Origin of the sequence: Kocuria cellulosilytica, from assembly GCF_040981245.1 — a bacterium.
GTDB lineage: Bacteria > Actinomycetota > Actinomycetes > Actinomycetales > Micrococcaceae > Kocuria > Kocuria cellulosilytica.
In genome coordinates, this window is record NZ_JAVFWZ010000007.1 from 56,971 (window position 1) to 114,641 (window position 57,671).

46 protein-coding genes (1 of these 46 running past the window's edge) are annotated in these 57,671 nt (G+C 73.7%); 33 read left to right on the plus strand and 13 right to left on the minus strand.

Annotated elements, in window-relative coordinates:
- Nucleotides 1–137: 137 nt before the first annotated feature.
- The 22 genes from rsmH to nrdR all read left to right on the plus strand — a co-directional run bounded on the left by rsmH (nucleotide 138) and on the right by nrdR (nucleotide 27,307).
- Complete coding sequence (rsmH, locus tag RCG67_RS11585; protein ID WP_368826394.1) at nucleotides 138–1,139, plus strand: 16S rRNA (cytosine(1402)-N(4))-methyltransferase RsmH; 1,002 nt, start codon at nucleotides 138–140, stop codon at nucleotides 1,137–1,139.
- Nucleotides 1,136–1,852 carry a cell division protein FtsL gene (gene ftsL, locus RCG67_RS11590; RefSeq protein WP_368826395.1) on the plus strand — a complete coding sequence of 239 codons (717 nt, stop codon included), beginning with the start codon at nucleotides 1,136–1,138 and terminating at the stop codon, nucleotides 1,850–1,852. The genes rsmH and ftsL overlap by 4 nt, the downstream gene beginning before the upstream one ends.
- 78 nt (nucleotides 1,853–1,930) lie before the next feature.
- The gene (locus RCG67_RS11595) at nucleotides 1,931–3,910 is read left to right on the plus strand and encodes a peptidoglycan D,D-transpeptidase FtsI family protein (RefSeq protein ID WP_368826396.1); all 1,980 of its coding nucleotides are present in this window, start codon (nucleotides 1,931–1,933) and stop codon (nucleotides 3,908–3,910) included.
- Nucleotides 3,911–4,005: 95 nt separating this feature from the next.
- Entirely contained in the window at nucleotides 4,006–5,655 is a 1,650-nt protein-coding gene (locus tag RCG67_RS11600; protein WP_368826398.1) for a UDP-N-acetylmuramoyl-L-alanyl-D-glutamate--2,6-diaminopimelate ligase, read from the plus strand.
- Nucleotides 5,652–7,253, plus strand: coding sequence for a UDP-N-acetylmuramoyl-tripeptide--D-alanyl-D-alanine ligase (locus tag RCG67_RS11605; protein WP_368826399.1), 1,602 nt, complete (start codon nucleotides 5,652–5,654; stop codon nucleotides 7,251–7,253). Before RCG67_RS11600 ends, RCG67_RS11605 begins: the two co-directional genes overlap by 4 nt.
- The gene (gene mraY, locus RCG67_RS11610; RefSeq protein WP_058873719.1) at nucleotides 7,250–8,365 is read left to right on the plus strand and encodes a phospho-N-acetylmuramoyl-pentapeptide-transferase; all 1,116 of its coding nucleotides are present in this window, start codon (nucleotides 7,250–7,252) and stop codon (nucleotides 8,363–8,365) included. Before RCG67_RS11605 ends, mraY begins: the two co-directional genes overlap by 4 nt.
- Nucleotides 8,362–9,888 carry a UDP-N-acetylmuramoyl-L-alanine--D-glutamate ligase gene (gene murD, locus RCG67_RS11615; RefSeq protein ID WP_368826400.1) on the plus strand — a complete coding sequence of 509 codons (1,527 nt, stop codon included), beginning with the start codon at nucleotides 8,362–8,364 and terminating at the stop codon, nucleotides 9,886–9,888. Before mraY ends, murD begins: the two co-directional genes overlap by 4 nt.
- Nucleotides 9,885–11,120: a putative lipid II flippase FtsW gene (ftsW, locus tag RCG67_RS11620; protein ID WP_368826401.1), complete on the plus strand. Its 1,236-nt coding sequence runs from the start codon at nucleotides 9,885–9,887 to the stop codon at nucleotides 11,118–11,120. The genes murD and ftsW overlap by 4 nt, the downstream gene beginning before the upstream one ends.
- Nucleotides 11,117–12,244 carry an undecaprenyldiphospho-muramoylpentapeptide beta-N-acetylglucosaminyltransferase gene (murG, locus tag RCG67_RS11625; RefSeq protein WP_368826402.1) on the plus strand — a complete coding sequence of 376 codons (1,128 nt, stop codon included), beginning with the start codon at nucleotides 11,117–11,119 and terminating at the stop codon, nucleotides 12,242–12,244. Before ftsW ends, murG begins: the two co-directional genes overlap by 4 nt.
- Nucleotides 12,234–13,637, plus strand: a complete 1,404-nt coding sequence (murC, locus tag RCG67_RS11630; RefSeq protein WP_368826404.1) for a UDP-N-acetylmuramate--L-alanine ligase — start codon at nucleotides 12,234–12,236, stop codon at nucleotides 13,635–13,637. Before murG ends, murC begins: the two co-directional genes overlap by 11 nt.
- Nucleotides 13,637–14,956: a cell division protein FtsQ/DivIB gene (locus tag RCG67_RS11635; RefSeq protein WP_368826406.1), complete on the plus strand. Its 1,320-nt coding sequence runs from the start codon at nucleotides 13,637–13,639 to the stop codon at nucleotides 14,954–14,956. Before murC ends, RCG67_RS11635 begins: the two co-directional genes overlap by 1 nt.
- A gap of 261 nt (nucleotides 14,957–15,217) precedes the next feature.
- Nucleotides 15,218–16,465: a cell division protein FtsZ gene (gene ftsZ / locus RCG67_RS11640; RefSeq protein WP_058873713.1), complete on the plus strand. Its 1,248-nt coding sequence runs from the start codon at nucleotides 15,218–15,220 to the stop codon at nucleotides 16,463–16,465.
- Nucleotides 16,466–16,573: 108 nt separating this feature from the next.
- A complete protein-coding gene (locus RCG67_RS11645; protein ID WP_368826408.1) occupies nucleotides 16,574–17,308 on the plus strand; it encodes a purine nucleoside phosphorylase YfiH/LACC1 family protein in 735 nt (244 codons plus the stop codon).
- On the plus strand, nucleotides 17,305–18,084 hold the full coding sequence (locus RCG67_RS11650) for a YggS family pyridoxal phosphate-dependent enzyme (RefSeq protein WP_368826410.1): 780 nt from the start codon (nucleotides 17,305–17,307) through the stop codon (nucleotides 18,082–18,084). Before RCG67_RS11645 ends, RCG67_RS11650 begins: the two co-directional genes overlap by 4 nt.
- A 127-nt stretch (nucleotides 18,085–18,211) precedes the next feature.
- The gene (locus RCG67_RS11655) at nucleotides 18,212–18,733 is read left to right on the plus strand and encodes a cell division protein SepF (RefSeq protein ID WP_298586808.1); all 522 of its coding nucleotides are present in this window, start codon (nucleotides 18,212–18,214) and stop codon (nucleotides 18,731–18,733) included.
- Nucleotides 18,734–18,742: 9 nt separating this feature from the next.
- Nucleotides 18,743–19,033 (plus strand): YggT family protein, encoded by a 291-nt coding sequence (locus RCG67_RS11660; protein WP_368826412.1) that lies wholly within the window; start codon nucleotides 18,743–18,745, stop codon nucleotides 19,031–19,033.
- A 161-nt stretch (nucleotides 19,034–19,194) separates the two neighbouring features.
- A complete protein-coding gene (locus RCG67_RS11665) occupies nucleotides 19,195–19,914 on the plus strand; it encodes a DivIVA domain-containing protein (RefSeq protein ID WP_368826413.1) in 720 nt (239 codons plus the stop codon).
- A gap of 172 nt (nucleotides 19,915–20,086) precedes the next feature.
- Nucleotides 20,087–20,674, plus strand: a complete 588-nt coding sequence (lspA, locus tag RCG67_RS11670) for a signal peptidase II (RefSeq protein WP_368826414.1) — start codon at nucleotides 20,087–20,089, stop codon at nucleotides 20,672–20,674.
- 13 nt (nucleotides 20,675–20,687) lie between these two features.
- Nucleotides 20,688–21,617, plus strand: a complete 930-nt coding sequence (locus RCG67_RS11675) for an RluA family pseudouridine synthase (protein WP_368826568.1) — start codon at nucleotides 20,688–20,690, stop codon at nucleotides 21,615–21,617.
- Between the two features lie 148 nt (nucleotides 21,618–21,765).
- Complete coding sequence (gene dnaE, locus RCG67_RS11680) at nucleotides 21,766–25,314, plus strand: DNA polymerase III subunit alpha (protein ID WP_368826415.1); 3,549 nt, start codon at nucleotides 21,766–21,768, stop codon at nucleotides 25,312–25,314.
- A gap of 60 nt (nucleotides 25,315–25,374) precedes the next feature.
- The gene (gene hisD, locus RCG67_RS11685) at nucleotides 25,375–26,730 is read left to right on the plus strand and encodes a histidinol dehydrogenase (protein WP_368826417.1); all 1,356 of its coding nucleotides are present in this window, start codon (nucleotides 25,375–25,377) and stop codon (nucleotides 26,728–26,730) included.
- Nucleotides 26,731–26,737: 7 nt separating this feature from the next.
- Nucleotides 26,738–27,307, plus strand: coding sequence for a transcriptional regulator NrdR (gene nrdR / locus RCG67_RS11690; RefSeq protein WP_368826418.1), 570 nt, complete (start codon nucleotides 26,738–26,740; stop codon nucleotides 27,305–27,307).
- Nucleotides 27,308–27,522: 215 nt separating this feature from the next.
- Here nrdR and ppgK read toward each other — a convergent pair whose 3' ends face one another.
- On the minus strand, nucleotides 27,523–28,335 hold the full coding sequence (gene ppgK / locus RCG67_RS11695; RefSeq protein WP_368826419.1) for a polyphosphate--glucose phosphotransferase: 813 nt from the start codon (nucleotides 28,333–28,335) through the stop codon (nucleotides 27,523–27,525).
- Nucleotides 28,336–28,393: 58 nt separating this feature from the next.
- Nucleotides 28,394–29,293, minus strand: coding sequence for a type I methionyl aminopeptidase (gene map, locus RCG67_RS11700; RefSeq protein WP_368826420.1), 900 nt, complete (start codon nucleotides 29,291–29,293; stop codon nucleotides 28,394–28,396).
- Nucleotides 29,294–29,423: 130 nt separating this feature from the next.
- Here map and RCG67_RS11705 point away from each other — a divergent pair, with 130 nt between their 5' ends.
- A complete protein-coding gene (locus tag RCG67_RS11705; protein WP_157571329.1) occupies nucleotides 29,424–29,600 on the plus strand; it encodes an SPOR domain-containing protein in 177 nt (58 codons plus the stop codon).
- A gap of 39 nt (nucleotides 29,601–29,639) precedes the next feature.
- Here the strand turns inward: RCG67_RS11705 and panB are convergent, their stop codons facing one another.
- On the minus strand, nucleotides 29,640–30,476 hold the full coding sequence (gene panB, locus RCG67_RS11710) for a 3-methyl-2-oxobutanoate hydroxymethyltransferase (protein ID WP_368826421.1): 837 nt from the start codon (nucleotides 30,474–30,476) through the stop codon (nucleotides 29,640–29,642).
- A 153-nt stretch (nucleotides 30,477–30,629) separates the two neighbouring features.
- On the opposite strand from panB, the gene glnA (RCG67_RS11715) reads away from it, so the two are divergent.
- Both glnA (RCG67_RS11715) and RCG67_RS11720 read left to right on the plus strand, forming a co-directional pair.
- The gene (glnA, locus tag RCG67_RS11715; RefSeq protein ID WP_368826422.1) at nucleotides 30,630–31,970 is read left to right on the plus strand and encodes a type I glutamate--ammonia ligase; all 1,341 of its coding nucleotides are present in this window, start codon (nucleotides 30,630–30,632) and stop codon (nucleotides 31,968–31,970) included.
- An 18-nt stretch (nucleotides 31,971–31,988) separates the two neighbouring features.
- Nucleotides 31,989–35,054, plus strand: coding sequence for a bifunctional [glutamine synthetase] adenylyltransferase/[glutamine synthetase]-adenylyl-L-tyrosine phosphorylase (locus tag RCG67_RS11720; RefSeq protein WP_368826423.1), 3,066 nt, complete (start codon nucleotides 31,989–31,991; stop codon nucleotides 35,052–35,054).
- An 81-nt stretch (nucleotides 35,055–35,135) separates the two neighbouring features.
- On the opposite strand, the gene glnA (RCG67_RS11725) is transcribed toward RCG67_RS11720, so the two are convergent.
- Nucleotides 35,136–36,560, minus strand: a complete 1,425-nt coding sequence (gene glnA / locus RCG67_RS11725; RefSeq protein WP_368826425.1) for a type I glutamate--ammonia ligase — start codon at nucleotides 36,558–36,560, stop codon at nucleotides 35,136–35,138.
- Nucleotides 36,561–36,756: 196 nt separating this feature from the next.
- Between glnA (RCG67_RS11725) and RCG67_RS11730 the strand changes: the two genes are divergently transcribed.
- The gene (locus tag RCG67_RS11730; protein WP_368826426.1) at nucleotides 36,757–37,203 is read left to right on the plus strand and encodes an RDD family protein; all 447 of its coding nucleotides are present in this window, start codon (nucleotides 36,757–36,759) and stop codon (nucleotides 37,201–37,203) included.
- Between the two features lie 87 nt (nucleotides 37,204–37,290).
- Here the strand turns inward: RCG67_RS11730 and RCG67_RS11735 are convergent, their stop codons facing one another.
- The 3 genes from RCG67_RS11735 to lipB all read right to left on the minus strand — a co-directional run bounded on the left by RCG67_RS11735 (nucleotide 37,291) and on the right by lipB (nucleotide 39,992).
- On the minus strand, nucleotides 37,291–38,088 hold the full coding sequence (locus RCG67_RS11735; RefSeq protein ID WP_368826427.1) for a DUF4191 domain-containing protein: 798 nt from the start codon (nucleotides 38,086–38,088) through the stop codon (nucleotides 37,291–37,293).
- Between the two features lie 125 nt (nucleotides 38,089–38,213).
- Nucleotides 38,214–39,221: a lipoyl synthase gene (gene lipA, locus RCG67_RS11740; RefSeq protein ID WP_368826428.1), complete on the minus strand. Its 1,008-nt coding sequence runs from the start codon at nucleotides 39,219–39,221 to the stop codon at nucleotides 38,214–38,216.
- Between the two features lie 69 nt (nucleotides 39,222–39,290).
- Nucleotides 39,291–39,992: a lipoyl(octanoyl) transferase LipB gene (gene lipB / locus RCG67_RS11745; protein WP_368826429.1), complete on the minus strand. Its 702-nt coding sequence runs from the start codon at nucleotides 39,990–39,992 to the stop codon at nucleotides 39,291–39,293.
- A 104-nt stretch (nucleotides 39,993–40,096) separates the two neighbouring features.
- Here lipB and RCG67_RS11750 point away from each other — a divergent pair, with 104 nt between their 5' ends.
- Nucleotides 40,097–41,749, plus strand: coding sequence for a serine/threonine-protein kinase (locus tag RCG67_RS11750; protein ID WP_368826431.1), 1,653 nt, complete (start codon nucleotides 40,097–40,099; stop codon nucleotides 41,747–41,749).
- A 37-nt stretch (nucleotides 41,750–41,786) separates the two neighbouring features.
- Here RCG67_RS11750 and RCG67_RS11755 read toward each other — a convergent pair whose 3' ends face one another.
- From RCG67_RS11755 to RCG67_RS11770, 4 genes are all read right to left on the minus strand, one after another.
- A complete protein-coding gene (locus tag RCG67_RS11755; RefSeq protein ID WP_368826432.1) occupies nucleotides 41,787–42,134 on the minus strand; it encodes a hypothetical protein in 348 nt (115 codons plus the stop codon).
- 132 nt (nucleotides 42,135–42,266) lie between these two features.
- The gene (sucB, locus tag RCG67_RS11760) at nucleotides 42,267–44,144 is read right to left on the minus strand and encodes a 2-oxoglutarate dehydrogenase, E2 component, dihydrolipoamide succinyltransferase (RefSeq protein WP_368826433.1); all 1,878 of its coding nucleotides are present in this window, start codon (nucleotides 44,142–44,144) and stop codon (nucleotides 42,267–42,269) included.
- A gap of 118 nt (nucleotides 44,145–44,262) precedes the next feature.
- Nucleotides 44,263–45,630 carry a dihydrolipoyl dehydrogenase gene (gene lpdA, locus RCG67_RS11765; protein WP_058873691.1) on the minus strand — a complete coding sequence of 456 codons (1,368 nt, stop codon included), beginning with the start codon at nucleotides 45,628–45,630 and terminating at the stop codon, nucleotides 44,263–44,265.
- Nucleotides 45,631–45,773: 143 nt separating this feature from the next.
- A complete protein-coding gene (locus tag RCG67_RS11770) occupies nucleotides 45,774–47,327 on the minus strand; it encodes a leucyl aminopeptidase (RefSeq protein ID WP_368826435.1) in 1,554 nt (517 codons plus the stop codon).
- A 259-nt stretch (nucleotides 47,328–47,586) separates the two neighbouring features.
- Here RCG67_RS11770 and RCG67_RS11775 point away from each other — a divergent pair, with 259 nt between their 5' ends.
- The 4 genes from RCG67_RS11775 (at nucleotide 47,587) to RCG67_RS11790 (ending at nucleotide 53,085) form a co-directional block, all read left to right on the plus strand.
- Complete coding sequence (locus tag RCG67_RS11775) at nucleotides 47,587–48,504, plus strand: proteasome assembly chaperone family protein (protein ID WP_058873689.1); 918 nt, start codon at nucleotides 47,587–47,589, stop codon at nucleotides 48,502–48,504.
- A 91-nt stretch (nucleotides 48,505–48,595) separates the two neighbouring features.
- A complete protein-coding gene (locus tag RCG67_RS11780) occupies nucleotides 48,596–49,891 on the plus strand; it encodes an MFS transporter (protein ID WP_368826437.1) in 1,296 nt (431 codons plus the stop codon).
- Between the two features lie 121 nt (nucleotides 49,892–50,012).
- Nucleotides 50,013–51,374 carry a DUF4192 family protein gene (locus tag RCG67_RS11785; protein ID WP_368826439.1) on the plus strand — a complete coding sequence of 454 codons (1,362 nt, stop codon included), beginning with the start codon at nucleotides 50,013–50,015 and terminating at the stop codon, nucleotides 51,372–51,374.
- A 187-nt stretch (nucleotides 51,375–51,561) separates the two neighbouring features.
- On the plus strand, nucleotides 51,562–53,085 hold the full coding sequence (locus tag RCG67_RS11790) for an RNA polymerase sigma factor (RefSeq protein WP_368826440.1): 1,524 nt from the start codon (nucleotides 51,562–51,564) through the stop codon (nucleotides 53,083–53,085).
- Nucleotides 53,086–53,291: 206 nt separating this feature from the next.
- On the opposite strand, the gene RCG67_RS11795 is transcribed toward RCG67_RS11790, so the two are convergent.
- The gene (locus tag RCG67_RS11795) at nucleotides 53,292–53,492 is read right to left on the minus strand and encodes a DUF7455 domain-containing protein (protein WP_017834164.1); all 201 of its coding nucleotides are present in this window, start codon (nucleotides 53,490–53,492) and stop codon (nucleotides 53,292–53,294) included.
- A 255-nt stretch (nucleotides 53,493–53,747) separates the two neighbouring features.
- On the opposite strand from RCG67_RS11795, the gene RCG67_RS11800 reads away from it, so the two are divergent.
- Entirely contained in the window at nucleotides 53,748–55,856 is a 2,109-nt protein-coding gene (locus RCG67_RS11800; protein ID WP_368826442.1) for a DNA gyrase/topoisomerase IV subunit B, read from the plus strand.
- 100 nt (nucleotides 55,857–55,956) lie between these two features.
- Nucleotides 55,957–57,009: a malate dehydrogenase gene (locus RCG67_RS11805; RefSeq protein ID WP_368826444.1), complete on the plus strand. Its 1,053-nt coding sequence runs from the start codon at nucleotides 55,957–55,959 to the stop codon at nucleotides 57,007–57,009.
- A gap of 3 nt (nucleotides 57,010–57,012) precedes the next feature.
- Here RCG67_RS11805 and RCG67_RS11810 read toward each other — a convergent pair whose 3' ends face one another.
- On the minus strand, nucleotides 57,013–57,671 hold the 3' portion of the coding sequence (locus tag RCG67_RS11810) for a DNA gyrase/topoisomerase IV subunit A (protein WP_368826446.1). It continues 1,840 nt past the right edge of the window; the window shows 659 of its 2,499 coding nt (coding positions 1,841–2,499); its start codon lies beyond the right edge, outside the window — the gene reads right to left on this strand; it ends in the stop codon at nucleotides 57,013–57,015.

Consider the following 57,671-nt stretch of genomic DNA (forward strand, 5'->3'; position numbering starts at 1 on the left):
CCCCTGAGCCAGGCCGGATTCGAGGGACGGCCAGCGGATGGGGTTCTGATCCTGGAAGGCCCGCCGCCGCACCACGGCGTCGACCCGGCGCCGGCCACCGCAGACCGCACCACCGTCGACCGCCGAAGAGAGGGCCCATGGCGCAACGCCCAGCCGAGCAGCTCCACGTCCCCGTGCTGCTCGAGCGGTGCCTCGACCTGATGGCTCCCGCGCTCGGCGAGGACGGCGCCGTGGCGGTCGACGCGACGATGGGCATGGGCGGTCACTCCGAGGCGCTGCTGCGGCGCTTCCCCGGCCTGCAGCTGGTGGCCATCGACCGGGACCCGCAGGCGCACGCGCTGGCCGGGGCCCGGCTGGCCCCGTTCGGGGACCGCTTCCACCCCGTGCACACGACGTACGACCGGATCCCTGAGGCCCTCGGCCGGCACGGGTTCGACCACGCGGACGCGGTGCTCTTCGACCTCGGGGTCTCGTCCCTGCAGCTCGACGAGCGGGAGCGCGGCTTCGCCTACTCCTACGACGCGCCCCTGGACATGCGGATGGACGCCACGGCGACGGTCACGGCCCAGGACGTGGTCAACGACTACAGCGAGGCGGACCTGCGCCGGATCCTGCGGGACTGGGGCGAGGAGCGCTTCGCCGGCCGCATCGCCCGCGCGATCGTGGCGCAGCGGGCCAGGACCCCGCTGCGCACCACGGGAGAGCTCGTCGAGGTCGTCCGGGGCGCCGTGCCCCAGGCGGCCCAGCACCGCAAGGGGCATCCGGCGAAGCAGACGTTCCAGGCGCTGCGGATCGAGGTCAACGAGGAGCTCGACGTCCTGCGCCGGGCGATCCCGGCCGCGCTGGACGCCGTGCCCGTCGGCGGGCGCGTCGTGGCCATGAGCTACCACTCCCTCGAGGACCGGATCGTCAAGCAGGCCTTCGCCCGCGGCGCCACGTCCACGGCGCCGAAGGGCTTCCCCGTGGAGCTGGACCAGCACAAGCCCACCCTGCGGGTGCTGACCCGCGGGACCGAGACCCCGACCCCCCGGGAGATCGACGAGAACCCCCGGGCGGCCTCCGCGCGACTGCGCGCGGTGGAGCGGATCCGAGAGAACACTCCCCCCACAGCACAGAACGCGCAGAGGTACACGGCATGAGCGGAACCGGACTCCAGCGACGCCCCGCACGGACGGCCGCCGCGCGCACGGGCATCGGTGCCTGGGCCGGGCGGCGCGGGCAGCGCCCGCCGGTGGAGGGCAGCTCCGCCCGGCAGCTGAGCAGTTCCGCACCGCACCAGGAGGAGCCGTCCGGGTCCAGCCGTGCCCCGCTGTCCGTGGTCCCGGGCCGGGCACGGCGGCAGCGGGTCTCCACCGTGGTGCTCAGCCTCGTGGCCCTCGTGGTGGCGCTGGCCTCCATCCTGGTCCTGAACATCCAGATCTCCGGCGGCCAGTACCGGCTCGTGGAGCTGCGGGCCCAGGAGCAGGCGCTCAGCCAGCAGAACGAGGCGCTCACCCAGGACCTCGAGTTCTACAACGCCCCGCAGAACCTCGCGGTGATGGCGACGGACCTGGGCATGGTCCCCGCTCAGGACTCGGGCACGGTCGACCTCACGGACGGGACCGTCGAGGGCGACCCGCTGCCCGCGCAGCCCCAGGAGAACCACGAGATCCTGGTCGAGCACGCCCACCAGACCGGCTCGGAGGCCGCGGACCGCGCCGCCCAGCGCGCCGAGGACCGCGAGCAGGAGAAGGCGGAGCAGGAGCGCGAGGACGCCGAGCGCCGGGCCCGCGAGGACGCCGCGCCGGCCGGCGGACCGGAGGCGGACGGCGGTTCCCTCCCGGCGCCGCCGCAGCGCACGCCCGGGGAGTGACGGGGGCACCGGCCCCCGCACCCGCCGGCAGCAGCTCTCCGGACATCCCCCAGTCGCAACCAGGAACGAGGCAGACACGTGGCACGCGCACGCTCGACGTCCACCGGTGACGCCCCCGGCGCCCGAGGCATCGGCCGCAGCCACATCGGCGTCGTCCTCGTGCTCGGCCTGCTGGTGGTCCTCGGGCTCCGGCTCGTGTGGGTGCAGGGCTTCGACGCCGCGGGCCGGGCCGAGGCCGCCGCGGGGGAGCGGTCCCGCACCGAGGTGGTGCCCGCGCTGCGCGGGGAGATCCGGGACACGCACGGCAACGTCCTCGCCCGCACGCTGCAGCGCTACGACGTCACGGTCGACCAGTCCCTGGTGCGCGAGTTCGTGCGCCCCCTGGCCGACGGCACCACGGAGACCGTGACCCCCACGCAGGCGGTCTACCAGCTCGCCGACGCCCTCGAGCTCGAGGACGCCGAGGTCAAGGACGCCCTGGACGGCGACAAGCAGTTCGAGTACGTGGCCCGCGGGGTCACGCCCGAGCAGTGGAACACCGTGCGCGAGCTCGGCCTGCCCTACGTGTACGGGCAGCCGTCCTCCGACCGGATCTACCCCAACGGGCCGGTGGCCGGCAGCGTGGTCGGCTTCATGGGCGGGGACGACGAGGCGCTCGGCGGGATCGAGCAGACCCAGGACGAGCTGCTGCGCGGCACGGACGGCAGCCGGACCTTCGAGATCAGCGCCGACGGCGTGCGGATCCCGGTGGCGCCGCAGGAGGAGAGCCCGGTGGAGGACGGCTCCTCGGTGCAGCTGTCGATCGACAGCGACGTCCAGTTCTTCGCCCAGCAGGCCGTCATGGAGCGCGCCGAGGAGCTCGACGCCGAGTGGGGCACGGCCGTGGTGATGCGGATCGAGGACGGCGCCGTGCTCGCCCTCGCCGACTCCTCGACGGTGGACCCCAACGACATCGGCTCCGCGGCCCCCGAGGACCTCGGCGTGCGCTCCGTGCAGAACGCCGTGGAGCCGGGCTCCACCCAGAAGATCCTCACCGCGGCGGCCGCCGTGGAGGAGGGCGTGGTGACGCCGCACACCGAGATCACCGTGCCCCCGTTCCTGGAGATCGAGGGGCAGAAGATCACCGACGCCTTCGACCACGGCGAGCAGCAGCGCACGTTCGCCGGGATCATCGCCGACTCGATGAACACGGGCACCGTCCTGGTCGGGGGCAAGCTCACCCCGGAGCAGCGCCACGAGTGGATGCAGCGCTTCGGCGTCGGCGAGACCACGGGGATCGAGCTGCCGGGGGAGTCGCCCGGCATCCTCACGAGCGCGGACCAGTGGGACGTGCGCCAGCAGTACACGGTGCTCTTCGGCCAGGGCGTCGCCCAGACCCCGCTGCGCACCGCCACGATCTTCCAGGCGATCGGCAACGGCGGGGTCCAGGTGGAGCCCCGGGTGGTCGAGTCCGTGATCGCGCCCGACGGCACCAGCACCCCGGTCGAGCGGCCCGAGGGCGAACGGGTCGTCTCCGAGGGGACGGCGGAGCAGGTGCTCGACATGATGGAGGTCACCGTCACCCAGGGCGGCGCCAAGGAGGCGGCCGTGGAGGGCTACCGGGTGGGCGGCAAGACCGGCACCGCGGAGGCGCCGAGCCCCGAGGGCGGCTACGACGGCTACACCACCTCCTTCGTGGGCGTCGCCCCCATCGAGGACCCCCAGTACCTCGTGGCCGTCACGCTCCAGCGGCCCCAGGGCGACGTGCGCACGATCGGCACCACCCCCACCTTCAGCAAGATCATGGGGCAGGTGCTGCGCCACTACGACGTCCCGCCCTCGACGACCGAGCCCGTGGAGATCCCGCTGCGCACGGACGACCCGGAGGAGGACGAGGCCGAGGAGACGGCGCCGGTGGACACCCCTCCGGGCGTCGAGGCACCGGAGGACGGCGCCGCCGAGGCACCGGAGGACGGCGCCGCCGAGGCACCGGAGGACGGCGCCGAGGCCGGGCCCGCGGCCGCCGCGGCCGGTGCTCCCGCCCCGGCCGCGTCCCGGCGGGCCGACGAGGGCGACTAGACTTCCGTATCGCCGTGCCCGGCCACCCCCGGGTCCGCACCCCCCCCCGCACCCGGCGGACCACCCACCCGCCGACCAGACCACGAAGGACGTTGATGGACGCGACAGCCCAGCAGGGACACGACGCGCAGACGATGCGCCCCGCCCGGCCCCGGCCGCTGAGCCTCGCGGAGACCGCCCGGCTCGCCGGCGGCACCGCCCCGTCCCGCGCCGTGGAGGTCACCGGCATCTCCCTGGACTCCCGGCAGCTGCGTCCCGGCGACCTCTACGCGGCCCTGCCCGGGGCCCGCACCCACGGCGCCCGGTTCGCCGCGGCCGCCGAGCGCTCGGGCGCCGCCGCGGTGCTCACCGACGCCGAGGGCGCCGGGATCCTCCGGGAAGCCGGCATCCGGCTGCCCGTGGTCGAGTCCCCGGACCCGCGCCGGTCCGTGGGCACGATCGCCGCGCGCGTCTACGGCTCCCGGCCGGAGGACGGGACCGCCCCGGCCCTGTTCGCGGTGACCGGGACCAACGGCAAGACGACCACGACCTACTTCACCAACTCGGTGCTTCGGGCGCTCGGCCACCGCACGGGTCTGATCGGGACGATCGAGATCCTCGCCGGCGACGAGTCGATCCCCTCCCGGCTCACCACCCCGGAGGCCCCGCACGTGCACGCGCTGCTCGCGCTCATGCGCGAGCGCGGCATCACGGCGGCGTCCATGGAGGTCTCCTCCCACGCCCTGCAGTTCCACCGGGTGGACGGGGTCCGCTTCGACGTCGCCGGGTTCACCAACCTGACCCAGGACCACCTCGACCTGCACGGCTCGATGGACGAGTACTTCGCGGTGAAGGCCCAGCTGCTCACCCCGGAGCGGACCCGCCGGGCCGTGGTGGTGGTCCAGGACGAGGACGACGCCTGGGGCCTGCGGATGGCCGAGCACGCCCGGGAGCAGCTCGGCCCGGAGCAGGTGGACACGATCGCCCTGCGCGGCGGCGTGCCGGGGGACCGGGACGCCGGACCGGACCGGACCGGCGCGGACTGGACCCTGAGCACCCTGACCCGCCGCGGGATCGGCCACTCCTTCACGCTGCGGCACCGGGACGGCCGGACGCTGCGCGTGTCCACGGGCCTGCCGGGCGACTTCAACGTGGCCAACGCCGCGCTCGCCGTGGTCATGGTCGTGGCCTCCGGGGTCGACGCCGCCGACGTGCAGCGCGTGCTCGACGAGGCGGACCCCCTCACCACGGACGTGCCCGGGCGGATGCAGCTCGTCGGCACGCAGCCGACCGCCGTCGTCGACTTCGCGCACAACCCGGACGCCCTGCGCCGCGCGCTCGCCGCCGTCGAGCCGCCCGACGAGGACGGCCGCGTCATCGTGGTCTTCGGGGCCACGGGCGAGCGGGACCGGTCCAAGCGCCCCGTCATGGGCGAGATCGCCGCCCGGCACGCCGACGTCGTGATCGTCACGGACGACGACCCGCACGACGAGGACCCCGGGGGGATCCGCGCCGAGGTCGCCGCGGGAGCGTTCGCGGCCCGCGACGCCGGGGCCAGGGCCCAGGAGGTGCTCGTGCTCGAGCCCCGCGCCGTGGCCATCCGCGCCGCGGTGGCCATGGCCGGACCCGACGACTCGGTCCTCGTGGCCGGCCGCGGGCACGAGACGGTCCAGGAGATCCGGGGCGTGGACCACCCGCTGGACGACAGGGAAGAGCTGCGGGCCGCGCTGGCCGACGGGCAGCAGGACCGTTGGGAGAACCGATGATCGCACTCACCGCCGCACAGCTCGCGCAGATCACGGGGGGCCGCCCCGTCGGCGCCGCCGCCGAGGCGCCCGCCGTCCGGCACGTCGCCACCGACTCCCGGGAGGCCCGTCCCGGGACCCTGTTCGTCGCCAAGCCGGGCGAGGTCACCGACGGCCACGAGTACGTGGGCGCCGCCTTCGCCGCCGGTGCCGTGCTCGCCCTCGTCGAGCGCGAGGTCCCCGACGCCGCGGGCGTCGCCTACCCGGCCGTGCTGGTCCCCGACGTGGTCGAGGCGATGGGCCGGCTCGCCTCCTGGGTGGTGGCCCAGCTGCGCGCCGACCACGAGGTGAAGGTCATCGCCGTCACCGGCTCCGTCGGGAAGACCACCACCAAGGACCTCCTGCGGGGCATCTTCTCCGCGGAGGGTCCCACGGTCGCGCCCCGCGGGTCGTACAACGGGGAGGTCGGCGTGCCGCTGACCGTGTTCGAGGCCGAGCCGGACACCCGGTTCCTCATCATCGAGATGGGCGCCACGAAGATCGGCAACATCGACTACCTGTGCCGGATGGTCCGCCCCGACGTCGGGGTGGTCCTGTGCGTCGGCTCCGCCCACGCCGGCGAGTTCGGCGGCGTCGCCAACATCGCCCGCGCCAAGGGCGAGCTCGTCGAGTCCCTGGGCGCCGACGGCGTGGCGGTCCTCAACGACGACGACGTCCTGGTCCGCCAGATGCACCGCCGCACGGCCGCGCCCGTGCTGTTCTTCGGGGAGTCCCCGGCGAACGTGCTGCCCGAGGTCCCGGCCGCCCGGGTGCACGCCTCCGAGGTCCGGCTCGGGCCCGGGGGCAGCCCGGAGTTCCGCCTGCACCTCCCGGACGGCTCCGAGCACCGGATCGTCTCCCGGCTCATCGGGGAGCACCACGTGACCAACCTGCTCGCGGCGGCGTCCGCCGCCTTCGTGGCCGGGGTCGCCCCGGAGCGGATCGCAGCCTCGCTCAGCGCCCAGGGCGCCGCGAGCCGGTGGCGGATGGAGCGCACCGAGCGGGCCGACGGGGTGACGGTGATCAACGACGCCTACAACGCCAACCCGCAGTCGATGCGCGCCGCGCTGCAGACCCTGGCCCAGCTGGGCCGCGGCTCCGGCGGCTCGGCGCCCCGGCGCACCTGGGCCGTGCTCGGCGGCATGCTGGAGCTCGGCGACAGCACCGTGGAGGAGCACGACGCCCTGGGCCGGATGGTCGTGCGGCTGAACATCTCCAAGCTGATCGCGGTGGGCGACCTCGCCCGCCCCGTGTACGACGCCGCCCAGCTCGAGGGCTCGTGGGGCAACGAGGCGACCTGGGCGGCCACCCCGGAGGACGCCGAGGAGATCCTGCGCGAGGAGCTCGCACCCGGTGACGTCGTGCTCTTCAAGTCCTCCAACGCCGCCGGACTGCGGATCCTGGGGGACCGGGTCGCGGCCGGCGCGGGCGGCGACGCCGGCGGGCCCGCTCCCGGCAACGACGCCCCGGCGCGCGGCGACCACTGGCTCTCGGCCGGCCCCTTCGTCAACGCCTCCCTCGACCCGAGCGGGAGGCCCACCGCCCCGGGATCGCCCGCGGAGGGGAACGAGCCGGCATGATCCAGATCCTCATGGCGGCCTGCTTCGCGCTGGTGCTGTCCCTCTTCGGCACCCCGGCCTTCATCAAGTTCCTCGCCCGGCGCGGCTACGGCCAGTTCATCCGGGACGACGGGCCCACGAGCCACCACACCAAGCGCGGGACGCCCACCATGGGCGGGGTCGCGATCCTCGGCTCCGTGGTGCTCGCCTACGGGCTGACCCACCTGATCTCCGGGCTCGTGTGGCCCGCCTACGGGGGCGTCACCCTCTCCGGGCTCTCCGCGCTGCTGCTGATGCTGGGCATGGGCTTCGTCGGCTTCATCGACGACTACAAGAAGATCGCCAAGAAGCAGAACCTCGGGCTCAGCCCCGTGGGCAAGATCGTGCTCCAGGGCCTCATCGGCTCCGCGTTCGCGCTGCTCGTGCTGCTCGTGCCCGGTCCGCAGGGCGCCACTCCGGCGTCCTCCGCGATCTCCGTGACCCGGGACACCTCCCTCGACCTCGCGTTCGCGGGCACGGTGGTGGGCGCCGTGCTGTTCGTGATCTGGGTGAACCTGATCGCCACGGCCACCACCAACGCCGTGAACCTCACCGACGGCCTCGACGGCCTCGCCACCGGCGCGTCCATCCTCGTGTTCAGCGGCTACCTGCTGATCGCCATGTGGCAGAACACCCACCTCTGCGGGTCCGTGGCCCAGGGGGTCTGCTACGAGGTGCGCGACGCCGCCGACCTCGCCCTCACCGCCGCCGCCCTGGTCGGGGCCCTCGTGGGGTTCCTGTGGTGGAACACCTCTCCGGCGAAGATCTTCATGGGCGACACGGGCTCCCTCGGCCTCGGCGGCGCGCTCGCCGCGTTCGCGGTGCTCACCCGCACCGAGCTGCTGCTCGTGCTCATCGCCGGGCTGTTCGTGGTGATCACGGTCTCCGTCATCCTGCAGGTCGGCTACTTCAAGCTCTCCGGCGGCAAGCGCATCTTCAAGATGGCGCCGCTGCAGCACCACTTCGAGCTCAAGGGCTGGAACGAGGTGACCATCGTGGTCCGCTTCTGGATCATCGCCGGGCTGTTCGTCGCGGCCGCGCTCGGCGTCTTCTACGGCGACTGGCTGCTCTCCCACGGAGGAATGATCCAATGATCCACGCGAGCAACGACAACCCCGTCCTGGACCGCCCCCGGCTCGCCGGGCTCACCAGCTGGGACGCGGACTGGGCCGGGCTGCGCGTGGTCGTGGCCGGGATCGGCGTCTCGGGCTTCGCCGCCGCGGACACGCTGATCGAGCTCGGCGCCCGCGTCGTCGTCGTCGACGGGGCGGACACCCCCGGGACCCGGGCGAAGGCCGAGACCCTGCGCATCGTGGGCGCCGCCGGCGTCCTGCTGGGGGAGGGCCACCAGGAGGCCGTGCCCGACGTCGAGGGCGCCCGCCCCGACCTGGTCGTCACCTCCCCGGGGCTGCGGCCCGACCACCCCCTGCTCGCCGCCGCGGCCGCCGAGGGCATCCAGATCTGGGGCGACGTGGAGCTCGCCTGGCGGGTCCGCGAGCGCGCCGGGCGCAGGACCGCCGAGTGGGTCTGCATCACCGGCACGAACGGCAAGACCACCACGGTCGGGATGACCGCGGCGATGCTGCGGGCCGCCGGGCTCAGCGCGGCCGCCGTCGGCAACGTGGGCACCCCGATCCTGGACGCGCTGCGCGAGCCGGTCGAGCACGACGTCCTGGCCGTGGAGCTCTCCAGCTTCCAGCTGCACTGGACGTCCTCGATGTCGCCGCTGGCGTCCGTGGTGCTCAACGTGGCCGAGGACCACGTGGACTGGCACGGCGGCTACGACAACTACGTGGCGGACAAGTCCCGGATCTACGAGCACACCCGGGTGGCCTGCGTCTACAACGCCCAGCAGGCCGAGACCGTGCGCATGGTCGAGGAGGCCGACGTGGTGGAGGGCTGCCGCGCGGTGGGCTTCACCCTCGAGACCCCGGACGTCAGCATGCTCGGCGTCGTGGAGGACCTGCTCGTGGACCGGGCCTTCCTCGACGACCGCCGCGGCTCGGCCCTCGAGCTCGCCTCGATCACCGACACCGGCCCCCTTCCCACGCCCCACGGCGTGGCCAACGCCCTGGCCGCCGCGGCGCTGGCCCGGGCGGCCGGCGCGCCGCCGGAGGCCGTGCGGGACGGGCTGCGCGCCTGGGAGCCCGGCGACCACCGGATCCAGGCCGTCGCCACGACCCACGGCGTGCTGTGGATCAACGACTCCAAGGCCACCAACCCGCACGCGGCCGAGGCCGCGCTGTCCGCGTTCGACTCCGTGGTGTGGATCGCCGGCGGCCTGTCCAAGGGCGTCTCCTACGACCGGCTCGTCGCCCGGCACGCCGGGCGGCTGCGCACCGTGGTGCTCATCGGCACGGACAACGACTCGCTGCTCGCCGCGCTCGCCGCCCACGCCCCGCAGGTTCCCGTCCTGCGCACGGCGGAGCGTCCCGGCGCCGGGGCGGGCGACGCCGTGATGGGCGAGGCCGTCCGGCTCGCCCACGAGGTCGCCCAGCAGGGCGACACGGTGCTGATGGCCCCGGCGTCCGCCTCGATGGACCAGTTCAGCTCCTACGCCCACCGCGGCGACGCGTTCGTCCGGGAGGTCGCCGAGCTCGTGGGACGGCTCTCGTGACCGAGGTGCGGGACCGGCCGGGACTCGCCGAGACGGCCCGCGGCTCCCTGGGCGGGGCCCGCCGCTTCTGGCGGGCCCTGGTGGACGGTCCGCTCGTCCACTCCTACTACGCGCTGGCCGGATCCGTGCTGCTGCTCACGGCCATCGGCATCATGATGGTGCTCTCCGCCTCGGCGGTGGAGTCGATCTCCGCGCAGGAGTCCGCCTACTCGTACTTCGTCAAGCAGGCCACCTACGGGGGGCTGGGCGTGCTCCTGATGTTCGGGCTGTCCTTCGTGCCCACCTCCTGGTACCGCCGGGGCGCCACCGGGCTCCTCGTCCTCGCCGTGCTGCTGCTGCTGCTCGTCTTCACCCCGCTGGGGCAGGAGATCAACGGCAACCGGAACTGGATCGTGGTGGGCGGGCAGTCCTTCCAGCCGTCCGAGGCCGCCAAGCTCGCCGTCGCCCTCTGGCTGGCGGCGGTGCTGGCCCGGCAGGGCGACGCCGTGCGGGACTGGCGCCAGGCCCTGTGGCCCTCGGGCCTGGGCGTCGGGGTGCCCGCCCTGATGATCGTGCTCGGCGACGACGTGGGAACGGCCCTGGTCTTCGTCCTCATCTACGCGGCCGCGCTGTTCTTCGCCGGGGCGCCGCTGCGCCTGTTCGTGCTCGCGGCGGCCGGGGCCGCGCTGGCCGGCACGCTGGCGATCGTCACCGCGCCGCACCGCGTGGACCGGATCACCGGCTGGCTGTTCGGCGAGTGCGGGGCCACCGACGCCTGCTACCAGGCCGAGCAGGGGCTCAACGCCCTCGCCTCCGGCGGCTGGTGGGGCGTGGGGCTGGGCCAGTCCCGGCTCAAGTACAACTACGTCCCCGAGGCGCACAACGACTACATCTTCTCGATCATCGGCGAGGAGCTGGGCCTGCTGGGCACGGTGCTGATCCTGGCCCTGTTCGCGGTCATGGCCCTGGCGATGGCCCGCGTGATCCTGCGCGCCCGCAGCGGCTTCGTCCGGATCGCCACCGCCTGCATCGTCACCTGGCTCGTCGGCCAGGCGTTCATCAACATCGGCATGGTCACGGGGGTGCTGCCCGTGATCGGCATCCCCCTCCCGTTCATCAGCTACGGTGGGTCGTCGCTGCTGATGAGCCTCGCGGCCGTCGGCGTGGTGATGTCCTTCACCCGGCTGCCGCGCCGGATCCAGGTCCCCACCCGCACCCCCCGCCCCCGCACCCCGAACGAGGATCGCGCATGACACCGTCCGAACCCACCACCGGAGGCCCCGCGCCGTCGGTCCTGCTGGCCGGCGGGGGCACCGCCGGGCACGTCAGCCCGCTCCTGGCCGTGGCCGCCGCCCTGCGGGAGCAGGCCCCGCAGGCCCGGCTCACGGCGGTGGGCACCGCCTCCGGGATGGAGACGCGGCTCGTCCCGCAGGCCGGACTCGAGCTCGAGCTCGTCGACCGCGTGCCGCTGCCCCGCCGGCCCTCCGTGGACCTCGTCCGGCTGCCGGGGCGCCTCCTCGGCGCCGTGCGGCAGGCGGGGGAGATCCTGGACCGCGTCCGGCCCGACGTGGTGCTCGGCGTCGGAGGGTACGTCTGCACCCCCGTCTACCTCGCCGCCGCCCGGCGGGGCCTGCCCATCGTCGTCCACGAGGCCAACGCCCGGCCGGGACTGGCCAACCGGGTGGGCGCGCGCTGGGCCCGGACCGTGGCCGTCGCGTTCCCCGGCACCCCGCTGCGCGGGGCCGTGACCGTCGGCATGCCCATGCGCCGGGAGATCTCGGGCCTGGACCGCGAGGCGCTGCGCGCCGAGGCGCGCCGCTCCTTCGGGCTCGACCCAGACCTGCCCACCGTGGTGGTCACCGGCGGCTCCTCGGGCGCCCTCGCCATGAACCGGACCGTGGCCGGCGTGGCCGAGGAGGTCGCCGAGCACGGCCACCAGCTCCTGCACGTCACCGGCCGGGGCAAGCAGCTCACCCGGGACGACGGCGCGCCGCTGAGCGCCCCGGGCTACGTGCAGGTGGAGTACGTGGACGGGATGGAGCGCGTCTACGCCGCCGCGGACCTGCTGGTGGCCCGCGCCGGCGCCGCGACCGTCTCGGAGGTCGCGGCCGTCGGGCTGCCCGCCGTGTTCGTCCCGCTGCCCGTCGGCAACGGCGAGCAGGCCCTCAACGCCGCCTCCCTCGTGGCGGCCGGCGCGGCGCAGCTCGTGGCCGACGACGCGTTCACCCCCGACTGGTACCGCCGGCACGTCCACCCGCTGCTGGCCGACCCCGGCCGGCTCGCCACGATGGCCGCCGCGAGCCGCGGCCACGGCGTGCGCGACGCCGACACCGTGCTGGCCCGGCTGATCCTCGAGGAGGTCCCCCGTGGACGCTGAGCACGAGACCGACCCCGCCCGGCTGGGCCGGGTGCACTTCATCGGCATGGGCGGGGCGGGGATGTCCGCCGTCGCGAAGCTCATGCTCGCCCGCGGGGTGCCCGTCAGCGGCTCGGACCGGCAGGACTCGCCGGGCCTGCGCCAGCTCCAGGACCTGGGCGCCACCGTGCACGTGGGCCAGCACGCCCGCCACGTCGAGGGGGCGCAGACCGTGGTCGTGTCGACCGCGATCCCGCCCGGGGACCCCGAGTACTCCGCCGCCCGGGCCGCCGGGCTGCGCGTGCTCCACCGCTCCGCGGCGCTCGCGGCCGCGATGCACGGCCGCGACGTCGTGGCCGTCGCCGGCACCCACGGCAAGACCACCACCAGTGCCATGGCCGCGCTCACGCTGCACGCCGCCGGGCTCGGGCCCTCCTGGGCCATCGGCGCGCACGTGGCGGACCTCGGCTCCAACGCGGCCCTCGGCCCGGGCCGGTGGTTCGTGGCGGAGGCCGACGAGTCGGACGGCTCCTTCCTGGCGTACGCGCCGCGGATCGCCGTGGTCACCAACATCGAGCCCGACCACCTCGACCACTACGCCTCCCGCGAGGCCTTCTTCCGGGCCTTCGACGAGTTCGCGGCCACGCTGCCCCGGGACGGGCTGCTCGTGGCCTGCCAGGACGACCCCGGCTCGCGGGCGCTCGCGGAGCGCCACCGGGCCGCCGGCGGGCGCGTCGTCAGCTACGGCACGGACCCGGGCTCCGACGTCCAGGTGCTCCCCGGCGCGGCGGACGGGCTGCGCACCCGCAGCACGCTGCTGCTGGGGGAGGGCGCGGACCGCCGCGAGGAGCAGCTCGAGCTCGCCGTGCCGGGCCGGCACAACGTCCTCAACGCCACCGCCGCCTTCTGCGTGGCCCTCGAGGCCGGCGTCCCGCCGGCGGACGCGGTGCGCGGACTGGCCGGCTTCCACGGCTCCGCCCGGCGCTTCGAGCTGCGGGGGGAGATCGACGGGATCCGGGTCTTCGACGACTACGCCCACCACCCCACCGAGGTGGTCGCGGCCCTCACGGCGGCCCGCGAGGTCGCGGCCGGGTACCGGGTGCTCGCGATCTTCCAGCCGCACCTGTTCTCCCGCACGCGCGAGTTCGCGGCCGAGTTCGCCGACGCCCTCGCGCTGGCCGACGAGGCCCTGGTCATCGACATCTACGCCGCGCGGGAGCAGCCCGTCGCGGGCCTCACGAGCGAGATCGTCACCGAGCGCGCTCCCGCGCACGTCCGCTACGTGCCGGACGGCTCGGACGCCGTCGACCAGGCCGTGCGGGCCGCGCGGCCCGGGGACCTGGTGCTCACGGTGGGCGCCGGGGACGTCACCGCCCTCGGCCCCCGGCTCGTGGACCGGCTCGGAGCCCGCTGATGAGCCGGCACGGCCGACCGCGCCAGCCGCGGCTGGGGGGCACGGCCGGGGACGGCGCGGTCCCCGCGCCGGGGGAGGACACCGACCCGCAGCGTCTCCCCGGCGCGCCGGACGGGCCCGGGGACCGGCCCACGGCCGGGAGCACGGATCCCGGCGCGGCCGGCGCCCCCGGCACGGGCGCACCGCGGGCCGGCCGCGTGCGCGTGAACGACGGCACCAAGGTCACGCCCCTGGCCGACGACGACGACCTCGAGGAGGTCCCGGCCGCCGGCGGCCGGTTCAGCGCGTGGCGGCGGCACCGGCAGGAGCGGGCCGCGTCCCGCACGCTCACCGCCTCCCGGGTGCCCCCGGCGGACGAGCCGCCACGGGCCGGTTCCACCGCGGTCGGCGCCACGTCGGCCGGTCCCACCTCGGCCGGTCCCACCTCGGCCGGTCCCACCTCGGCGGGCTCCACCTCGGCCGGTCCCACCGCGGCTGGTTCTACCGCGGCCGGTTCTACCGCGGCCGGCTCCACGGCGGTCGGCGCCACGGCGGTCGGCGCCACGGCAGTCGGCGCCACGGCAGTCGGTGCCACGACGGCCGGTGCCACGACGGCCGGCGCCACGGTCGTCGCCTTTCCCGCCTCTCCGGGGGCGCGGCGCCGGCGCCGGCGGATCGGCGCGGTCCTCGGCGTCCTCGCCGCGCTCGCGGTGCTCGCCGGGGTGCTGTTCCTCTCCCCGGCACTGGCCGTCCGGGAGATCTCGGTGCGCGGCGCCGAGCTGACGGACCCCGCCCGCGTCGAGTCCGCGCTGGAGGCCTACCGGGGCGTGCCCCTGACCCGGATCTCCAAGGACGAGGTGCGGGACCGGGTGGGCCGGATCCCGCAGGTCCGCTCCATCGAGGTCCTGCTCGAGCCCCCGCACCACCTCGTGGTGGCGCTGCACGAGCGTGTGCCCGTGGCGGCCGTCGAGGACGGCGACGAGTTCGTGGTCGTCGACTCGGAGGGCGTGGAGCTGATGACCGCCGGCTCGGCGGAGGAGGCGGGCGTCCCCGTCGTCACGGGCGGCCGCGACGTGCTCGAGAGCGAGCGCTTCGACGCCATCGCCGACGTGCTGGCCGCCCTGCCGGAGTCCGTGCTCGCGCAGCTGCGCACCGCTTCGGCGGAGTCCCTGTCCTCGGTGGAGCTGGCCTTCACCGACGGCCGCACGGTCGTCTGGGGCACCGCCGAGGACAGCGAGCTCAAGTCGCAGGTGCTGCGGGAGCTCGTCGAGGCGCGCGGCGCCGGCAGCGGGGTCGAGACCTACGACGTGTCGAGCCCGACGCGGCCGGTGGTGCGCTGACGGACGACGTCCGTGCCCGCCGCCGGCCTCAGGTTCGACCAGAGGTCGAAAGAAGCGACCCAGGGGCGTACGACGTGCGGTTTTGGCGAAAAGTGTCGAAAGCGGTATGGCTTGTCGTGCAGGTGCTCCCCGTGGTTGTTAGGCTTGACCTCGACATCGAACCTCCCGGGACAGCAGCTGACGGCCTGATGTTCGACCTTCGATCGAAGGTCGAGGAACAGCACGCGTTTCCGGACCCGAACCATCTCAAGTTAGGTACCCATGGACTCCTCCACCCCCCAGAACTACTTGGCCGTCATCAAGGTCGTCGGAATCGGCGGCGGCGGCGTCAACGCCGTCAACCGGATGATCGAGGAGGGGCTGCGCGGCGTCGAGTTCATCGCGATCAACACGGACGCGCAGGCCCTGCTGATGAGCGACGCCGACGTCAAGCTCGACGTCGGGCGCGAGCTCACGCGCGGCCTGGGCGCCGGCGCCAACCCCGACGTGGGGCGCCAGGCGGCGGAGGACCACCACGAGGAGATCGAGGAGGTCCTCAAGGGCGCCGACATGGTCTTCGTGACCGCCGGCGAGGGCGGCGGCACCGGCACCGGCGGCGCCCCCGTGGTCGCCCGGATCGCGCGCTCCCTGGGGGCCCTGACCATCGGTGTCGTCACGCGCCCGTTCACCTTCGAGGGCCGGCGCCGGTCCAACCAGGCGGAGAACGGGATCGAGACCCTGCGCGACGAGGTCGACACCCTCATCGTGATCCCCAACGACCGGCTGCTCTCCATCTCGGACCGGAACGTGTCCATGCTGGACGCCTTCAAGTCCGCGGACCAGGTGCTCCTCTCGGGCGTGCAGGGCATCACCGACCTGATCACCACCCCGGGCCTGATCAACCTCGACTTCGCGGACGTGAAGTCGGTGATGCAGGGCGCCGGCTCCGCGCTCATGGGCATCGGCGCCGCACAGGGTGAGGACCGCGCGGTGAAGGCCGCCGAGCTCGCCATCGCGTCCCCGCTGCTGGAGGCCTCCATCGACGGCGCCCACGGCGTGCTGCTGTCCATCCAGGGCGGCTCCGACCTCGGCCTGTTCGAGATCAACGAGGCCGCCCGCCTGGTCCAGGAGGTCGCCCACCCGGAGGCGAACATCATCTTCGGCGCGGTCATCGACGACGCCCTGGGCGACCAGGCCCGCGTCACGGTCATCGCCGCGGGCTTCGACTCGGTGAGCCCCGAGACCAACGCCAACAACACCAACGCGGCCGCGCAGCAGGCGGCGACCACGCGTGCGGCCTTCGGCTCCGGCGCGGGCCAGCCCGCCGGCCTGGGGCGCGCCCCCCAGCGCGGCGGCGCCCCGTCCTTCGGCCAGCCCTCCACCGCGCAGCGGTGGGCCCAGCCGGTGCAGAACGACGACGTGCCCGACGACGCCGGCTTCGACGTCGACCTGCCCGCCGAGGCCGAGGCCGGCGCCGGGGCGGGCTCCGCGCGCAAGGACTCCCTGGACTTCCCCGACTTCCTGAAGTGAGTTCCGCGCCCCGGGGGCGGACGCGGAGGACCCGCGTCCGCCCCCGGGCGCTTTAACCCCGCCGCCGGCCCCCGGCGGCGGCACGACGAGACACGGCAGGAGGCCCCGGTGTTCTGGTGGCAGGACGAGGTCGCGCAGGGCGTCCGGGTGGCGTTCACGGACCGCGGCGCGGGCAATCTCGCGCTGCACACGGGCGACGACCCGGAGGCGGTGCGCTCCCGCCGCGCCGCGCTCGAGCGGTCGATCGGCGTGGCCGGCGGGGCCCTGGTGTTCCTCGACCAGGTGCACGGCACCGACGTCCTGGACGCCGACCGGCAGGACCGCCCGGGCGTGCCGACCGCGGACGCCGCGGTCACGGCGGAGGGCGTGCCGCTGGCCGTGATGGTCGCCGACTGCGTGCCCGTGGTCCTGGTGGGAGAGGGCCCGCAGGGCCCGGTCACCGGCGTGGCGCACGCCGGCCGCCGCGGTCTGCTCGACGGCGTGCTCGAGCGCGCGGTCGAGCAGCTGCGGGGCCGCGGCGCGCGCGGGCTCTCGGCCTGGCTCGGCCCGTCGATCTGCGGGAGCTGCTACGAGGTGCCGGCGGCCATGCGCGAGGAGGCTGCCGCGCGGATCCCCGCGGTCGCCGCCACGACGTCCTGGGGCACCCCGGCCCTCGACCTCCGCGGCGGGGCCCGGGAGCGGTTGTCCGCCCTCGGGGTCGGCGTCGTCGAGCCGACGGGGGCCGCGGGCTCCTCCTGCACCCTCGAGAACGAGCACCTGTCCTCGCACCGGCGGGACCCCGGATCCGGCCGCATCGTCGGTCTCGTCTGGGGCGCCGGTCCCCGCCGACGGGACGCGGCGTGAGCGCGGACCCGGCCGCCGCCGGCGGCGGGAACGACCCCCGGACCCTCGAGCTCGCCCGCTCCCTCGAGCGGGTGCGCGCACGGATCACGGCCGCGGCGCAGCGCGGCGGGGCGGCCGAGGAGCCCGTGCTGGTCGCCGTCACGAAGTTCTTCCCCGCCGCGGACGTGGCCCGGCTGCACCGGCTCGGCGTCCATGACGTCGGCGAGAACCGGGACCAGGAGGCCGCCGCGAAGGCGCGGGAGGTGGCCGGGCTCGTGGACGGTCCCCTCACCTGGCACTTCGTGGGCCAGCTCCAGTCCAACAAGGCGAAGTCGGTCGTGCGCTACGCGTCCTGGGTGCACTCCGTGGACCGGGCCTCCCTGGTCACGGCCCTCGGCAAGGCGGTCCGGCGGCACCGGGAGGCCGTGGCGGCCGGTGACGCGGCGCCCGGTCCGTGCGCGGACCAGGACCTCACGTGCCTCGTCCAGGTCTCCCTGGACGCGGAGGAGCGCCGCGGCGGGGCCCGGCCCGAGGACGTCGTCGGACTCGCCGAGCAGATCGACGGGACCGAGGGGCTGCGCGCCGGCGGGATCATGGCCGTCGCCCCGCTGGGGGCGCCGCCGGGGCCCGCCTTCGACCGGCTCCGGGAGATCTCGGAGCAGCTGCGGCGGACGCTGCCGGAGGCCACGGCGGTGTCCGCGGGCATGAGCCAGGACCTCGAGGAGGCGGTCGCCCGGGGAGCCACGCACGTGCGCGTCGGCTCCGATATCCTCGGCCCCCGGGCGCCCGTAGGATAGCTTGGAGGACGGCCCTGCGGGGCCGGGGCCGTACCGCGTTCCGGGCAGCACGACGGGCGCAGGCGGTCCCAGGATCCCGGAACTCCCCCCACCGCCGATATCCGCACAGACAGTCAAGGAGAGCACCATGGCCGGAGCGTTGCGCCGCACCATGATCTATCTCGGCCTCGCCGAGACGGACGAGGACTACGACGACCCGACGCCGTCCCGCCAGGAGCACCAGTCCGCCGTCGCGGTCCGCGAGGAGCCGCGCGAGGCCCGCGCCCACGAGTCCACCGCGGTGGCCGTGCCGCGCCGGTCGGCCGAGTACCGGGCGCCGGTCACCCCCATCAAACGCGCCCCCTCCAGCTCTCGAGAGGACAGCTCGACCTTGCGCACCATCACCACGGTCCACCCCCGCTCCTACAACGACGCGAAGTCCATCGGGGAGGCGTTCCGCGAGGGCACGCCCGTCATCATGAACGTCAGCGACATGGGCGACGCCGAGGCCAAGCGCCTGGTGGACTTCTCCGCGGGCCTGGTCTTCGCCCTGCACGGCTCCATCGAGCGGGTGACCGGCAAGGTCTTCCTGCTCACCCCGTCCTACGTGGAGGTCGTCGGGCACCCTGCCGGCGGCGAGGACGAGACCGACGACCAGCAGGAGGACTGAGGCGGACCGATGGACCTGTTGCTCTCCGTGCTGTACCTGGCGCTGCACCTCGTGTACGTCGCGCTGCTCGCGCGCCTCGTCCTCGACTGGGTGCAGATGTTCGCCCGCAACTGGCGGCCCCGCGGAGCCGCCCTCGTCGGGGCCTCGGCCGTGTACACCGTGACCGACCCGCCGATGCGGTGGCTGCGCCGGATCGTGCCGCCCCTGCGCTTCGGCGGGGTGTCGCTGGACCTCGGGTTCCTCATCCTCATCTTCGCCGTCAGCATCGTCCAGGGCATCGTCGGCTCGATGCTGATCTGACCCGGCGCTCCGCCGGACGTCGCGCCGGTCCGGCCGAGGACCGGCCTGTACGCTGTAACCGCACGACCACCGGGTGCCGGCCACCGCGCCGCCCCGGCCCCGGTCGGACGGATCCCCCGCCGCGGGCCGCGCCCGCGCCCCGCCCACGAAGGAATGCACTCATGGCCCTGACGCCCGAAGACGTCATCAACAAGCGGTTCCAGCCCACCAAGTTCCGGGAGGGCTACGACCAGGACGAGGTCGACGACTTCCTCGACGAGATCGTCGTGGAGCTGCGCCGGCTGAACCAGGAGAACACGGACCTCAAGCAGCAGCTCGAGGCCGCCGGGCAGCCCGTCGCCCCCAAGGACTCCACGCCCTCGCCCGTCTCCGAGCCCGGCCTCCCGGGCGCGGAGGACACCGCCGGCGCGCCGACCCCCGGCGAGGCCGCCGGCGGCGCCCCGCAGGAGGCGGCCGCGCCCGACGAGGCCGAGCTGCCGGCGACCGGTGCCGCCGAAACCGCCCCGGCGGAGACGGCGCCCGCCTCCGGCGCGGCGCAGTCCGCGGCCGGCGTCCTGGCGATGGCCCAGAAGCTGCACGACGAGTACGTCGCCGAGGGCACGGCCGAGCGCGACCGGATCATCGGCGAGGCCCGCGACCGGGCCGAGGAGCTCGTCACCGAAGCCCAGCGAACGCGCGAGGAGACCCTCACCGCCCTGCAGGAGGAGCAGGCCGAGCTGCAGTCCCGGGTCTCGGGACTGCGCGCCTTCGAGCAGGACTACCGCACCAACCTCAAGACCTACATCCAGGACCAGCTGCAGGACCTGGACACCACCCCGTCGCTCGAGCCCGCGCCGACGGCGGACGGCGCCACCGGCGCGGTCCGGACCGAGCAGGCCTGACCACGGGCCGCGGCGCAGCACCGACGGAGGGACCGGCCACGTGCCGGTCCCTCCGTCGTCGTCCGTCCCGGGGCGCCCCCGGGCGGACGTGGCACCATGGAACGGGACCGCGGTCCCGCCGGCCCGCTCCGCGGGCCGGATCCGAAACCCCGAACCGTCACCCGAGGAGAGCATGAGCGAGCCGCCCGAAGTCCCCGCCGGCGCACCCGAGCCCGGGGTGCCGCGGGGCGTCCTGCTCCTCGCGGCACTCGCCGCGCTGCTCGTCTACACCGCGGACCAGCTCACCAAGTGGTGGGTGGTCTCCCACATGACGCTGGGCGAGCGCATCCCCGTGGTCGAGGGTCTGCTGTGGTGGCAGTTCATCCGCAACCCCGGCGCCGCCTTCTCCCTGGGCGAGGACATCACCTGGGTGTTCACCCTGGTCATGGCGGTCGTCTCGGTCCTCATCGTGCTCACCCTCCGCCGCGTCCGCTCGAGCGCCTGGGCCCTCGCCCTGGGCCTGGTCCTCGGCGGGGCGCTGGGCAACCTGACCGACCGGCTGCTGCGGCTCCCGGGCTTCGGGGTGGGGCACGTCGTGGACTTCATCGCCGTGCCGCGCTTCGCGATCTTCAACATCGCCGACTGCGGAGTGGTCGTGGGGGTGTCCCTCGTGGTGCTCCTGACCCTGCTCGGCCGGGAGCTCGACGGCACCCGCACGGGCTCGCCCGGCCCGGACGCGCAGCGGCTCGAGGCCTCGCCGGAGGAGGGTCCCCGTGGCTGATCCCGGGGAGCACGTGCCGGAGCGCTTCACCGTCCCGCCCGAGCTCGAGGGCCACCGCGCGGACGCCGCCGTGGCCGCCCTGACGGGTCTCTCGCGCTCCGCGGCCGCCGGCCTCTGCGCGGAGGGCCGGGTGCTGCACCGCGACCGGCCGGTCGCCAAGTCCTTCCGGGTCGAGGCCTCCCAGACGCTCACCGTGCACGTGCCCGTGCCCGAGGACCCGGCACGGATCGTGCCCCAGCTCGTCGAGGACTTCCGCGTGGTGCACCTGGACGACGACATCGTGGTGATCGACAAGCCCCCCGGCGTCGCCGCGCACCCCTCGCCGGGCTGGAAGGGGCCCACCGTGGTCGGGGCCCTCGCGGGCGCGGGCGTCACCGTGAGCACCTCCGGGGCCCCCGAGCGGGCCGGCGTGGTGCACCGGCTCGACGTCGGCACGTCCGGGCTGATGGTCGTGGCCCGCACCGAGCGTGCGTACACCGCGCTCAAGCGCGCGTTCAAGGAGCGCACGGTCACGAAGGTCTACCACACCGTGGTCCAGGGCCTGCCGGACCCCCTGCGCGGGACGGTCGACGCCCCGATCGGTCGCCACCCCGGCTACGACTGGCGCTTCGCCGTGGTCGAGGGCGGCCGCACGTCGATCACCCACTACGAGGTGCTGGAGGCCTTCGGCCGGGCGGCGCTCGTGGAGGTGCACCTGGAGACCGGCCGCACCCACCAGATCCGGGTGCACTTCTCCGCGCTGCGCCACCCGTGCTGCGGCGACCTCACCTACGGCGCGGACCCCGCGCTGTCGGCCGGCCTCGGGCTCACCCGGCAGTGGCTGCACGCCGTGCGGCTGGGCTTCGAGCACCCCGGGACGGGGGAGCCCGTCGAGTACGGGAGCCCGTACCCGCCGGACCTCTCCTTCGCCCTCGAGACGCTGCGCGACGGCGGACCCGCCTGAGCCGGCCGCCCGGCCCCGGGCCTGGGACGGGACGTCCCGGCGCGGCCGCCCCCGTCCGGGGCGCCGCCGCTCCGGGCCCGGTCGCGGCACCCCGCCGGGCCCCTGCCGGCGGGGCGGCGGGGTCCGTGCGGGCCACTACACTGGTCGGGTGACGACGGCGACCGGCAAGAACAGCTTCACCCACCTGCACGTGCACACCGAGTACTCCATGCTCGACGGTGCGGCACGGCTCGACGACCTCTTCGAGGCCTGCCACGAACAGGGCATGACCTCCCTCGCGACGACCGACCACGGCTTCGTCTTCGGCGCCTTCGACTTCTGGAACAAGGCCCGCAACGCGGGGATCAAGCCCATCATCGGCGTGGAGGCGTACCTGACGCCGGGCACCGCCCGTTCCGACCGCACCCGCGTGAAGTTCGCCGACGGCGGCCGGGACGACGTCTCGGGCGGCGGCGCCTACACGCACATGACGCTGCTCGCGGAGACCACCCAGGGCATGCAGAACCTGTTCCGCGCCTCGTCCCTCGCGTCGCTCGAGGGCCAGCTGTACAAGCCGCGCATGGACCGGGAGCTGCTCAGCACCTACGGCAAGGGGCTGATCGCCACGACCGGCTGCCCCTCGGGGGAGGTCCAGACCCGCCTGCGCCTGGGCCAGTACCAGGAGGCGCGGCAGGCCGCGGCGGAGTTCCGCGACATCTTCGGCGCCGAGAACTTCTACTGCGAGCTCATGGACCACGGCCTGGGGATCGAGAAGCAGGTCACCGGGGACCTGCTCAGGCTGGCCAAGGACCTGCAGCTGCCGCTCGTGGCCACCAACGACCTGCACTACACCCACGCCGAGGACGCGAAGTCCCACGCGGCCCTGCTGTGCGTGCAGTCCGGCTCGACCCTGGCGGACCCGAAGCGGTTCAAGTTCGACGCCGACGAGTTCTACCTGAAGTCCCCCGCGGAGATGCGGGAGCTCTTCCGCGACTTCCCGGAGGCCTGCGACAACACCCTGGAGATCGCGGAGCGGTGCAACGTCGAGTTCGACACCTCGGCGAACTACATGCCCCGCTTCCCGACCCCCGAGGGCCACGACGAGGAGTCCTGGTTCGTCGAGGAGGTGCAGCGGGGCCTGCACCACCGCTTCCCCGGCGGGATCCCCGAGGACGTCCAGCGGCAGGCGGACTACGAGAAGGGCATCATCCTGCAGATGGGCTTCCCCGGGTACTTCCTGGTGGTCGCGGACTTCATCAACTGGGCCAAGAACAACGGGATCCGGGTGGGCCCGGGCCGCGGCTCCGGGGCCGGCTCCATGGTCGCCTACGCCATGCGCATCACCGAGCTGAACCCGCTGGAGCACGGGCTGATCTTCGAGCGCTTCCTCAACCCGGACCGCGTGTCCATGCCCGACTTCGACGTCGACTTCGACGACCGCCGCCGCTCCGAGGTGATCCACTACGTCACGGAGAAGTACGGCGACGAGCGCGTGGCCATGATCGTGACCTACGGCACCATCAAGGCCAAGCAGGCGCTCAAGGACTCCTCGCGCGTGCTCGGCTACCCCTTCTCGATGGGGGAGAAGCTCACCAAGGCCATGCCGCCGGACGTCATGGGCAAGGGCATCTCCCTCAAGGACGTCTACGACGACTCCGCCAAGCGCCACGGCGAGGCCGACGAGCTGCGCGAGGTGCTCGCCCAGGACCCCGAGGCGAAGAAGATCTTCGAGACCGCCGAGGGCCTCGAGGGCCTCAAGCGTCAGTGGGGGGTGCACGCGGCGGGCGTGATCATGTCCTCGCACCCGCTGATCGACATCATCCCGATCATGCGCCGCGAGCAGGACGGCCAGGTCATCACCCAGTTCGACTACCCCACGTGCGAGGGGCTCGGGCTGATCAAGATGGACTTCCTGGGCCTGCGCAACCTCACGATCATCTCCGACGCCCTTGAGAACATCACCCTCAACCAGGACGGCTTCGTCCTCGACCTCGAGAACCTCGGGCTCGGGGACGCCGAGTCCTACGAGCTGCTGGCCCGCGGCGACACCCTGGGGGTGTTCCAGCTCGACGGCGGGCCCATGCGCCAGCTGCTCAAGCTCATGCGCCCCGACAACTTCGAGGACATCTCCGCGGTCATCGCCCTGTACCGCCCGGGTCCCATGGGCGCGAACTCGCACACGAACTACGCGCTGCGCAAGACCGGCCAGCAGGAGATCACCCCGATCCACCCGGAGCTCGAGGAGCCGCTCGCGGAGATCCTCAACACCACCTACGGCCTGATCGTCTACCAGGAGCAGGTCATGGCGATCGCCCAGAAGGTCGCGGGCTTCTCGCTCGGCCAGGCGGACATCCTCCGCCGCGCCATGGGCAAGAAGAAGAAGTCGGAGCTGGACAAGCAGTACGAGGGCTTCCACGGCGGCATGGCCGAGCGCGGCTACTCCGAGGCCGCGATCAAGGCCCTGTGGGACATCCTGCTCCCGTTCTCGGACTACGCGTTCAACAAGGCCCACTCCGCGGCCTACGGTCTCGTGTCCTACTGGACGGCGTACCTCAAGGCGCACTACCCGGCCGAGTACATGGCCGCGCTGCTCACCTCGGTGGGCGACGACAAGGACAAGCTCGCCCTGTACCTCACGGAGTGCCGCCGGATGGGCATCACCGTGCTGCCCCCGGACGTCAACGAGTCCGCGCTGAACTTCACCCCGGTGGGCACCGACATCCGCTTCGGCATGGGCGCGGTGCGCAACGTGGGCGCCAACGTGGTCAGCGCGATGGTCGAGGCCCGGGAGGAGCACGGCGCCTTCACCTCCTTCAACGACTTCCTCGCCAAGGTCCCCGCCGTGGTCTGCAACAAGCGCACCATCGAGTCCCTGGTCAAGGCGGGCGCCTTCGACCGGCTGGGCCACACCCGGCGCGGGCTCGTGCTCTGCCACGAGGAGGCCGTGGACGCCACGGTGGCCGTCAAGCGCCAGGAGGCGGCCGGGCAGTTCGACCTCTTCGGCGGCATGGGCCTGGACGACGAGGACCCCACCACGTCGCTGACCGTCGCGGTGCCGGACGTGCCCGAGTGGGAGCGCAAGGACCTGCTGGCCTTCGAGCGCGAGATGCTCGGCCTCTACGTCTCCGACCACCCGCTGCGCGGCCTCGACGAGGCGCTCGGGCAGTACGCCGACACCTCGATCCAGCCGCTGCTGGGTGAGGACGGCCGGCCCGACGGCGCGGTCGTGACCGTGGCGGGGATGATCACCTCCCTGTCGCGGCGGATCGCCAAGACCTCGGGCAACGCCTACGCGCGGGTGGAGCTCGAGGACCGGACGGGCTCGATCGAGGTCATGTTCTTCGGCAAGGCCTACGCCCCCATCGCGGGCGTGCTCGCGGAGGACCTGATCTGCGTGATCAAGGGCCGGCTGCAGCGCCGGGACGACGGCTCGGTGACGATCTCCGCGCAGGAGCTCACCGTGCCGGAGCTCTCCGCCGACGGGCACAGCGGACCCGTGCTCATCGCCCTGCCCGAGTTCCGCGCCACGGAGGAGACGGTCAAGGAGATCGGCGCGGTGCTGCGCAACCACCGCGGGGACTCCGAGGTGCGCATCCACCTCGAGACGCGCCAGAAGGTGCAGGTGCTGCGCCTGGGCCCGGACCTGCGGGTGAACCCCTCGCCCGCCCTGTTCGGGGACCTCAAGGTCCTGCTCGGCCCGACCTGCCTGGAGGTCTGAGCCACCGGGCGCCCGAGCGCAGGACCCGGCGCCCGCGGCCGGTCGCCGCGGTGGAATACCATGGGAGGCGTGACTACTGCTGAGACGACCACGACTCCCGCCCTGCGAACGATCGACCTGCGCGGCCGGCACCTGTCCTGGTCCGAGCTGCGGGCGGCCGTGCCCCGGCAGAGCTCCACGTCGCTCGCCTCGGCGCAGCAGGCCGTGGAGGAGATCCTCGCCGCGGTCCGCACCGAGGGCGCCGAGGCCCTGCGCCGCTACGCGCGGCGCTTCGACGGGGTGGAGCAGGCCTCCCTGCGCGTCGACCCCGCGGAGATCCGCCGGGCCGTCGAGGAGCTGGACCCCGCCGTGCGCCGGGGCCTGGAGACCGCGATCGAACGGACCCGGGCCTTCGCGCGGGCGCAGCGCCCGGCCGACGCCCGGGTCGAGGTCGCTCCGGGCGCCGTGCTCGTGCACCGGTGGACGCCCCTGCGCCGGGCGGGCCTGTACGTGCCCGGCGGGCTGGCCGTGTACCCCTCGTCCGTGGTCATGAACGTCGTCCCGGCCCAGGCCGCCGGGGTCGGCTCGGTGGTGCTGTGCAGCCCGCCGCAGAAGGAGTTCGGCGGCCTGCCGCACCCCACGATCCTCGCCGCCGCCGGGCTGCTCGGCGTGGACGAGGTCTGGGCCATCGGCGGCGCCCAGTCGCTGGCCGCCATGGCCTACGGGGTCACCGACGGCGAGGACGTCCTCGAGCCGGTCGACACCGTGACCGGCCCGGGCAACGTCTACGTCGCCACGGCCAAGCGCCTGCTCCGCTCCGTGGTCGGGGTGGACGCCGAGGCGGGGACCACGGAGATCGCGGTGCTGGCCGACGACACCGCCGTGCCGGCCTACGTGGCCGCCGACCTGATCTCCCAGGCCGAGCACGACCCCGCCGCCGGTGCCGTGCTGATCACCCACTCGCCGGGGCTCGCCGAGCGGGTCGCGGCGGAGCTCGCCGGGCAGGTGCCCGAGGCGAAGCACCGGGAGCGGATCAGCACCGCCCTGTCGGGGCCGCAGTCCGGGATCGTGCTCACCGACGACCTCGACGCCTCGATCGCCGTGGCCGACGCCTACGCCGCCGAGCACCTCGAGATCCACACCGCCGACCCGCAGGAGGTCGCGGCCCGCGTGCGCAACGCGGGGGCCATCTTCCTGGGCCCCTACAGCCCCGTCCCGCTCGGCGACTACGCGGCGGGCTCGAACCACGTGCTGCCCACGGGCGGGACGGCGGTGCACGCCCAGGGCCTGTCCACCACCGCGTTCATGAAGGCCGTGCAGATCGTCGAGTACACCCAGGACGCGCTGTCCCGGATCGGGGAGGACATCGTGGCCGTCGCCCGCTCCGAGGACCTGCCCGCCCACGGGCGGGCCATCACGATCCGCACCGGGAGCTGATCCGACCGTGCACTGCCCGTTCTGCCGTCACACCGACTCCCGCGTCGTCGACAGCCGCACCACGGACGACGGGACGGCGATCCGCCGCCGCCGCCAGTGCTCAGAGTGCGGCCGGCGGTTCACCACGCTCGAGACCACCACGATCTCGGTGATCAAGCGCTCGGGCGTCACCGAGCCCTTCGACCGGCAGAAGATCGTCAACGGGGTGCGCAAGGCGTGCCAGGGCCGGCCGGTGAGCGAGGACGACCTCGCGATGCTGGCGCAGGAGGTCGAGGAGACGATCCGGGCGCTGGGCGCCGCGGAGATCGAGGCCCACGAGGTGGGGCTCGCGATCCTGGCCCCGCTGCGCCGGCTGGACGTGGTGGCCTATCTCCGCTTCGCCAGCGTCTACCAGGCCTTCGACGGCCTGGGCGACTTCGAGGAGGCCATCGACCTCCTGCGCCGGCAGCAGGCCGAGCAGACCGGGCAGCAGACCATCCCCGCCACCGTGGAGCCGATCGGCGCCGCCAAGCGGCGCCCCGGCCGGCGTCCGCGCGGCAAGGGGGTCGAGGGCGTCTCCCAGCCGCGGCTGCTCTGACGCCCCGCCCCGGCCGGCACGTCCCGGCGTGTCTCTTGCCGCAGGCCGCGGCGGAGCCGTAGAGTGGGGACCACAAGCTCCCGCCGGGGGCCGCGGAGGGGAAGCCGCGGCTCCCGGCGGGTTTTTTCGCGCCCGCAGGACCTTCCGGTCCCGACGACGACGCCCGGTCACCTCCACGTGGAGGTGACCGGGCGTCGTCGTCGTCGGGACCCGGCTCAGCTCTCCGGCTCGTGCGGGATGCCGGCCCACAGGGCGGCGCCCACGATGCCGGCGTTGTTGCGGAGCTCGGCGACCTTCAGGGGCGTGCGCAGCTCGAGGAAGGGGAGGAACTTCTCCGCCTTCTTCGACACCCCGCCGCCGACGACGAAGAGGTTGGGCGAGAACAGGAACTCCACGTGGCTGAAGTAGCGCTGCAGCCGGGTGGTCGCCCACTTCTTCCACGGCATGTCCTCGCGCTCGCGCGCGGCGGCGGACGCCCTGGTCTCGGCGTCGTGGCCGTCGATCTCCAGGTGGCCCAGCTCGGCGTTGGGCACGAGCTTCCCGTTGAGGATCAGCGCGGAACCGATCCCCGTGCCCAGCGTGATCACGATGACCAGGCCTTTGACCCCCCGCCCGGCGCCGTAAACGGCCTCGGCCAGCCCCGCGGCGTCGGCGTCGTTGAGGGCCTCGACCGGGCGGCCGAGCCGTTCGGTCATGAGCGCGTCCACGTTCGTGCCGATCCAGGACTTGTCGATGTTCGCCGCGGACAGTGCGACGCCCTCCTTGATGATCGCCGGGAAGACGATGCCCACCGGCGAGTCCGGGGCGGGGGCCTCGGGGCGGGACTGCAGCTCCGCGACGATCTGCTCCACCACCTCGGCGACCTTCTCCGGAGTGGCGGGGCGGGGCGTCGGGATCCGGAAGCGCTCGCCGACGAGCTCGCCCGTGTCGAGGTCCACGATCCCGCCCTTGGTCCCGGTGCCGCCGAAGTCGATGCCGATCACGCGGCGGTTCGGGACGGCGGCGGCGTCGCGGTCTGGTGTGGTCATGGAGCGGTCCTCTCGTGGGGCCGTGGTCGGATGATCAGGGGGCAGTCTACGGCAGGGGCTACGGAAGGGTGAGGACGTCCACCCCGTCCTCCGTGACCGCGAGGGTGTGCTCGAACTGCGCGGTGCGCCGCCGGTCCCGGGTGGTCACGGTCCAGTCGTCGTCCCACTGCTCCCACTGGATCGTGCCCAGGGTCAGCATGGGCTCGATCGTGAAGACCATGCCGGGGACCATGGGGGTGGCGTAGGAGGGCGCGGCGTCGTAGTGCGGGACGATCAGCCCGGAGTGGAACTCCCGGCCCACTCCGTGTCCCGTGAAGTCCCGCACCACGCCGTAGTCGAAGCGCCGGGCGTACTTCTCGATGACCCGGCCGATGACGTTGATCTCGCGGCCCGGGCGGACTGCCTTGACGGCCCGGTTCAGGGCCTCCTCGGTGCGCTCGACCAGCAGCCGGGACTGCTCGTCGACCTCGCCCACCAGGAACATCCGGTTGGTGTCGCCGTGGAAGCCGTTCTTGTAGGCCGTGACGTCCAGGTTGATGATGTCGCCGTCCTCCAGCACCGTGGAGTCGGGGATGCCGTGGCAGATCACCTCGTTGAGGGACGTGCAGATGGACTTGGGGAAGCCCCGGTAGCCCAGGCAGGAGGGATAGGCCCCGTGGTCGCACATGTACTCGTGGGCGATCCGGTCGAGCTCGTCCGTGGTGGTGCCGGGCACGGCGGCCCGGCCGGCCTCCTGCAGGGCGCGGGCCGCGATCCGGCCCGCCTCGCGGATGCGCTCGATCTCCTCCGGGGTGTAGACGTTGCCGCCGCGGCCCTCGTCCGGCTCCGCCCGGCCGACGTACTCCGGGCGGGGGATGGCGGCCGGCACGGGCCGGCCGGGGGTCACGGAGCCGGGCACGAGCGTCCCGACGGGAGCGGTGCCGCCGGGGGCGGGCGCGGTGAGGTTGTGCGTGGGCACGGGGGTCTGGACCTCCTGGATCGGGTGTGCCGGCCCCGTCCGGGCCGGTCCGGGCCTAGGATCTACCCTAGCGCCCCGGGCACGGAGCCGGCCCGGTCGTCCGGCCCGGCGGCCGACGAGAGGAGAGGTCATGAGCGAGTACTGGTTCAACGTCTACACCCACCAGGTGGAGGAGGGCCCGCAGTCGGACTACCGCAAGCTGCTCGGGCCCTACGCCACGCGCGAGGAGGCGCAGAACGCCCTGAAGCTCGCCGCGGAGCGCACCCGGCAGTGGGACGAGGAGGACCGCGCCTTCGACGAGGGCTGAGCGGCCGGGCGCCGGGGGCGCCGCGTCCGCGGGGGTCGCTCAGAAACCGTGCTCCGGGCCCGGGAAGGTCCCCGAGCGGACGTCCTCGACATAGCGGCCCACGGCCTCGGTGACCACGCCGTGGAGGTCTGCGTACTGCCGGACGAAGCGCGGCATCCGGCCCCGGCGCAGGCCCAGCATGTCCTGCCACACCAGCACCTGCCCGGTGGTGGCGGGGCCGGCGCCGATGCCGATGGTCGGGACCTCGAGCGCGGCGTCCACCGTCGCGGCGGCCTCGGCGGGGACCATCTCCATGAGCACGCAGAAGGCCCCGGCGGCCTCGAGGGCGCGGGCGTCCTCGACGAGCGCGTCCGCGGCGTCGCCGCGTCCCTGCACCCGGTACCCGCCCAGGGCGTGCTCGCTCTGCGGGGTGAAGCCGATGTGCGCCACCACGGGCACCCCCGCCTGGACCATGGCCTCGACGTGCCGGGCGAACCACGCCCCGCCCTCGAGCTTCACCGCGTGCGCGCCGCCCTCCTTGAGGAAGCGCACCGCGGTGGACACCGCCTGCTCGGGGGAGGCCTCGTAGGAGCCGAAGGGCAGGTCCACCACCACGAAGGCGCGCTCGGCGGCCCCGGACACGGCCCGGCACAGCGGCAGCAGCTCGTCCACCGTGACGGGCAGGGTGCTGGAGTGGCCCAGGACGTTGTTGCCCGCGGAGTCGCCCACCAGCAGCGAGTCGACCCCGGCCGCGTCGAAGATCCCGGCCGTCAGGGCGTCGTAGCACGTGAGCATCGTGAACTTCTCGCCGCGGCGCTTCGCCTCGCGCAGGTGGTGCGTGCGCACCCGGCGCACGTCCAGCGCGCCCGGTGCCGGGCGGGGTGTCTCCTGGGTCATGGCCCCACCCTATCGGGCGCGTCCGGCCCCGCCCGTCCCGCCCGGCGGACGCGGCGGGGCGCGCGTTAGAGTGGGCGGGACAGCAGTCGTGCCCGGCCGGCACAGCACGCGCGGGCGGCCGGAGCCGCGGGCAGGAAGACGAGGAAGGCAACCATGGACCGTCAGCAGGAGTTCGTCCTCAGGACCATCGAGGAGCGCGACGTCCGCTTCGTGCGCATGTGGTTCACGGACGTCGTCGGGAGCCTCAAGTCGGTGGCCCTGGCCCCCGCCGAGGTCGAGGCGGCCTTCGAGGAGGGACTGGGCTTCGACGGGTCCTCCATCGAGGGACTGTCGCGGGTCTCCGAGGCGGACATGCTCCTGCAGCCGGACCCCTCCACCTTCCAGATCCTGCCCTGGCGCGGTGAGACGGAGCCCACCGCGCGGATGTTCTGCAACATCCTCACCCCGGACGGCGAGCCCTCCTCCTCGGACCCGCGCGGCGTGCTCAAGCGCGTCCTGGAGAAGGCCTCGGACATGGGCTTCACCTGCTACACGGCGCCGGAGATCGAGTTCTACCTGCTGAAGTCGGCGGACCTCGACGCCGAGGGCCAGCCCACCCCCGTGGACCACGAGGGCTACTTCGACCACGTGCCGGGCGGTGTGGTGCAGGACTTCCGCCGCAAGGCCGTGAGCATGCTGGAGGCCGTCGGGATCTCCGTCGAGTTCTCCCACCACGAGGCGGGCCCCGGGCAGAACGAGATCGACCTGCGCTACGCCGACGCCCTGCAGACCGCCGACAACATCATGACGTTCCGCACGGTGATCAAGGAGGTCGCGCTCTCGCAGGGCCTCTACGCGACCTTCATGCCGAAGCCGTTCACGGAGCACCCCGGCTCCGGCATGCACACCCACTTCTCGCTGTTCGAGGGGGACACCAACGCCTTCTTCGAGGCCGGCTCCGAGTTCCGGCTCTCCCGCACCGCCGGGCACTTCATCGCCGGCATCCTGCGGCACGCCCCCGAGTTCACGTCGGTGACCAACCAGTTCGTCAACTCCTACAAGCGGCTGTGGGGCGGGGGAGAGGCGCCGTCCTACCAGTCCTGGGGGCACAACAACCGCTCCGCCCTCGTGCGGGTGCCGCTGTCCAAGCCGGACAAGGTGCAGGCCGCGCGGATCGAGTACCGCGGCATCGACTCCGCCACGAACCCCTACCTCTCCTACGCCGCCCTGCTGGCCGCGGGCCTGCGGGGCATCGAGAACGAGTACGAGCTCCCGCCGGTCGAGCTGGACGACGTCGCGGCGATGAGCTCCGCGGAGCGCCGCGCCCTCGGCCACAACCCGCTGCCCTCGAGCCTGTACGACGCCATCCGGGAGACCGAGGAGTCGGAGTTCATGGCCCAGCTGCTCGGGGAGCAGGTCTACGACTACTTCCTGCGCAACAAGCGCCGCGACTGGAACGACTACCGCCGGGTCGTCACCCACTTCGAGCTCAAGAACAACCTCGGCATCCTCTGACCCCGGACGGACCGTCCCATGACACACCCTCCCCAGTCGGCCGCCGCCACGGACCCCGTCGCGTCCGGGCGGCTCATCAAGGTCGGCTTCGCCGACACGGGCAACGCCCAGCGCTGGCTCGGCTTCCCCGAGCTCGCCGAGGTCGACCTGGACCGGCTCCTGGAGGGGCTGTCGCTGGCGGCGTCGCCCGACGTCGCCCTGCAGCTCACCGTCCGGCTCCTCGAGGGCTCCCCGGAGCTCGCCGAGCGGATCAACGCCGGCCCGGAGGCCTCCGAGACCATGTTCCGGCTGCTGGGGGCCTCCGAGGCGCTCGGGGAGTTCCTGCTCCGGCGCCCCGAGCACCTGGACCTGCTCGCGGAGCCCGCCGCCGCCGAGCCCGAGGAGATCCCCGCGGAGCAGTTCCGCGCCGCGCTGCTGACGTCGGTCGGCGCGGACCCCGCCGCGCGCACCCCGGTGGCCGCCGAGACCGGCGACACCGCCTGCAGCGCCCTGCGCGTCGCCTACCGGCGGGAGCTCGCGCGCATCGCCATCCGCGACGTCGGGGCGCTCTACCCCGCCGACCACATGCCCGCCGTGGGCCGTCAGCTGGCCGACCTCGCCGCCGCGGCCCTCGAGGCGGCGCTCGCCGTGTCCCGTGCGGAGGCGGCCGGCACCTGGGCCCCCGAGACCGTCGACCGGGTGCGGCTCGCCGTGATCGGAATGGGCAAGTGCGGCGCGCGGGAGCTGAACTACATCTCCGACGTCGACGTCGTCCACGTCATGGCCGTCGAGGACCCGGAGGGCGCCGAGCCCCTGGACGGGGCGGAGGCCACCGTCATCGGCACGGCCCTCGCCACCGGCACCGCCCGGGCGCTCATGTCCCGCGGCACGGAACCGCCCCTCTGGGAGGTGGACGCCAACCTCCGGCCCGAGGGCAAGGACGGCCCGCTCGTGCGCACCCTGGACTCGCACGTGCGCTACTACGAGCGGTGGGCCGAGTCCTGGGAGTTCCAGGCCCTCCTCAAGGCCCGCCCCGTCGCCGGGGACCCGGAGCTCGGGGCGGCCTACCGGGAGGCCATCGAGCCGTTCGTGTGGCGCAGCTCCGCGCGCGAGGGCTTCGTCGAGTCCGTGCAGGCCATGCGGCGCAGGGTCACCGACAACATCCCGGCCGCCGAGGGCGAGCGCCAGATCAAGCTGGGCCCCGGCGGCCTGCGCGACGTCGAGTTCACCGTCCAGCTCCTGCAGCTGGTGCACGGGCGCACGGACGAGCGGGTCCGGACGCAGGCCACGACCGAGTCCCTCACCGCGCTCTCCGAGGGCGGCTACATCGGCCGTCAGGACAGCGAGCAGTTCTCCGCCCACTACCGCTGGCTGCGCCTGCTCGAGCACCGCATCCAGCTGTACCGCCTGCGCCGCACCCACCTCATGCCGCGCGCGGAGCGGGAGCTCACGGTCATCGCCCGGTCGCTGCGCGGCGCCGCCGACACCGCCCGCCCCTCCGGCGACTCGCTGCTCGAGGAGTGGCGCAGGATCAAGCGCAGCGTGCGGGGGATGCACGAGCGGATCTTCTACCGGCCGCTGCTCGCGGCCCTGGCGCACCTGCCCGACACCGACACCCAGCTCTCGCCGGAGTCGGTGCGGGACCGGCTGGCCGCCCTCGGCTACCGGGACCCGAAGGCCGCGGTGCGGCACATCGAGGCGCTCACCCGCGGCGTCAGCCGGCGGGCCGAGATCCTGCGCACCCTGCTGCCCGTGCTCCTGCAGTGGCTGGCCGACGGCGTCGACGCCGACGCCGGGCTGCTGGGCTTCCGGCGGCTCTCCGAGTCCCTCGGCACCACCCCGTGGTTCCTGCGGCTGCTGCGCGACTCGAACGCCGCCGCGGAGCGGCTGTGCCAGATCCTCTCGAGCTCCCGGTACGTCACCGACCTGCTGGAGAACTCCCCGGAGGCGACCGCCTGGCTCGGCCAGGACGACGAGCTCTGCCCGGTGCCCTTCGAGACCCTGTGGAGCGAGATCCGCGCCCAGATGGCCCGCCACCCCGACCCCGGGGAGGCCGTGCGGATGATCCGGCTGATCCGCCGCCGCGAGGAGCTGCGCGTGGCGCTCGCGGACACCTCCGGGCTGCTCGAGGTCGAGCAGGTCGTGGAGGCGCTGTCCGACATCGACCGGGCGTGCATCCTGGGCGCCCTGCACGTGGCGGAGCGGGAGGTCTACGAGCGGGACGGGCGGCTCGCCGACGTCCTGGTCGTGGCCATGGGCCGGCAGGGCGGGCGGGAGATCGGCTACGGCTCCGACGCCGACGTCATGTACGTCTACGCCCCGGCGGGGGACGCGGACCCCGCGGCGGCCCGGCAGCAGGCCGAGACGCTGCTGCAGCGGATGGTGCAGCTGCTCAAGGCGCCCTGCACGCCGCCCATCGTGGCGGAGCGGGTGCTGGAGATCGACAACGACCTGCGCCCCGAGGGCAAGCAGGGGCCCATGGTGCGCTCCGTCGACTCCTACGCCGAGTACTACGCCCGGTGGGCGCAGACCTGGGAGTTCCAGGCCCTCACCCGGGCCCTGCCCGTGGCCGGCAGCGACGAGCTGGCCGACGCCTTCCGGCGCGTCATCGACCCGCGCCGCTACCCGGAGGAGTTCACCGAGCGCCAGCTGCTGGAGATCCGGCGGATGAAGGCCCGCGTGGAGAACGAGCGGATGCCGCGCGGCGCGGATCCGTCCCGGCACGTGAAGCTGGGGCGGGGCGGTCTCTCGGACGTCGAGTGGCTCGTCCAGACGCTGCAGCTGCAGCACGGGCACCGCGTCCAGGGGCTGCGGACCACGAGCACCCTGCCGGCCCTGCACGCCGCGGAGGAGGCGGGCCTCGTCACGGCCGAGGACGCCACGGCCCTGTCCGCCGCGTGGCGGCTCGCCACCGCGGTGCGCAACGGCAACGTCCTGCGCACCGGGCGCCGCTCCGACGCCCTGCCCTCGAAGCGCGCCGACCTCGAGGCGGTGGCCCGCTGGTGCGGGTACGAGCACGGCGGCGCCGGCCGGCTCGAGGAGGACTACCTGCGCACCACCCGCAAGGCCCGCGCCGTCTTCGAGCGTCTCTTCTACGGGCACTGACGACTCCGGGCCGACAACGACACGGGGAAGGCCCCGGACCCCTCGAAGGGGTCCGGGGCCTTCCCGGTGGAGCGGTGCGGCTCAGACGCCGTAGTACATGGAGAACTCCAGCGGGTGCGGGACCACGGACAGCGGCTTGAGCTCGAACTCGCGCTTGTACTCGATCCAGGACTGGATGGTGTCCTCGGTGAAGACGTCGCCGGCGAGCAGGAACTCGTGGTCCTCCTCCAGGGCCAGCAGCGCCTCCTCGAGCGAGGCCGGGGCCTTCTTGATGTCCTTGGCCTCCTCGGCGGGCAGCTCGTAGAGGTCCTTGTCGATCGGGTCGGCCGGCTCGATGCGGTTGCGGATGCCGTCGAGGCCCGCCATCAGCTGGGCGGCGAACGCCAGGTACGGGTTGCAGGAGGGGTCCGGGGCGCGGAACTCGAGGCGCTTGGCCTTCGGGTTCGTGCCCGTGATCGGGATGCGGATGCCGGCGGAGCGGTTGCCCTGCGAGTACACCATGTTGACCGGGGCCTCGAAGCCCTTGACCAGGCGGCGGTAGGAGTTGACCGTCGGGTTGGTGAAGGCCAGCACGGCCGAGGAGTGCTGGAGCAGGCCGCCGATGTACCAGCGGGCGAGGTCGGACAGGCCCGCGTAGCCCTTCTCGTCGTAGAACAGCGGCTCGCTGCCCTTCCACAGGGACTGGTGGCAGTGCATGCCGGAGCCGTTGTCGTTGAAGACGGGCTTGGGCATGAACGTGGCCGACTTGCCGAAGGCGTCCGCGGTGTTCTTGATGACGTACTTGAACTTCTGCAGGTCGTCCGCGGCCTTGGTCAGGGTGTTGAACCGGTAGTTGATCTCGGCCTGACCGGGGGCGCCCACCTCGTGGTGGGAGCGCTCGACCTCGAGGCCCACCTCGTCCAGGGCCACGCACATGGCGTCGCGCAGGTCGGCCTGCTTGTCGACCGGGGAGACGGGGAAGTAGCCGCCCTTGGTGGCGGTCTTGTTGCCGAGGTTCCCGCCCTCCTCCTTGCGGCCGGTGTTCCAGGCGGCCTCGTCGGAGTCGATGGCGTAGAAGGAGCCCTGCGGCTGGATGTCGTAGCGGACGTCCTCGAAGATGAAGAACTCGGCCTCGGAGGCGAAGTTGGCGACGTCGGCGATGCCGGTCGACGCCATGTAGGCCTCGGCGCGCTCGGCGACGCCGCGGGGGTCGCGGTGGTAGGGCTCACCGGTGCGGGGGTTCACGATCGAGCAGGTGACCACGAGGGTCTTCTCGACACGGAAGGGGTCCACGAACGCCGAGGTGGGGTCCGGGATGAGCTGCATGTCGGACTCGGCGATGCCCTGGAAGCCGCGGATGGAGGAGCCGTCGAACAGCTGCCCGTGCACGAAGAAGTCGTCGTCCACCGACTTGGCGGGGAGGTTGAAGTGCTGCTGCACGCCGGGCATGTCCGTGAACCGGACGTCGACGAAGACGATCTCCTCGTCCTTGATGAAGGCGAGGACTTCCTCGGGTGTCTGGAACATGTGCTGTTCTCCTTGTTAGGTGGGCTGGCCCGCCGTGCCAGGTGCGCTGGGTCGGCGTCCGTTTCCGGGGACAACGCTACGGACCGGGCATTAAGGCTCCGTGTCCCGGGTGTTTCCTCGGTGTTACGCAGGAGGGCCCGGGGGAGCCACGGTCTCCCGCCAGTCTAGGGGAGTCCCTCCCCGATACCCTGGGGGGATGATCGACAGACGTGATGTGGGCTCGTGGCTCGAGGGTCCGGGGACCGGCCGGCAGGAGTACCCGGGGCAGCGCCTCGGGCGCCCGGAGCAGGGGCCGGGCTCCGTGGGACGTGTGGGGCGGCGGATCGTGGCCCTGGTGCTGGACTGGTACCTGTGCTGGGCCCTCGCCCAGTGGCTCGTGCCCCAGTGGAACGAGCAGGGACTGATGACCCTGGCGTTCCTGTTCCTGCTCAACGTGCTGCTGGTCGGCGCGACCGGCCACACCCCGGGGCACCTGCTGCTGGGTCTGCAGGTGCAGACGCTGGCCGGGCGGCCCGCGGGCTTCGCCCGGGCCGTGGTCCGCTCCCTGCTGCTGTGCCTGGTGATCCCGGCGGTCGTGTTCGACCCGGACCAGCGCGGCCTGCACGACCGGGCGGTGGACACGGTCCTGGTCCGCACCCGCTGAGGCACCGGCACGGCGCCCGACGACGACGGAGCCCCTCGCCTTCTGCGGAAGGCGAGGGGCTCCGTCGTCGTCGGGCAGACCCGCGGCTCAGCGGCCGCGCATGGCCCTGCGGTCCGGGCGGGCGCGCATCGGGTCCACGCCCTTGGGGATCGGCAGCCGGTTGCCCAGGGTGCTGATCCGCTTGTGCACGGTCTGCACCTCCTGCTGGGTGAGCTTCTTGTCGAGCTTCTTCATCTGCTTGGACAGCTCGCGCAGCGGCACCTGGCCCTCGCCCTTGCCGGTCTTGATGACGTGGATCGGCACGTTCTGGATCACGGGGCCGATCCGGCGGCGCTCCTTGGCGACGAGCTTGTCGACCCGGCCCGCGGGCCCCTCGGTCACGAGGACCACGCCGGGACGGCCGATGGCGCGGAAGATGAGGTCGCGGGTGCGGGGATCCATGGCCGCGGGCTGGTCCTCGACGATCCAGCCGCGGCGCAGCGCGGACAGCGCGGCGCCGGCGGCCCCGGGCTGGTCCTCGATCCGGGCGAACGCGGCGCGCTCGGCCCGCCGGGAGAGGTAGAACGAGGCGGCGAGCAGCGCGAAGGGCAGGCCGACGAGCAGCCCGGTGATCCAGTTGCCGAGCAGGACGCCCACGAGCAGGAAGGCGAGGAGGACGCCGAGGCCGATCAGCAGCATCCACCAGCCGATGTTGGGCTCGACCTCGCGGGTCATCTTGAAGACCTGCTTGATCTGGCTGAGGAAGCCCGGCCCCTTGGTCGCCTTCCGCTGCCGCTTCGCCTCGCGCTTCTGCGCCCGGGTGGGCTTCCCGGTCGGCTTCCCCGCAGGCTTCCCGGGGGAGGAGGATCGCGACGTCGGGCGCGACTTGGCGTGGGAAGGTGACACGGTGAGACCTCGTCCTGTGGTGCGGTGGCGGTGTTCCGGCGGACCCGCGATGCCGGCGCGCGAGAGCGCCCGGCCGCGGTCCGTCCTCCAGTTTAGCGGGTGGGCGGGGCGGCGCCCGCCGGTCCTCAGCGGAGTCGCTGGACGAGCGAGGACGCCTCCTGGGAGGCGCTGCCGGTGTCCTCGATGTGCGCCAGGTGGGACGGGATCGGCCGGCCCGACTTCTCCATGGCACGGGCCCACAGCCGGCCGGCGCGGTACGAGGACCGGACCATCGGGCCCGCCATGACGCCCAGGAAGCCGATCTCCTCGGCCATCTCGGAGAACTCCACGAACTCCTCGGGCTTGACCCACCGGTCGATCGGGTGGAACAGCGGGGAGGGGCGCAGGTACTGGGTGAGGGTGATGATGTCGCACCCGGCGTCGTTGAGGTCGCACAGCGCCTCGTAGATCTCCTGGTTCGTCTCGCCCATCCCGAGGATGAGGTTGGACTTGGTGATCATCCCGGCGTCCTTGCCCTGGGTGATGACGTCCAGGGAGCGCTCGTAGGTGAAGGCGGGCCGGATCTGGCGGAAGATGCGCGGGACCGTCTCCACGTTGTGGGCGAAGACCTCGGGCTCGGCGTCGATGACCTGCTGCAGCCGGTCGGGCACGCCCTGGAAGTCCGGGATCAGGATCTCCACGCCGGTGTTCGGGTTCAGCGTGTGGATCGCGCGGATGGTCTCCGCGTACAGCCAGGCGCCGCCGTCGTCGAGGTCGTCGCGGGCCACGCCCGTGACGGTCGCGTAGCGCAGTCCGAGCTCCTTGACGGACTCGGCCACCTTGCGGGGCTCGGTGACGTCCAGCAGGTCGGGCTTGCCGGTGGCGATGTCGCAGAAGTCGCAGCGGCGGGTGCACTTGGAGCCGCCGATGAGGAACGTGGCCTCCCGGTCCTCCCAGCACTCGTAGATGTTGGGGCAGCCGGCCTCCTCGCACACGGTGTGCAGGCCCTTGCCGCGGGCGAGGGACTTCAGCTCCTGGAACTCGGGGCCCATCCGCGCCGTGTTCTTCAGCCAGGACGGCTTCTTCTCGATGGGCGTCTCGGCGTTGCGCGCCTCGACGCGCAGCAGGCGGCGGCCCTCGGGGGCAACGGTCATGGTCGGTCTCCTTGTCGAGATGTCGACGGTGATGCGCTCACGGTCCCGGCGGTCCCGGGGCGGCGCAGGTCAGCTGACGGCGGTGGGCCAGGGCAGCGGACCCGGGGTCCCTGACGGGACGAACTGTTCGCACAACTCGTCCCGGCGGGCGGATATTTCCTGCTCCATGCGCGCGACCACCGCCTCCGGGGTCACGAGCCGGCCCGTCTCCTGCGAGAGGCTCGTGACGGAGGCGTCGGTGATGCCGCACGGGATGATCTTGCCGAACGGCCGCAGGTCGTTGGAGCAGTTCAGGGCGAAGCCGTGCATGGTGGCCCGCTTGGAGACCTGCACGCCGATGGCGGCGACCTTGCGGTCCGGCCCGCGCTCGTCCGCGAGCACCCACGCCCCGGAGCGGCCCGCCACGGTCGTGGCCCGAACCCCGAAGTCCGCGACCACGGCCAGGATGATCTCCTCGAGCAGGCGCACGAAGCGCACGACGTCGATGGGCGTGGTCAGCCGGACGATGGGATAGCCGACGAGCATCCCCGGGCCGTGGTAGGTGAGCTTGCCCCCGCGGCCGATCTCCACGACCTCGGTCCCGTCGGTGGGGTGCTCGTGGGGCTCGGTGCGCCGACCGGCCGTGTAGACCGGGGGGTGCTCCAGCAGCAGCACGGTGTTGGCCCGCTCGCCCGCGACGACCTCGCGGTGCACGTTCTTCTGCAGCTCCAGCGCTGAGCGGTAGTCGACGAGGTGCGGATCGAAGCCGAGCCGTTCGAAGCAGAGGGACATGTCCCCAGCCTATCGCGCGCCCGGCCCTGCGCGAGCCGGAGGGCCGCGCGGCGGGCTGTGGACGGCGCCCGCGGCCCCGGGCGCCGGGCGGGCATGCTGGGGCCATGGACCAGCGCCCCGCCGCGCACGGCGGCCACCACGAGGGCACCCCGGGCCCGCCCGCCTCCGCCCGGGCACGGCTCGCCGCGGCCGTCCGGGACGACCGTGCGCACGGCCGCCCCGGCCCGTCCGGAGGCGCGCCGGCGGAGGAGACGCCTCCGCGGCTGCCGCCCGAGGACGGGCTGGAGCCGGTGCGCCGCCTGGGCGGACGCTCGTGGCTGGTGCGGGAGACGCGGTCCGGGGAGCACTTCGTCCTGCGTCCCTGCCCGGAGGAGCCGGGCCCGGAGCGCGACCGGTCGCGGGCCGCGGCCCTCTCGCTCGCGGTCGCCCTGGCGGGCCGGGAGGAGCCCTGTCTCGTGGCCGTGCGCGGGCTGCTGGGCCCGGCGGCGGCACCCGTGGGGCTGGTCGAGGACTTCGTCGCGGGCGGCTCGCTCGCCGACCGGCTGGCCGAGCGCGGCCGGCTGGAGCCCGCCGGGGCGGCCGCGCTGCTCCGGGACGCCGCGACCGGCCTGGCGGCCCTGCACGCCCTCGGCCGGTGCCACGGAGAGCTCTCGGCCCGGCAGGTCCTGCTCCGCGCCACGGCGGCCACGGACGGGGCCGGGCTCCGAGCCGCCGTGCGGGCCGGCACGGGGGGCGGCAGCCCGGCGGAGGACGTCCGGGCGCTCGGCGCGGTGGGGTGGGCGGCGCTCACCGGGCGGGCCCCGGCACGGCAGGCACGGCACGTGCCCCTGGCGCTGCTGTGCCCCGGCGCCCCCGCCGGACTCGTCCGGGCGGTCGAGGCCGCCCTGGAGGCCGATCCGGCCGCCCGGCCGACCGCCGCGGACCTGGCCGGCCTGCTCGTGCGGGACGGGGAGCCGACCCCGCGCGGGCCGGGGAGCCCGCCTGCCGGCCCGGCGCGGCCCCGGGCCGGCAGGCGACGGGCGGTGCTCGCGGTGGCACTGCTGCTGGCCGCCGGCAGCGCCGCCCTGCTCCTGCCCGGGGACGGCGACCCGTTCCCGGCGACGACGCCGGACCCGGCGGTCGTGCCGGATCCGGCCGCCTCGTCGGGCCGCGCGGAGTGGTCGGTCCCGCTGCGCTCCCTCGGTCCCGGGCCCCTCGCGCCCGGGTCCCTCGCGCCCGGGCCCGTCGCGTCCGGGCCGACGGGCAGGGCCGGTCCGGGCGCCGGGCCCGGGGGCGGGACACGGCAGGACCCCGCCGACGTCGCAGATCCCCGCAAGGCGCTGCGGGTCCTGGTGGCGCGGCGCGGCGAGGCCCTGCGCACGGGGGACGCACGTCTGCTGGAGGAGGTGTACGCGGCGGGGAGCGAGGCGGCGGCGGCGGACCGGGAGACCATCGCCCGGGGCGCAGGGATCTTCTCCGCGCTCGAGCTCGAGGTCGGGAGCATCCGTGAGGCCCCCGCGGGGTCCTCGGGGCCGGGCACGGTCGCGCTGGTCGCCGAGGTGCGGGTGGAGGGCTACCCGGGCCGGCCGGGAGCGGCACCGTCCGTGGTGCCGGCGGGGGACGGATGGGTGCAGACGGTCCTCGCCGTCCTGGCCCAGGGCGAGCAGGGCTGGCGGCTGACCGGGGTGGAGGCCGTGGCCGGCCCGACGGTGCCGCCGGGTCCGGAGCAGCGGGAGCCGGCACGGTGGGACCCGGCACGGCAGGACCCCCGGGGCTGACGGGCAGCGCCGGGGGTCCGGTGGTGGGGGACGCGGGTCACCAGAGCGTGGCGACCGCCATGTTGGTCAGTGCCAGCCCGCCCACGGCGTGGGCCAGGCCGGTCGAGACCGTCTCCCCGCGCTTGGTCCTCCGCTGCCCCACGAAGGCGGCGACCGCCACCGCGAGAGCGACGAGCAGCTTCACGGCGACCTTGACGTGGTTGACGTCGCCGTCGCCCATCTCGTAGATCGCCACGAGCAGGAGCCCGGTCACCAGGCTCAGCAGCGAGGCGTGGAACTGGCCGGGGGACACCGTGGGGCGCTTCATGGTGTAGATCCAGGTGCCCACGATGATCGCGGCGCCGACGAGGTGCAGGAAGACGAGGAGTCCGGTCAGGAAGGTCATGCTTCCGAGCCTATCGGAGGTCCGCCCGCGCACGCCGGGAGGGCGTGCTCCCTGTGATCAGGAACACGCCCTCCCGGAGTCCGGTGCTCTCCGCCGGTGCTCAGCGGGGGCCGGGGACCACGACCGGCCCGGTCAGAGACCGACCTCGGACTCGAAGCGGCCCTCCTCCAGGCGCGCCTTGAGCGCCTGGAGGAACCGGCCCGCGTCCGCGCCGTCGACCAGGCGGTGGTCGTAGGTCAGCGACAGGTAGCACATCTGACGGATGGCGATGGTGTCGTTGCCGTCCGCGTCGGAGACGACCATCGGGCGCTTCACGATCGACCCCGTGCCGAGGATGGCGACCTGCGGCTGGTTGATGATCGGGGTGTCGAACAGGGCCCCGAAGGAGCCGAGGTTCGTGATCGTGAACGTGCCCCCGGTGAGGTCGTCCGGCGTGATGTTGCCGTCCTTGGCCCGGGAGCCGAGATCGGCGATCTGCTTGGCCAGGCCGCCGAGGTTGAGGTCGCCGGCGTTCTTGATGACCGGCACCAGCAGACCCTTCGGGGTGTCCACCGCGATGGCGATGTTCTCCGAGCCGTTGTAGACGATCTCCTTCTCGGCCTCCTTGAAGGTGGCGTTGAGCTTGGGGTGGGCCTGCAGCGCCTCGGCCACCGCCTTGGCGAAGAACGGCAGGTAGGTGAGCTTGGCGCCCTCCCGCTGCTGGAACTTGGCCTTCGCCCGGTCGCGCAGCACGGCCACCCGGGTCATGTCGACCTCGGTCACCTGGGTCAGCTGGGCGGCCTCCTGCAGCGACTCGCGCATGCGCTGGGCGATCGTCATCCGGATCCGCGGAGCCTTCTCCGTGGTCCCGCGCTTGGCGTCCGCCTTCGGCGCGGCCGGGGCGGCCTCCTGCGCCGGTGCGGCGGCGGCCGGTTCGGCGGCAGCCTCGCCGCCCTTCTGCTGCTCGGCGGCGGCCAGCACGTCCTGCTTGCGGATGCGCCCGCCCACACCGGTGCCGGTGAGCGTGGAGAGGTCCACGCCCTCCTTCTTGGCGAGCTTGCGCACCAGTGGGGTCACGTAGGACGAGTTGTCACCGGTCGGGGCCTCCGCCTTCTCGGTGCGGGCGCCGTCGCGCTGCGCCGCGTCCTGCTGCTCGTCCCCGGAGGTGTCGGCCAGCACGGGCTCCTCGGTCTCGACCAGGGCCTCGTCGCGGGACGGCGCCTTCTCCTGCTTCCCGGACGAGGAGCCCTCGTAGCCCTCGCCGCCGTCGGTGGACTGCTTCGCCGGCTGCTTCTCGGCCGGCTTCTCCGCCGGCTTGTCGGCAGACTTCTCGGCGGGCTTCTCGCTGGGCTCGTCCCCGGAGGGGGCGGACCCGGAGCCGATGATCGCCAGGACCTGGCCGACCTCGGCGTCCTCGTCCTCCTGCACCCGGATCTCCAGCAGGGTCCCGGCCACGGGGGAGGGGACCTCGGTGTCGACCTTGTCGGTGGAGACCTCCAGCAGCGGCTCGTCGACGGCGACCTCGTCACCGACCTGCTTGAGCCACCGGGTCACGGTGCCCTCGGTCACGGACTCGCCCAGTGCGGGCAGGGTGATCTCGCTGCCCTCGCCCGTCTCCTGGGCCTCGGCCTTGGGGGCCTGCTCGTCACCGGAGGACTCGTCACCGGAGGGCTCCTGCTCGGCGGCCTCGTCGGTCGCCTCCGGGGTCTCCGCCTCGGTCGCGGCGTCCTCGGCCTCCTGCCCGGAGGTGTCCTCGGCGGGCTTCTCGCTGGGCTCGTCCCCGGAGGGGGCGGACCCGGAGCCGATGATCGCCAGGACCTGGCCGACCTCGGCGTCCTCGTCCTCCTGCACCCGGATCTCCAGCAGGGTCCCGGCCACGGGGGAGGGGACCTCGGTGTCGACCTTGTCGGTGGAGACCTCCAGCAGCGGCTCGTCGACGGCGACCTCGTCACCGACCTGCTTGAGCCACCGGGTCACGGTGCCCTCGGTCACGGATTCGCCCAGTGCGGGCAGGTTTACGGTTTCTGACATGGTCCGACCGTCTCTCTTTCGGTGCCTTCGATGGTGCCTTCGATGGTGCGCTCCGGGTGGTGGCCCGGTGCCGGGATGCTGGGGAGACCCCGCCCGGCCGGGCGGGGTCACGGCGCGCTCAGCCGTGCAGCGGCGTCCCGGCGAGTGCCATGGCCGCCTCGCCGATGGCCTCGTTCTGGGTGGGGTGGGCGTGCACGAACGCGGCGACGTCCTCGGGGTAGGCCTCCCAGTTGACGATGAGCTGGCCCTCGCCGATCTGCTCGCTGATGCGCTTGCCGATGGCGTGGAAGCCGATGATCGGCCCGTCCTTCTCGCGCACGAGCTTGATCATGCCGCCGGTGCCCAGGATCGAGCTCTTGCCGTTGCCGGCGAGGTTGTACTCGGCGACCTCGACGTTGTCCTCGCCGAACTTCTCCTTGGCCTGCGGCTCGTTGTATCCGACGGAGGCGATCTCGGGCTCGGTGAACGTGACCTTGGGGATGTTGACGTCCTCGACCACGGCCGGGTTCAGCCCGGCGATCTCCTCGGCCACGAACCGTCCCTGCTGGTAGCCGCGGTGGGCGAGCTGCACGCCGGGGACGATGTCGCCGATCGCGTAGATGCTGCCAACGCCGGTGTGCAGGCGCTCGTCCGGGGTGACGAAGCCGCGGTCCATGGGGATGCCCTGCTCCTCGTAGCCCATGTCGGCGGTGTTCGGGCCCCGGCCCACGGCGACCAGGACGATGTCGGCCTCGAAGACCTTGCCGTCGGCCAGGGTGACCTTCGCGCCGTCGTCGTCCTGCTCGACCTTCTCGAAGAAGGTGCCGAGGTTCGACTTGATGCCGCGCTTCTTGAACTCCCGCTCGAGCGCCTTCACGATCGCCGGGTCCTCGTTGGCGACCAGGTGGGGCAGGCCCTCGATGACGGTGACGTCCACGCCGAAGGACTTCCACATGGAGGCGAACTCGCAGCCGATCACGCCGCCGCCGAGCACGATCGCGCTCTTGGGCACGAAGTCGATCTCCAGCGCCTCGGTCGAGGTCATGACCCGACCGCCGATCTCGACGCCCAGGGTCTTGGAGACCGAGCCGGAGGCCAGCACGATGTGCTTCCCGGTGTAGGTGGTGCCGTCGACCTCGACGGTGTTCTCGCCCGTGAGCTTGCCGACGCCCTCGACGACCGTGATCTTGCGCATCTTCATCAGGCCCGTGAGGCCCTTGAACTTGCCGGCGACGATCTTGTCCTTGTACTCCCGCACGGCCGCCATGTCGATGGACTCCAGCGTGGTGTGGATGCCGTACTTGGAGCTCTCCCGGGCGTCCTCGGCGAGCTCGGCGGAGTGCAGGTAGGCCTTGGTCGGGATGCAGCCCCAGTGGAGACACGTGCCCCCGAGCTTGTTCTTCTCGACCAGCGCCACGGTGAAGCCGAGCTGGACGGCCCGCAGCGCGGCCGCGTAGCCGGCACTTCCTCCGCCGAGGACGAGGATGTCGAATTCGTTGTCGGCCACGTGTTTGGCTCCCTTGCGCGTTGACGTCGTTCCGGGTGGGTCGCTCCCGTCCCGTGACGGGTTCGTTTCGTACATACCTTAGCCCTACGCCGGAGGGAGCGACCAGGCGGGCGCTCCCTCCGGCGCGGGGGTGTCGCAGGAGCTCAGCGGCCCCCGGCGACCGCGTCCTCGAGCAGCCGCACGAGCGTGCGCACGCCCGCTCCCGTGCCCTCGGCCGGGGTGTAGCCGTAGGGCGAGCCCTCGTTGAAGGAGGGGCCGGCGATGTCCACGTGCGCCCACGGCACCCGGGCGCCGTCCTCGCCGCCGACGAACTCGCGCAGGAAGATCCCGGCGACGAGCATCCCGCCGTTCTTGTCCCCGATGTTCTTGAGGTCGGCGACCTTCGAGTCCAGGGACGGGCGCAGGTGCTCGGGCAGCGGCATGGGCCAGCCGGCCTCCCCTGCGCCGCGGGCGGCCTCGGCCACGGCGGTGCGCAGGGCGTCGTCGCCCATGATCCCGAACGTCCGGGCGCCCAGGGCCACCATCTGCGCACCGGTCAGGGTGGCGATGTCGACGACGGCGTCCGGGCCCTCCTCGCACGCGGCCACGAGACCGTCGGCCAGCACGAGGCGTCCCTCGGCGTCGGTGTTGAGCACCTCGACGGTGCGTCCGCCGCGGATGGTGATGACGTCGCCGGGACGGGTGGCCGTGGAGGAGGGCAGGTTCTCGGCCAGGCACAGCCACCCGGTGACCTTCACGGGCAGCTCGAGCTCGGCGGCGGTGAGCACCGCGGCGAGGACGGCGGCGGCGCCGGCCATGTCCGACTTCATGGTCATCATCGAGGCCGGGGGCTTGAGGGAGAGCCCGCCCGAGTCGAAGGTGATGCCCTTGCCCACGTAGGCGTAGTGCTTGTCGGCGCGCGCCGGGGCGTACTCCAGCTTGACGAGGCGCGGACCGTGCACGGAGCCCTGTCCCACGCCCAGGAGCCCTCCGTAGCCGCCCTTGGCGAGCTCCTTCTCGGCGAGCACGCTCACGGAGACCCTGGTGCCCTTGGCGGCCCGGCGGGCGTAGTCCGCGACGGCCTCCGGGAACATGACGTTGGGGGAGAGGTCCACGAGGGTGCGGGCGGCCCGGACGCCGCGCCCGAGGGCGGCGGCGCGGTCGAGGCACCGGCCCAGCGCGGCACGCGCCACCCCGGGGGCGTGCACCACGGCGGAGGCCAGCGGGGCCTGCACGCCGGCGGCGGTCGCCGCCCGCTGGTGGGCGAAGGCGAAGGCGCCCAGCGCGGCGCCCTCGGCGACCGCGGCGGCGTCCTCCTCGGTCGTGACGGGCAGCGCGAGCACCGCGGAGTCGGTCCCGGCGAGCCGTCGCACGGCCGCGCCGGTGGCCCGGCGCAGCGATTCGGCGCGCTCGGCGGTCTCCTCGGGCAGGACGCCGATGCCGGTGAGGACCACCACGGTGAACGGCAGCCCCGACGGGGCCGGCACCACGGTCACCTCGTCGGCGGCGCCCTTCACGCGCAGCGCCGCCGCGGCGTCCACCACGGGGGCGAGCCGGCGCTGCTCCCCGGCGGGGAGCACGACCCGGCCCGAGGTCTCGCCCTCCCGCCCCTTCTCCACGGCGAGCACGAGCGCGTGGGCCGCGGTCCGGCCCAGGGCCTTGTGCGTGGCGGTGAGCTCGATGCCCCGTGGCTCGAGCAGGTCCTGTACGTCGGGCATGGATCGTCCTTTCGCTGAGGTCCGGGCCGGCCGGTCCGGACCGCTCCCGGCGGCCCGGCCCGGCCGGCAGGCGTGCTCTCGATCCTATCCCCGCCCCGCCGCCGCGCCGGGGCGGCGGCGCGGTGCGGGCGTCCCCCGGTGCGGCGGGGAATAACGCGGTGCCCGCGGATGGTTGACATGATCCGGGCCGCCACCGCCGGCGTGCCCCACCGGTCTCCCCACGGACGCCCGGAACCGACCCACCCCAGGAGGAAGAGCTGTGCTGGACCCCACCTCGCTGTACCTGAGCAATCCCGCTCTGCTCGAGGACGCCCGGGTTCGTGGCCTGCCGCTGATCGTCGCCCTGTCCGGCTACGCGGAGGCGGGACACGTGGCCGTGCAGATCGAGCACACCATCACGGAGGCCCTGCCGCACGAGGTCGTGGCCCGTTTCGACCTGGACCAGCTCTACGACTACCGCGCCCGCCGCCCGCACGTGACCTTCCGTGAGGACCACTTCGAGGGCTTCCAGAACCCGGAGCTGTCCCTCCGGCTGGTCACGGACGGCCTGGGGCGCAGCTTCGCGCTGCTCACGGGGCCCGAGCCGGACCTGCAGTGGAACCGGTTCACGGAGGCCGTCGTGGGCCTGGCCCGCCGGATGGACGTCTCGCTCGTGGCGATCGTCTCCGGGATCCCGATGCCGGTCCCGCACACCCGGCCGTTCATCGTCTCGGTGCACGGCAACCGGGCCGACCTGCTGCCCGCCGAGCACGCCTGGAAGCCGGTCGTGGAGATGAGCTCGTCGGCCGCCCAGCTCCTCGAGATCCGGCTGGGCGAGGCCGGGATCGACAACATCGGCTTCACCGTGCACGTCCCGCAGTACCTGGCCGAGGCGCACCTGCCGCACGCCGCCGTGGCCGCCCTCGAGCACATCAGCGCCGTGACCTCGCTGAACCTGCCCTCGGACGAGCTGCGCGAGGCGGCCCGCGAGATCGAGCAGCAGATCGACCAGCAGGTCGGCGCCTCGCCCGAGGTGCAGGCGGTCGTGGCCGGCCTGGAACAGCGCTACGATGACGTCGTCGACGCCTCGGTGCCGCGCTCCCTGCTGGTCGGGGACGAGTCCGAGCTCCCCGACGCCGACGAGATCGGCGCCGCGGCCGAGGCCTTCCTCGCCGCCCAGGAGGACGAGCAGGACTGAGCCCGCCCGGCGCGCGGCCGGCCCGGTGTCGTCCCGGGCGGCCCCGCCGTCCCGGGTCCCGGCCCGGTCCCGTCCCCCGAGAGCGAAGTGCATGCAGTCCGACCGGTACCGAGCCCACGAGCCGGGCAAGGACTCACGCCGCGCCCACCTGGTCTTCGCGATCGGCACCTTCGCCTACTTCAGCGCCGTGGCCCAGCGCACCAGCTTCGGCGTCGCGTCGGTCGACGCGGCCGAGCGCTTCGGCACCGCGGCCTCCGCTCTGTCGCTGTTCTCGCTGATGCAGGTCCTCGTCTACGCGGGGCTGCAGATCCCCGTGGGCGTGCTCGTGGACCGCTTCGGCTCCCGCGTCATGGTCGCCGCCGGGGCGCTGCTCATGACGGCGGGGCAGATCCAGCTGGCGCTGGCCGACACGGTCGGCGAGGGCGTGGCCGGACGGGTGCTCGTGGGGGCGGGGGACGCGGCCACGTTCGTGTGCGTGATGCGCCTGATCCCGGCCTGGTTCTCCGCGCTGCGGGTGCCGCCGCTGACCCAGTTCCTGGGCGTGGTCGGCAACCTCGGCCAGCTCGTCTCCGTCATCCCGTTCGCCTGGCTGCTCGAGCTGACCGGGTGGTTCCCGTCCTTCGTGTCCCTGGCCTCCCTCGCGCTGCTCGCCGCCGTGCTCGCCGCGGCCCTGCTCCGCAACGCGCCCCCCGGGGTGGACGTCCTGAACCGGGAGCTGGGCCTGCGGCGCACCGGCCAGGTGCTCCGGCAGAGCGTGGCCGAGCCCGGGACCCGGCTCGGGTTCTGGGTGCACTTCACCACCCAGTTCGCGGGCAACACGTTCGTGCTCATGTGGGGGTACCCCTACCTCGAGTACGCCCAGGGCCTGTCCGACACCACGGTCTCCCTCGTGATGACCTCCTTCGTGCTGACCAACCTGGCCGTGGCCCTAGGCCTGGGCGGGCTCACCGCCCGCCGCCCGCACCGCCGGGTGCGCCTGTCCCTGGGCGTCACCGCCGTCATCTTCTCGGCGTGGGCCGTGCTGCTGGTCTGGCCGGGGACCGCGCCCGTCCCGGTCGTGCTGGCCGCCGTGTGCGTCATCGCGATCAGCATGCCGGCGTCCATGATCGCCTTCGACATCACCCGCAGCTTCAACCCGGCCCAGCGCTCGGGCACCGCCACGGGCATCGTCAACGTGGGCGGCTTCACCGCCTCCGTGCTGGCCATCTTCGTCACCGGCTTCGTCCTGGACGTGCTGCACGCCGCGGGCTTCCGCGACGAGCTCTACGCCCCCGACGCGTTCCGGATCGCGATCGCCGCGCAGTTCCTGATCGCGGCGGCGGGCACCGCGGGCGTGCTGGCCACCGCCCGGAAGGTGCGCCGCCGGCACGGTCACGACGCCGCCTGACCGGCCGCACGGGTCCGTCGGCACTGCACCGCGCCGGCAACGGGAGCCGCGCCCCGCTCCCGGTCCACAGCCCGGGCGCGGACCGGCGCGCCCGGACCTCGGCCGCGCCCACGCTGGGCCCATGAGACAGCACCCCATCCGAGACCCCTTCGTCCCCGTCGTCCGGTGCGCGGCCGACCTGCTCGCCGTCGTGCCGCACACCCTCGGCTACTGGCCCGCCGACTCCCTCGTCCTGTTCGCCGCCGGCGGCGGGACGGCGGGGGCGTGCGTGCGCGTGGACCTCCCGGGCCGCCCGTCCGACCAGGGCCTTCGCGCGGCCTTCGTCGCCGAGCTCGCCGACCTCGTGGGCCACGACGTCCTGAGCGACCGGGTCTTCGTGATCGTGTACACGACGTCCGCCGCGGGGGGCCGGCCCGTCGAGGTGGACGGGCTGCTCGCGCTCGTGGACGAGGCCGCCCGGCGCGCCGGGCGGGCCGTGGCGGGGCGCTGGATCGTGGCCGGCGACCGCTGGTGGCCGGCCGATGACCCGGCCGACGTCCAGGACGTCGCCGGCATCGAGGACAGCGCCGTCAACGCCGCGCTCGTGGCCTCCGGCAGCTCGTACGCGGCCGCTCCGCGGCTCGCGATGGACCACGAGTACGGGGCCCTGCCGGCCGGAACCGACCGGGGCGCCGGGCGCGCCGCGGTCCGCTGGGCGCAGGCCGGGGGCGGCGCCTGGCACCACCTCGACCGCCTCGTGCCGGCCCTGTCCGTCTGGGCCGGCGTCCTCGCCGGGGTCCTGGGCTCGCCCGGGGACCCCGTGCCCGCGGTGCTCGGCCACGACGACGACCTGCTCGGCTTCCTGGCCGCGAGCCTGACGGACCCCGTGCTCGCCGACCTGCTCCTCGTGGCCTGCGCCACGGACGACCTCGACGGCGCCCTCGCGGCCGCCGCGATGTGGGCCGAGCTGTGCGACGACGTCGACGACCCGCAGGCCGGCGCCGAGGGCGTCCCGATCGGGCCCACCCTCGCACCGGCCCCCGCGCGGCTGCCGGCCGTGCCCCGGCGGCCGCAGGCCGGGGCGGACCCCGGTCCGGGTCCCGCCCCGCTGCCCGGACCCGACGCGGGGGAGCTCGTCCGGCTGTCCCGCGTGCTCACGGGCGAGTGGGCGGACGCCCCGCACTGGCCGCTGCTCGACACCCTCTACCGGGTGCTGCAGGTGCTCGGCTGGCTCCTGGAACCCGCCGGGCCCGGCGAGCGGACCGAGGATCCCGGGCGGGACGGAGCGGACGCGGCGCTGGAGCGGGCCGTGCTCGCGGGCGTGCTCGTCGAGCTCGCGCAGCTCAACCGCTTCCGGGCGCGCGGTTCCCACACCGCGCACTTCGTCCGCCGGGCCACGGCCCTGGTCCCGGGTCACCCGTCGGCACTGCGGGTCCTGCGCCTGGCCGACGCCCGTCCCGTGCCGCTCTGGGCGCGGGATCGCGCCACCGCCTGGCACTCGTGACGCCCCGGGTCCCGGGCTTTTTCGGATCCGGCGGCAGAACGGGAACAAATCCCGCGCACGCGTGGTTCCGGCTGTCAGGACCCTTCAAGCCCGCCGCACCGGACTCTGCCCGGCGCACGGACTTGACAGGGTCATAGGCGTGTTGCCCCGAGGGCGGACGCCGTGACCGCTCAACGAAAGGCTCTCAGTGTCACCTGCCGCCAGCAAGAAGACGACGGACACCGCCGCCGAGGCCCCGGCCACCGGGGACGCTCGGTCGCCGTCCGGCACCACGGGCGCGTCGCCGCGGGCGAAGACCGCCGCTGCGAAGTCGACCGCGGCCAAGAAGACCGTGGCCGCCAAGAAGACCACGGCGACGAAGTCCACCGCCGCGCGCTCCGGCGCGGCCAAGAGCGCCGCGGCCGGCTCCACGAAGTCCACGGCCGGCAAGTCGACCGCGACCAGGACCGCCGCGAGCAAGGCGCCCACGGCGACCAGGTCCGCGGAGAAGGCTCCGGCCGCACCGAAGGCCACGGGCCGCCAGAAGGCCGCGGCGTCCACGGCCAAGGAGGCCCAGGACGTCGCCGGGGCACCCGATGAGGACGTCGTCGTCACCGACGACGCCGACCTCGAGACGGGCCTGACCGACGAGGCCGGAGTGGTCGACCCCGAGGTGGACGAGGACGAGGAGGCCGAGGAGGTGGCCGCGCCCGAGGACCCGGCCGCCGCGCCCGCGCCCAAGGACGAGAAGACCTCCGGCTTCGTCATCACCGCGAACGACGACGACGACGCCCCGGCCCAGCAGGTGGTCTCCGCGGGGGCCACCGCCGACCCGGTCAAGGACTACCTCAAGCAGATCGGCAAGGTCGCGCTGCTGAACGCCGAGCAGGAGGTGGACCTGGCGCTGCGGATCGAGGCCGGCCTGTACGCCGAGCACAAGCTCGCGGACGGGAAGGACTCCCTGGACCCGCAGACCCGCAAGGAGCTGCGCTGGGTCATCCACGACGGGAAGCGCGCCAAGAACCACCTGCTCGAGGCCAACCTGCGCCTGGTCGTCTCCCTGGCCAAGCGCTACACCGGCCGCGGCATGCTGTTCCTGGACCTCATCCAGGAGGGCAACCTCGGCCTGATCCGCGCCGTCGAGAAGTTCGACTACACCAAGGGCTTCAAGTTCTCCACGTACGCCACGTGGTGGATCCGCCAGGCCATCACCCGCGCCATGGCCGACCAGGCCCGCACCATCCGCATCCCGGTGCACATGGTCGAGGTCATCAACAAGCTCGCCCGCGTGCAGCGCCAGATGCTGCAGGACCTGGGCCGGGAGCCCACCCCGGAGGAGCTGGCCAACGAGCTCGACATGACGCCCGAGAAGGTCGTCGAGGTGCAGAAGTACGGCCGGGAGCCGATCTCCCTGCACACCCCGCTGGGTGAGGACGGCGACTCGGAGTTCGGCGACCTGATCGAGGACTCGGAGGCCGTGGTCCCCGCGGACGCCGTGAGCTTCACGCTCCTGCAGGAGCAGCTGCACTCGGTCCTGGACACGCTCTCCGAGCGGGAGGCGGGCGTCGTGGCGATGCGCTTCGGCCTGACCGACGGCCAGCCCAAGACCCTCGACGAGATCGGCAAGGTCTACGGCGTGACCCGTGAGCGCATCCGCCAGATAGAGTCCAAGACGATGTCCAAGCTGCGCCACCCGTCCCGCTCCCAGGTGCTGCGCGACTACCTCGACTGAGCGGTCCGTCCCGCGCCCGGACGCCGTCCGGGCGCGGGACGGCCACGGCCGCAGCCGCTGCCCGCGCCTGACCCGCTGCCCGCACCGGTGGGAGGGGCGTGCCGTCGGGAGCGCACGCGCCACCGGGAACGCAGGAGGGCCCCGACACCACGTGTCGGGGCCCTCCTTGCATCCCTTGCGTCGACCGCCCGTCGCGGGCGTACGGGTCAGGAACCGATGCGCTCGGTCTCGTCCTGCCAGGTGGCGGCCAGGGGCCGCAGCTTCTGCTCGTTCTTGCGCGCGTGGTGAGCGCAGAAGAGCAGCTCACCGCCCGTCGACTCGAGGATCACTCGGACGTAGGCCTGGGCGCCGCACGCGTCGCAGCGGTCGGTCGCATTGAGTTCTCGGCTCTCCAATGTTGCGTTCACGGGATCCTCCTCCTGTGTCGTACGCGTTGCACGGGGCGCGGGGCCGCCGGTGCGGGTACCCGGGGTCTCGTGGACGCTTCGGGGTACTGCTACATACAACCACGGCCGTCGGACATTCGATCCCGGCGGGAGCCGATTTTCGCCCCGGGCGTAGGTCGGGCCGCCCGGCGGCGGGCCGCCGCCCCGGGACGGCCGTGTCCGCCGCCCCGACTACAGTGGTGGGGAATCCCGCCGTCCCCCAGGAGTCGTATCCCCGTGACACCGTCCCGTTCCGAGTACAACGCCCGCCACCTCTCCGTCCTCGAGGGCCTCGAAGCCGTCCGGAAGCGGCCGGGCATGTACATCGGCTCCACCGACTCCCGCGGCCTGATGCACTGCCTGTGGGAGATCATCGACAACTCCGTGGACGAGGCGCTCGCCGGCTTCGGCCACCAGATCACGGTGGTCCTGCACGCCGACGGCGCCGTGGAGGTCCACGACGACGGCCGCGGCATCCCCATCGACCTCGAGCCGCGGACCGGGCTGACCGGCGTGGAGGTCGTCTTCACCAAGCTGCACGCCGGCGGGAAGTTCGGCGGCGGCTCCTACAGCGCCTCCGGCGGCCTGCACGGCGTGGGCGCCTCCGTGGTCAACGCCCTCTCCGCGCGCCTCGACGTCCAGGTCGACCGCGGCGGGAAGACCTACCAGATGTCCTTCCGGCACGGCGAGCCGGGACGCTTCGTCGACCAGGGCCGGCCCTCCCCGCACGCGCGCTTCGAGCCGTTCGTGGAGGGGTCGGTGCTCGACGTCGTCGGCAAGGCCAAGCGCGGGGTCACCGGGACCCGGATCCGGTACTGGGCGGACGAGCAGATCTTCACGACGGACGCCAGGTTCAGCTACGAGGAGCTGGCCAAGCGTGCCCGGCAGACCTCGTTCCTGATCCCGGGGCTGCGCATCACCGTGCGCGACCAGCGGGGCCTGCCCGGCACGCCGGGGGAGTTCGGGACCCACGAGGAGGTGTTCCAGCACGACGGCGGGATCTCCGAGTTCGTCGAGTACCTCGCCGCGGACAGCTCGGTCACGGACGTGTGGCGCTTCCAGGGGGAGGGCCGGTTCACGGAGAACGTCCCGGTCCTGGACGAGAACGGCCGCTCCAGGCTGACGGAGCTGGAGCGCACGTGCGAGGTCGACGTCGCCCTGCGGTGGGGCATCGGCTACGACACGTCCCTGCGCTCGTTCGTGAACATCATCGCGACCCCCAAGGGCGGCACCCACCAGGCCGGGTTCGAGGCGGCCCTGCTGAAGACGTTCCGGAAGCAGATCGAGGCGAACGCCCGCAAGCTCAAGGCCGGCAGCGACAAGGTCGAGAAGGACGACGTCCTGGCCGGGCTCACGGCCGTGCTCACGGTGCGGCTGGCCGAGCCGCAGTTCGAGGGCCAGACCAAGGAGGTCCTGGGCACCCCGGCCGTGCGCCAGATCGTGAGCCGGGTGATCGAGAAGGAGCTGACCGCCAAGCTCACGTCCACCGGGCGGCACGACAAGCAGCAGGCCGGGCAGCTGCTGGAGAAGGTCGTGGCGGAGATGAAGTCCCGCATCTCCGCGCGGGTGCACAAGGAGACCCAGCGGCGCAAGAACGCCCTGGAGACCTCCTCGATGCCGGCCAAGCTCGTCGAGTGCCGCTCGAACGACGTGGAGCGCTCCGAGCTGTTCATCGTGGAGGGCGACTCCGCCCTCGGCACGGCGCGGCTGGCCCGGTCCTCGAACCACCAGGCGCTGCTGCCGATCCGCGGCAAGATCCTCAACGTGCAGAAGGCGTCCATCACGGACATGCTCGCCAACACGGAGTGCGCCGCGCTCATCCAGGTCATCGGGGCCGGCTCGGGGCGCACCTTCGACCTCACCGCGGCCCGCTACGGCAAGGTCATCATGATGACGGACGCCGACGTCGACGGCGCGCACATCCGCACCCTGCTGCTCACGCTGTTCTACCGCTACATGCGCCCGCTCGTGGAGGCGGGGCGGGTCTACGCGGCGGTGCCCCCGCTGCACCGGGTGGAGATCGTCAACGCCGGCGGCAAGGCCAACGAGATGGTCTACACGTACTCCGAGCGCGAGCTCGAGGACCTGCTCGCCCGGCTGGAGGCGGAGGGGCGGCGGTACAAGGAGCCCATCCAGCGCTACAAGGGCCTGGGCGAGATGGACGCGGACCAGCTCGCGGAGACGACCATGGACGTCCGGCACCGGATGCTGCGCCGGATCCGGGTCGAGGACGCCGAGGCCGCCGAGCACGCCTTCTCCCTGCTCATGGGCTCCGAGGTGGCCCCGCGCAAGGACTTCATCATCGAGGGCGCCGCGCAGCTGGACCAGGAGCGCATCGACGCCTGAGGGGCCCGGCGCGGGGCCCCGGGAGCGGCCGGGACCCGCACGGCGGCCCGGCCGCTACGCTGGGCAGGGACGAGCGACCGTCCCCCAGGAAGGACCCCGCATGACCGCCACCGGCCCGCACACCCCGTCCACCGCACCCGCCCGGCCCCGGCCGGTCACCGTCACCGTGACGGGCGCCGCGGGCCAGATCGGCTACGCCACCGTCTTCCGGGCCGCGGCGGGCGACCTCCTCGGCCCCGGCACGCCGGTCCGGCTGCACCTGCTCGAGCTGCCGCAGGCGCGGCGGGCCGCGGAGGGCACGGCCCTGGAGCTGCAGGACGGGGCGTTCCCCCTGCTCGACGGCGTGGAGGTCTTCGAGGACGCGGACGCCGCCTTCGACGGCGCCTCGGTGGGGCTGCTGATCGGGGCCCGCCCCCGGTCCCAGGGCATGGAGCGCGCGGACCTGCTCGAGGCCAACGCCGGGATCTTCTCGGTCCAGGGGCGGGCCGTCAACCGGGGCGCGGCCGAGGACTTCCGGGCCGTCGTGGTGGGCAATCCCGCCAACACCAACGCGTACATCGCCGCCTCGCACGCCCCGGACGTCCCGCGCGAGCGGTTCACCGCCCTGACCCGGCTCGACCACCACCGCGCGCTCGCGCAGCTGGCCGCGGCCGCCGGGGCGCGCGTCGACGAGATCGAGGGCGTGGCCGTGTGGGGCAACCACTCCGCCAGCCAGTACCCCGACCTGACCCACGCCACGGTCGGGGGCCGGCCGGCGCTCGAGGCGCTCGCGGAGAAGGGCCTGGACCTGGACTGGGTGGACAGCACCTTCATCCCCCGGGTCGCCCGCCGCGGCGCCGAGATCATCGACGTGCGCGGCGGCTCCTCGGTGGCCTCGGCGGCGCACGCGGCCCTGTGCCACGTCCGCGACTGGGTCCTGGGGACCCCCGAGGGCGGGTGGACGTCCATGGCCGTGGCCTCCGACGGGTCCTACGGCGTGCCGGAGGGGCTCGTCAGCTCCTTCCCGGTCGTCTGCCGGGACGGGCACGCCGGCATCGTCCCGGACCTCGAGCTCGACGGGTTCTCGCGCTCCCGCATCGACCGCTCCGTCCGGGAGCTCGAGGAGGAGCGCGCGGCCGTGACGCAGATGGGCCTGCTCGGCCCCCGCCGCTGAGTCTCAGCCGTAGGCGGGGCCCACCGCGTCGATCACCTGGTCGGTGGGCACGCCCGAGCCGTCCCGGCGTCCGTGCTCCGTGGGCAGGGCCCGGGCCACGCCCGAGGCCGAGACGGCCTTGGCCGGACCGTGCCCGACCCAGGCCAGCGCCAGCCCGGTCTCCCCCTTGAGGAAGCGGTGCGCGCGCACGCCGCCGGTGGCCCGGCCCTTGGGCGGGTACTCCGAGAACGGGGTGACCTTCACCGAGTACTGCGACATGCCGGGCAGCACCTCGTCCGCACGGGCGAGGGTCACGACCACGGGCGTCTCGTCCGCGGCGCGCACGGCCCCGAAGAACGCCACGGCGTCCCCCGAAACCAGCTTGATCCCCGCGACGCCGCCGGCGGTGCGCCCCTGGGACCGCACGGCGCCGGCCTCGAAGTGCAGCAGCTTGCCGTCCCGGGTCACGAACACCAGCTCGTCCTCGTCGGCGGCCTCGGCGAGACCGACCACCTCGTCGCCGTCCCTGAGGGTGATGACCTCCCAGTCCTCCCGGTTGAGGGGGTACTCCGGGCTGACGCGCTTGACCACACCGTTGCGGGTGCCCAGGGCCAGCACGGCGTTGAGCGGCGCGAGCCCCACGAGCCGCTCCCCGCGGCCGAGGGTGAGGAAGTCCTTGACCG

Excerpts from the sequence above, each read along its gene's own strand:
- ftsZ (WP_058873713.1), top strand. The coding sequence starts at position 15,218 with ATGGACTCCTCCACCCCCCAGAACTACTTGGCCGTCATCAAGGTCGTC.
- rsmH (WP_368826394.1), top strand. The coding sequence starts at position 138 with ATGGCGCAACGCCCAGCCGAGCAGCTCCACGTCCCCGTGCTGCTCGAG.
- RCG67_RS11750 (WP_368826431.1), top strand. The coding sequence starts at position 40,097 with ATGGACCAGCGCCCCGCCGCGCACGGCGGCCACCACGAGGGCACCCCG.
- RCG67_RS11770 (WP_368826435.1), bottom strand. The coding sequence starts at position 47,327 with ATGCCCGACGTACAGGACCTGCTCGAGCCACGGGGCATCGAGCTCACC.
- RCG67_RS11720 (WP_368826423.1), top strand. The coding sequence starts at position 31,989 with ATGACACACCCTCCCCAGTCGGCCGCCGCCACGGACCCCGTCGCGTCC.
- RCG67_RS11730 (WP_368826426.1), top strand. The coding sequence starts at position 36,757 with ATGATCGACAGACGTGATGTGGGCTCGTGGCTCGAGGGTCCGGGGACC.
- RCG67_RS11755 (WP_368826432.1), bottom strand. The coding sequence starts at position 42,134 with ATGACCTTCCTGACCGGACTCCTCGTCTTCCTGCACCTCGTCGGCGCC.
- glnA (WP_368826425.1), bottom strand. The coding sequence starts at position 36,560 with ATGTTCCAGACACCCGAGGAAGTCCTCGCCTTCATCAAGGACGAGGAG.
- murG (WP_368826402.1), top strand. The coding sequence starts at position 11,117 with ATGACACCGTCCGAACCCACCACCGGAGGCCCCGCGCCGTCGGTCCTG.
- lspA (WP_368826414.1), top strand. The coding sequence starts at position 20,087 with ATGAGCGAGCCGCCCGAAGTCCCCGCCGGCGCACCCGAGCCCGGGGTG.
- panB (WP_368826421.1), bottom strand. The coding sequence starts at position 30,476 with ATGACCCAGGAGACACCCCGCCCGGCACCGGGCGCGCTGGACGTGCGC.
- RCG67_RS11605 (WP_368826399.1), top strand. The coding sequence starts at position 5,652 with ATGATCGCACTCACCGCCGCACAGCTCGCGCAGATCACGGGGGGCCGC.
- glnA (WP_368826422.1), top strand. The coding sequence starts at position 30,630 with ATGGACCGTCAGCAGGAGTTCGTCCTCAGGACCATCGAGGAGCGCGAC.
- RCG67_RS11635 (WP_368826406.1), top strand. The coding sequence starts at position 13,637 with ATGAGCCGGCACGGCCGACCGCGCCAGCCGCGGCTGGGGGGCACGGCC.
- ftsL (WP_368826395.1), top strand. The coding sequence starts at position 1,136 with ATGAGCGGAACCGGACTCCAGCGACGCCCCGCACGGACGGCCGCCGCG.
- hisD (WP_368826417.1), top strand. The coding sequence starts at position 25,375 with ATGGGAGGCGTGACTACTGCTGAGACGACCACGACTCCCGCCCTGCGA.
- RCG67_RS11600 (WP_368826398.1), top strand. The coding sequence starts at position 4,006 with ATGGACGCGACAGCCCAGCAGGGACACGACGCGCAGACGATGCGCCCC.
- RCG67_RS11660 (WP_368826412.1), top strand. The coding sequence starts at position 18,743 with ATGGACCTGTTGCTCTCCGTGCTGTACCTGGCGCTGCACCTCGTGTAC.
- sucB (WP_368826433.1), bottom strand. The coding sequence starts at position 44,144 with ATGTCAGAAACCGTAAACCTGCCCGCACTGGGCGAATCCGTGACCGAG.
- murD (WP_368826400.1), top strand. The coding sequence starts at position 8,362 with ATGATCCACGCGAGCAACGACAACCCCGTCCTGGACCGCCCCCGGCTC.
- lipA (WP_368826428.1), bottom strand. The coding sequence starts at position 39,221 with ATGACCGTTGCCCCCGAGGGCCGCCGCCTGCTGCGCGTCGAGGCGCGC.
- RCG67_RS11705 (WP_157571329.1), top strand. The coding sequence starts at position 29,424 with ATGAGCGAGTACTGGTTCAACGTCTACACCCACCAGGTGGAGGAGGGC.
- RCG67_RS11805 (WP_368826444.1), top strand. The coding sequence starts at position 55,957 with ATGACCGCCACCGGCCCGCACACCCCGTCCACCGCACCCGCCCGGCCC.
- RCG67_RS11655 (WP_298586808.1), top strand. The coding sequence starts at position 18,212 with ATGGCCGGAGCGTTGCGCCGCACCATGATCTATCTCGGCCTCGCCGAG.
- lipB (WP_368826429.1), bottom strand. The coding sequence starts at position 39,992 with ATGTCCCTCTGCTTCGAACGGCTCGGCTTCGATCCGCACCTCGTCGAC.
- RCG67_RS11665 (WP_368826413.1), top strand. The coding sequence starts at position 19,195 with ATGGCCCTGACGCCCGAAGACGTCATCAACAAGCGGTTCCAGCCCACC.
- ppgK (WP_368826419.1), bottom strand. The coding sequence starts at position 28,335 with ATGACCACACCAGACCGCGACGCCGCCGCCGTCCCGAACCGCCGCGTG.
- mraY (WP_058873719.1), top strand. The coding sequence starts at position 7,250 with ATGATCCAGATCCTCATGGCGGCCTGCTTCGCGCTGGTGCTGTCCCTC.
- RCG67_RS11785 (WP_368826439.1), top strand. The coding sequence starts at position 50,013 with ATGAGACAGCACCCCATCCGAGACCCCTTCGTCCCCGTCGTCCGGTGC.
- RCG67_RS11780 (WP_368826437.1), top strand. The coding sequence starts at position 48,596 with ATGCAGTCCGACCGGTACCGAGCCCACGAGCCGGGCAAGGACTCACGC.